Source organism: Mesorhizobium sp. M0016, assembly GCF_040324035.1.
Lineage (GTDB): Bacteria > Pseudomonadota > Alphaproteobacteria > Rhizobiales > Rhizobiaceae > Mesorhizobium.
Genome location: NZ_JAMYVM010000020.1, coordinates 53,599 through 108,334 on the forward strand (window position 1 = coordinate 53,599; position 54,736 = coordinate 108,334).

Below are 54,736 nucleotides of genomic sequence, written 5' to 3' on the forward strand. Positions count from 1 at the left end.
GCCAGGAAGCCCAGCAGCGCTTTGTTGCCAAGCAGGACGGCGAGGAGCGCGCTCACAGCAGCCACCCGGCGACAAGCCCGGCGGCAAAGCCGATAGCAGAGGGTTTCGCGGCTTCGAGATAGGCGATGAGCAGTTGTTGAAACCCTTCCATGTCAGTGCTCCCAGCCGGATTTGCGGGCCAACCAGTGCCAGGTCTCGGTGACCGAGGCGATGGCGAGACCGGCGGCGATCTCCAGACCAGCTTGAATGTCGGGGTCGGAAGAAAATGCCGCCGCGTCGTCGGCGCCGAGCAGGCCACGCGCGACCAGAACACCGGCGCCGTAACGCAAGCCGATGCGGATGAAGACGGCGATCATGTCGAACTCCTTGCGAAAATCGATTTCAGGATTTGAAGCAGCGCACGCCAGAACGGCAGGCGTTCGACGGGGCTGACGCGCCCGCCGGTAGACACCGGCGGCATCGCACTGCCGGGCTTCGGCGAGAGCGCTGATGGCAGGGTCGGGGAGCCCGGCAAAGGTGCCGGAGCGGGCTGTAGTGCCGACATCAACAGCGCCTGGGAACGGACCGACCTGATGCGATCGCTCCAACCCTTGCCGAAAACCGGCCAGGTCGGCAGCCGCCGCAGGAATGCCAGGCGGGCATCGCAAAGATCGTCGATGACTGCGCCCGGTGGCCTGGCGCCCACAGCTTTGAGCGTGGCCGGGCCGATCCTGCCGTCCTGTGCGGTGCCAACTGCCGCCTGCAGATATTTAGCCGCCCTGCCCGGCCCACTGTTCACGGCGAAGTCGAAGACAGCATAGTCGACACCGCCGGGAAGCTCGGCGCCGGCTACCGCGTCCCAATAGAAGCGGCGATAGACCGTCGCCACCTGAGCGTTGCTGATCTCTCGCAGATCGGCCTTGCTGGCATCCGCCTTCACGTAGCGGCGGAAATTGGCGATGGTAACGCCTTTCATGGTAGCGCCACCGGGATCGGCCGGATTGTCGGACCAGCCGCCTTCCGATTTGAGGACGAGCGCAAGCGCCCGCGCGAAGTTGCGGTCCATGGGTAACCTCTGGAGATTGTGGAATTTAGCTCGGAGATTTTAGCCAGTCACAGATCACGCAAAGGAGACGAGTGTCCTGTTGATCCTGTTTGTGCCGACGGCATGTCGGTTGGCCAGCTATAACGCTTCCTCACCGGATAGGAATTTTGGATGGAGCGGCTAAAGCGGGCTCACGGAAGCACTTCGCCGTCAAGGATGCGCTTATAGAGTTCCAGGTAGGCCGTTGCGGTTTTCTGGATCGGAAATCTTTCGGCTGCCGATTCACGGCATGCTCGCGCGGAAATGCTGTTGATCTCATTGAGACCGTGAGCAAACTCATCATCGGTTTCGAAGAAACGCCCGCTGTCTGCATCGACCGTTTCGGCAAGCGCACCGCACCGAGTGGTCAGCACAGGCGTTCCGCACAGCATTGCTTCGACCGCCGCCATGCCGAACGGCTCTGCCCAGGAGATCGGGTTAAGGAAGGCGTACGCCTCGCCGAGCAATCGGAGCTTTTCCTCGCCATCAACAGTGCCGTGGAAGCGGTAGCGCCGCGATAAGCTCTTGAAGAACAGAGACTCTTTCCGGGTTTGGCTGCGCCCGAGCAACTTCCACCTCGAGCCACCCGCAATATCGAGAGCGAAGTTAAATTTCTTCGCCAGATCGACGGCCCGGTTGAGGCCCTTCCCGGCCCTCGCGATACCGCCCAAAAACAACAGCCGCTCACCTTTCCGATCTGCCAGCCGGTAGGCATCCACAGGGAAGCCGTTGTAAACAAACGTTTCTCGATCATGATGATGCGCGTGACTGGCGCTGACGAAGCTGTAATTTTGCCCCTTCCTCGGGGCGTTTGGAACATAGCCGTGCAGAGTGTAAAGCGCACGATATGGGCTTTCTACATCGTACCAGCCGTTGAAATGCACGATGTCAGTATTGATAGGGATCGCCCCCAGACATTCCACTACTGACGCGGCCTGCCGGACCTCGCAACGCGGATGGGTGGAGCCCACTCCGGCAATGAGTGTGATTTCATGTCCGAGAGATGCGAGTGCGCTGGCGAGCCAATCGATTTGCCGCTGGGTGCCGCCATAGCCTCGACAGGGAATTTTGCCTTGCACTGCAATAGTAATATGCATGTTCCAACGTTTAGACCGTTGCTCACATTTCGCAAGCTAGGCCCACGCTCTCACAACGAGTTTCCAGCTAGCGTTCGTTATGTCGTTAAAACCTGTTCCAGCCTTGTTAAGGACTTTAAGTGCGCCAGCAGCATTACCAATCCGTACATTCAAATTGGTCGCATCTGGCACGATGCTAATAGCTTGAGCGGTCGCATCAGTTGTATTGAGAGATGGGTTAATGGGTATCTCGTCACCAACCGAATACCCCGAATTAACCGTAGTACATTGAATGAAGGCCGCATAGAGCTTCGGCTTCACCCCCAGCCCATGAGCCAACGTCAGCGACCCGCCGGATGTGATGGTCTGTTGCGGGCTTTCATAAAACTTCTGAAGCAACGCCGTGGACGACTGGACATAGCGTGCATCCTGTTCGGCCTGCGACCATTGCAGCTTGATCCATCCTCCCCAGGCACCGCCAGCCTGCCTGCGCCGCCATAGCTTTTGGTCTGCCGCCGTAGTGTCGTTGACGAAATCATGCACCGTCTGCGTCCGGTAGCCAGTGCTTCCGTGCGCTTCCACAAACCCCAGGAACCAATTTACGCCGTCTGGCGCATTAGCCGCCGCCGAGGCCATATACCAGCCGTTGTCCAGGGCGTTGTTCCAATCGGTGATCGTCTGCGCGACGACACCGAGGTTAGGTCGGCTATCAAGTTTCAGATCAAACCCAGCCTTGACGAACCCCGTTGTAGCCAATTGCGTGGTATTCGTTCCAGGCGCTGCGGTCGGCCCCGTTGGCGTCCCGGTAAATGTCGGGCTGGCCTTCGGCGCCAGGCTGGACACCGCGATCCCACTATCCTTCCCCACCTTGCCCGTGGTGCCCGCGAAAGTGACAATATTGTCGGTTGCCGAAGACGCAGGCCCCAAAAAATCTCCTACTCCCGTCCCGTCGGCGCCTCTGTCGCCGGTACGGTCGAACATCAGCCAGATGCCGTTGGCCACCGTCGGCAAAGTGCCGGCGCCGCTGACATAGGCGAGCGTCAGTTTGCGGTAGCGCGTCGCGGCCATCAAATCGTCGCGCAGTTTCACCACCTTGCCGTCCTTGCGATGGTAAAGCCGAAATTCCTCGAACCAGGGCAGCAGCGACGAGAACACCTTGAAGCGGCCGGACTGCATGCGGTCGAGCATCTCCATCAGCCCGGCCTCGACCGAGACCGAGCCGTCGGCGAAGCGGGCGTGGCCCGACAGCATGTTCAGCCCATGCGCGGAATATTGTCTGGCAAGTGCGGTGCCCGCCCCTTCCAGCGTCTCGCGGCGGCCGTCGCGCGGCCAGGCCCAGGGCAGCCACTCGCCCCACGGCTTCAGGGCCAGTACCTGCATGGCCGGCGTCTCCTGCGAGGCCCGCGCCGCCTTGGAGATATAGACGACATCGGCCTCCGTATCCCAGGCCAGCTCGACCGCGGCCGACGGATGGTCCCAGCCGAAATCGAGGGCGCCGATCCGCGGCCAGTAGCGCGGCAGCCGGAACGGCTCGCAGGCGATCAGCTCCTCGGCAATCGGAAAGATGCGGCCGGAGCCCAGCACCGGAATGCCCTTGGCCCTCGCTTCGCGCTCATGTTCGGGATAGGCGGCGATGATCGCGGCACGCTCGTCCGGCGAATAGTGTTCGACGTCGTCTATGGTCATGAAGGTGACGTGACGGGTCATGCAAGCATGCTCCAATAGAGTGTGGCCATTGATACCACCGCTCATCAATGCGAAGCTGACCCAAGACTTGGGGGAACACATGATTCGGATTGCAATCGTTGTCGCCATTGCCGCCAGTGCATCGGCATGCACCAGCCAGGCGAATGTTCCTTACGATACGAGTAAAAAAATCTGCAGAACCCGTACCGATCCAGGAACAGGGTTCAAACGCGAGGTCTGCGTCCCCGACACTCCCAATCAATCCTGTATGCTCTATATATATCAGTATACCGGTCGAGAGAAAATATTGTGCGGCCCATTAACGCGCAAATCGCCAACCGCCGAAGGTCGTGCCAGGCAACTTGCCGGCACCAAATACCCCTGATTCGACTTATCAACTGGGTTTGATGCGGATCACCTTTGGCGCCTGCGCATCCATGAACATGTAGCACCTGCCAAGCAGCGCCTTTTTGCCGAGCTCATCGAACACATTCTGCCCCAGCGGCGTGATCAGCACCTCGCCCGTAGCCAGCCCATCCTGGTGGCGGGCCTCGATCTCTTGCCAATGCGCATTCGCAACGTCGGAAAGCACGACATTGAAGGCTGGATGATTGTAGCTGACCAGCACGTTGCCATCATCCATGTCGGACGGCTTCATGTCCGGGTGATAGTTGTAAATCATGGCAAGCGTCTGGATGGCGGCCATGGCTGCCGCCTCATCGGACAGGCCGGCTTCCGTCAGCACGCAGGTGCCGTTTTCAAGGATGGCAAAGTCACGGCCTCTGTCGAAGTAATAGCCGAACCGTTCCTCGATGCGATCGATGGGTTGTGAAAACGAGGGTCGCCATTTGGGCACCTGGGGCTTTGACACCTCAGCACCACCCGCCGGCGACACGACAAGCGACGACAAACCGCCTGTCAATACCTGCCGCCTGTTCATGGACTTGGTTCCTCGACAACCTGGCCACCAGTCTAGTCGCGGTTCGCGATTCCGCAACGCGCCGAAACGGGAAAGCTTCGCTCTCATCTTTTCCTTTATCGCTTTATGCGGTAGGTCTTGCCGTGCATCGGCGACATCGATGCGTCTGGGCTGGTGCATTCTGCGCGGCCTGTACTCTACGCGGGTGGGACAGCCACTCTTTGCCATGACAGCTCTATTCGAGGCGATGCGCCTGTCCGCCGAGGACAGCGAGGTTGGTCATCTTTTTTTCAGCGAAGGCGGTAAGATCCTGCTGCCACTCGGCAAATCGACAAATGCCATGACAGGTCAGGAGATGCTGGAGCGGCTGCTGTCGTCCCCGCATGATGACGATGGCGCGCTTGCCAACGACCTTCTCGGCGAGCTCGGCAAGACGGTGCCGTTGGAAAGCCTTCGTCTCCTGCTGACATCTGCCAATGCTGAGACGCGAGCGGCGGGTGCGTTTATTGCCACCTTTCAAAACCAGAACATAAGTTCGATGGTGGGTGAGCTGGCCGCGCTGCTTGGGGACAGCAACCCGCGCACGCGCTTCGATGCCGTGGAGTCTATCTTGCGATGCAGTACGCGGAACGATGGTCAGCATCTCGCGCAGGCGTTGTTTGCCCTTGATGATTATCACGATGGTGTACGCATGGGAGCCGTCAAATTTGTGCGCTTTGCAAAAGACTGGCAGTTAAAGCTTGCGCGTCAGCACGCCGCGTTGCTCAGGCCGCAAACGCCGTTTTCGGCGATCGCCGATATCTCCGGGCAATGGCGAGATGATGCATCAGGCATGATCCGTGCGATGCTCGACCATTCAGAGCCGGTAGTGCGCCGTTACGGCCTGGGGCTGGCCAGCCGGGCGAGGTTGGTCGTTGTTGACGCGTTCGTCGAATGGGCGCAGGCGTCCGCCGATCCTGAAATCAGCAAACTGGCAACCGACTGCATCGAGCACAACCAGATATCGCACCACGCCGTATGGCAATCATCATTGCCGGCAATCGCCTGAGGCACCGCTGATCTCGAGGTCAAGATAGCGACGTGACAGGACGTAGAGCCTGCCGAACTGATTCAAAGTAATGTCGTATGATGTTGTCGCGCACGATATTTGCGCCGAGCGTGGCGGTTCTTACCTTCTCCCCTTGTGGGGTGAGAAGCGGTCCGCGTGGCGGACGAAAAGCCAATTGCTTGGCTTTTCGAGCTTCGAACGCCCTGAGCCTGCGAAGGGCCGGGTGGTGGCCGATCCAACCTGCCGGGTCCCCGCCGCTCCGCAGCGTCCCGGCATTCGCCGGCCTTTCGTCGTGCCACTGGCACGACGATTCGCTTCGCGAACCAGCTGCTCACCCCACAAGGGGGGAAGGGAGAACCTCCTGCGCCGTCAAGAACCGCAACACCACGTCGCTCATGCCCAGCAGCGGCGTGAACGTCACGATGGTGATGCCGCCCGTCGCGTTGGTGCGGGTCAGGCCTTCGGAATAGATATCGAGCGGCGGCTCCTCGTCGAACCAGACGCCGTGCAGGGTTTCGCCCTGCCACTTTTCGCGGCCCTTCTCATAGCTCTTGAACGAAAGCACCGATTCATCGGCCTGCACGTCGCCGCCGCCGCCCCAGCGCACCACGATGCTGTCGAGCGCGCCCGGGGCGCCGCGGCCCATGGTCGTGTGCAGGATGGCGTTGGCCGGGATCATGCCGGTGCCCCATGCCGCCTGCTGCTGCGGCGGGCCGACCAGCACGCGCTGCGGGTTGTCGCGCGTGCCCTCGCCCGTCACGCCGGCAGCCCATAGCCTGACGGGGGTGTCGAAGGTCTTGCCCTGCCACCACGCGGGGTAGCGGCCGGTGAGATGCATGGCCCATTCGGCGCCGCCGGCCCTGGTCTTGCCGAGCTGGTTGCCGGCCATGAACAGACGTTCCCGGTTCTGCGCGCCGGCGGCGTGAAACTGCGCCTGCCTGGGATAAGGCCGGTAGGCGGCAAGCTGGTTAGTCCTGCGCCTGCGGTCCAGTTCCTGCAGCAGCGCCAGATAGTGGCGGCGCGTCTTCAGGCTGGTCGCCAAACGGCCCGAGGACGGCTTCGAAGCCACGGATGCGGCGGCGGATCTCGTCATCGCTCAGGGCTTCCAGATTGTCAGATGAAACATGCAAATCCTTGGCCAGATCCTTGGGCAGCACCGATTGCACGATCTTCAGATACTGGTCGGGCTTGTCGGCCCGGACCGCGGCAATCACGCCGGCGCCATGGGCGCGGAAATCGGCGCGAACCGCGTCGAGGAAATCATCGCCAAGCGTCTTCTTCGTCCGCTTCGGGCTGACAGCGGCGCCAGCAGGCGCTTTGCGGCCAGGGCGCGCACGCGGCGCCGTCCGGTCAGCCATGATCCGAAATCCCGGCGGGCTCGGCGGTGGCTGCCTGCTTCGCCGGCCTTGCCCGCTTGATCTTGCCGGACTTGATCTTGCCGGACTTGATCTTGCCAGACTTGCGCCGTGCCGATTTTGCCCTTGACCGTTTTGGGGCGGCCTTGCGGGCGGTATCGGCTGGCGCGTGGCGCTTTCCGGCAGACGCGGTTTTCAGGCTTGCCCTGGCAAGAGCGATCGCCTTTTCGCCGACGCCGTGCGCGCCGCGCGGAAAACCGAAGCCGCCGACGGCATCGACGGGACCGCCGCGAACCATGCCGATCAGCACACCCGGTACGACCGGCTCGATACGGCCGATGCGCGCCTGCGGGGCAGCGCCCTCGAACACGCCAATGGCGCTGACGACCTCGCGGCCCTCATCGTCGGTGATGATGGTGGCATAGCGGTTGGACATGGGGGCCTCGCGGATAAGGCAGAATGAACCGAGGATAGCGTTCCTTCACGCCCCCCTCTGTCCTGCCGGACATCTCCCCCTCAAGGGGGGAGATTGGCAGCTCCAGGGTCGCGACCAATTTGCAGCGCTGACGATTGGCGAAAGCAAGGCGGCAGTCCGATCTCCCCCCCGTGTGGGGGTTGAGGAGTGGTCCGCGCAGCGGACGGAAAGCCAATTGCTTGGCTTTCCGAACGACGAACGTCCGGCAGGCCAGAGGGGGGCTGTCCCGCCGACATCCGATATCCGCACGTTGTGGGCATCAGGAACACAAAACCCGCCTTGTGGGCGGGTCGGTGACGCCAATCAGCACCATGGACAAACTATAGCAAAGCTGCCCTCACCCGTCAATGCAAAAAAGGAAATAATTCCTACTTCGGTCAAAGCCGCGTCTTGGCGCGGCCGCGCATTGCGCAAGGGCAGCATCGATGGGATGCTGCGTCTCGTCGGAGAGCGCAATGAGCAATGTGACCAGTCACTATGGCAGCGGCGGCATCGTCGAGCGCATCCTGTCGGCTGTGCCGGACGCCAGGGCCGGCAGCCTCGCGGCCCAACAACTCTATCCGTTCGACCAGCTTCATGGCCGCGAGCTGATCGCCACGCAGGACCATGCCGCGCGTCTTGCGCCCTCCGCCGGCGATCGGGTTCTGGACATCGGCAGCGGCATTGGCGGCCCGGCCCGGTTCCTTGCCGAGACCTATGGGTGCAGCGTCGACGGCGTCGACCTGACGCAGGCATTCGTCGAGGCATCCCGCCGATTGACCGAGCTCTGCGGCCTCGGCGACAAAGTGCGTTTCCATGAGGCCGATGCGACAAGGCTGCCTTTTGCGGACGACACATTCGACGCGGCAATCTGCTTCTATGTCGGCATGAATATCGCTGACAAGGCGGCGGTCATTGGGCAAGCGTGGCGCGTGCTGAAGCCGAAAGCCAGGCTTGTCTGGACCGAGGCGGTGCTGGCGGACGGCGAGCCTTACTATCCCTTGCCTTGGGCGGTGTCGGCTGCAGTCAGCCATCTCGTCGACCGCGAAACCCTGAAGGTCTTGTTTGCTTCAGCCGGATTCCAGGTCGACGACGTCATCGACGAAACCGGCGATCACGTCGAGCTGGCGTTGAAACGGGCAAATTCCGGCATCGTGCCCTCGCCCGCCCAGCAGCAGGCCAATGCGATCGTGCTCGGCGCCGAGTTCGTGCAGCGGCGAAAAAACTACATAAGCAGCCTGAGCGAGGGAAAACTCGCGTCACTGGCCATCATCGCTTCCAAGCCGGCCTGAAACAAAAAACCCGCCTCGGCGGCGGGTTGGTGGCGCAAATCAGCACCATCGACAAATCATAGCATAGCTGCCCTCACCGGTCAAGATATGTCAGGAAAGAATTCCTACATCGACATCGATCGGAGACTCGGCGATGCTAGCGCTACCACATCCGGCGTCAAGTCATATGCATATGTTCTAAAGTGCCATGCCGTCGGCGGATGTTGTCTGATAATTTGCCCTTTGGCATCAAGGGGGCAAAAGAAGCCATGTCTGAGGACAAAATCCGAAATATAAATCTGACCGCCGACATCGTCGCGGCATTCGTGCGCAACAATTCTGTGCCCCCGGATAGCCTGCCGGCGTTGATCGAGAGCGTCAATGCAGCGCTCGCGGCCGTGGACAATCCCGTTGCTCCGCCGCAACCTGCGCCTGAGCCCGCGGTCAACCGCAAGCGCTCGGTAACGCCGAATTTCATTTACTGCCTGGAGGATGGCAAGAAGTTCAGGTCGCTGCGGCGTCATCTCGGCTCCGCCCATGGCATGACGCCGGAAGCCTATCGCGCCAAATGGGACCTGCCCGGTGACTATCCGATGACGGCGCCCAGCTACGCCGCCAAGCGCTCGGAGCTGGCAAAGGAGTTCGGGCTCGGCATCAGGACACCCGAGGCCCCGGCCGCCAAGGCGCCGGCCAAGAGCAAGACCAAGGCGTAAAGGCACGCCCCCTCCGTGCCGTACGCCTGCTGGAGGACGATCATGGTGGCCGGAGAGCCCAATGACGTTCGCGTGGAACGTGTCGACCGCCGCCAATGGGCGGTGCTGGTTGCCGAGAATGGCACGGTGACCCAGCATCTGTTCATGGCCCAGGAAGCGGCCGAGGAGTTTGCCGACGGCGAGCGGACAAGGCTCGGCCTTCCCGCCAGGCCGCCGGCGGCGGATCCGCTGGCCTGAACAGTCCTTCAACCGGCTGCAGGATACAAAACGCAGCCTTCGACAGGCCGTCTAGCGACTGGTCATTAGCTGGCTCTTATGGAATCATCACACTCCAACTCGGGGAAGAGCGGGATGGACAAACCAGCCATGGCATCCGTGTTCAGGATGCGGCAAGCGCCAGCCACTGTTTCGGGCGTTCGCAGCGTCGGCCAGGGCCAGGCCGATCCGGTCATCGGCAGAAGGCCGCTCGGCGACGCGATCCGCTTCGTCATCGACGTCGATCCCCATTACGACATCAGCGGTGTTTCGATCGCCTATGGCGACGGCTCGGCCCCTCGCCTCGGCAGCCGGGAGGTCAAGGCGCTGTGGGCCGAATATGGCCGCCGCTGGATGGAAGAGTAGCGCAGGCCATCAGCCGACGCCTATCGCTTGCATCCCCGTCCGGATCGTAACAGCGGCTCATGCGTTGAGCCTGAGCCAAATGGGAGCAACAGCCATGAACGTCGCCAATCTGCAACTCGAAGGCCTGCTGATGGCCGTCGCTTCGATCAATCAGGTGCTGGTGCGCAAGGGCCTGCTCACGGTCGAGGATATCGACATCGCGCTGCGCAAGGCCGAGGCCATCGAAACCGGCGAGGAGCGGTCCGACGGCATGTCGGAGTCCAACCGCGACGCCGTCAACTTTCCGATCAGACTGCTGGAACTGGCCAATCAATGCCAGCCGGAGGCGGACATGCCGTCCTTCTCGAAACTGGCCCGCATGGTCGGCCAGATGAAGGAACCCTACAACGACCAGATGTGAGGCGGTCTGCCGACGCGGGGCCTCACCCTCGGCCAAGTTTCGAGGCAAGCACGCTGCCCGGTCCATGCACGGCGGCAAACAGCAGGCCGGCGGCGAACGGGAAATGGGACATGAAGGCGCCGAACTCGGCCTGGTTGCCGGCCCAGTGCGACGGGCCGTGGAAGGCAAAGCCTAGGAAGACCACGTAGACGGCGGCGACCAGGGCGGCCGGCGTGAAGAACGCTCCGGTCAGCAAGGCGATCACCAGCAGCGTTTCGAGGATCGCGGCGCACCAGGCCAGAAACAGCGGGAACGGGAAGCCGGCGGCGGCGATGTAGCCGGCGGTCATGTTCATATCCATGAACTTGAAGGCTGCTCCCATCGCGAACATGGCGGCCAAGGTCAGGCGGGCGATGAGAATGGCCGCGGTCTGCCACGGCGATTGAACGGCTTCCATGATGTGCTCCAAAGGTTTGCAACGGGTTTCGCCCCAAGGACGGGCGCCACGCCGCCGATCCTACACCAGCCCGCGAAATTCTTTCGCGGCAAAGCCGGACCTCGCAAAAGGAGGCGCTTGCAATCCTCTTGCCGCGCGTGGCCGCTCAGAGCTTCGCCATCAGCTCCCGCCCCAACCGTTTCGGCGGCTCGGCGCGCAGCACCACATTGGTCGTCACCGCGCCGTAGCGGCCGATGGCATCGACGATGCTTTCGAGGTCGGGCGGCGACGGCACGACCACCTTGACCAGAAAACAATCCTCGCCGGTCACCCGCAGCACCTCGACCACTTCCGGCATGGCCGCGAATTTCTTCAGGCAGGTCTGGATGTGCTCATGCGTGGTGCGCAGGCGGATCATGGCCATGGTGCCGAGACCGAGGGCGGTGGGATCGATCGCGGCCCGGTAGCCGGCGATGATGCCGCGCTCCTCCAGCCGCTTCACCCGCTCCGACGTCGCGGGCTGGGACAGGCCGACGCGGCGGCCGAGTTCGGAAATGCCGATGCGGCCATCCTCCTGCATGATCTCGATGATTGCCATGTCGGTGGGGTCGAGCCGTGGCCGGTAATCGCCGTTTGCCATGAACACCTTCAATCCATCGGAATTCTTCATCGCTTTCCGATGATCTCTCATTCCGCGAACAAGGAGAAGCCCTAGGATTGGGACATCATCTGCGGCGAAGAAACAGGATTTTCCATGACCGACTTCATCATTCTGCCGGGCAGCGGCGGATCGGGCGAGGCCCACTGGCAGACACGCTGGCAACAGGCCGACCCGGCGATGCGCCGCTTCAGCCCGGCAAGCTGGGAGCTGCCGGATTTCGACGACTGGGTGGCGGCGCTGGACGTCGCGGTGTCACAGGCACAGACCCCGCCGGTGCTCGTCGCCCACAGTCTCAGCTGCCTGCTGGTCGCGCATTGGCAGGCGGTGTCGAGCCGTCGGATCGGCGGGGCGTTTCTGGTTGCGGTTCCCGACCCGGCCTCGCCGGTCTATCCCGCTTACGGAATTCCCTTCGCCGATACGCCGCGCGGGCCGCTTCGCTTCCCCTCGCTGATCGTGGCCAGCACCGACGATCCCTATGATCCGAACGGCTATGCCGGTGAGAAAGCCACACAATGGGGCAGCGAACTGCACATCGCCGGGCCGCTTGGTCACATCAACAGCAATAGCGGGCTGGGCGACTGGCCGGCGGGAATGGAGCTGCTGACGGCCTTCGTGAGAGACAGACAGGCCGACCACGCAATCGCACCGTAGGCGCCCGAAGCGTGCGCGCGGGCTTGCCCCGACTTGTCCCGCCAGCTATCTCTCGGGAGGGGCCTTTGTGAGGGAGCCTGCGAATGGTGTCCGTCCGATATCTGGTCCGCGATGTCGATCTGTCCATCGCGTTTTATACGAGCCATCTGGGCTTCGCGCTGAAGCAGCAATTCGGTCCGGCGATGGCCATCCTGACGCGCGGCGACCTCTCGCTCTGGCTCGCCGTCCCTTGGCGTCGGCAGCCAGGCCGATGCCGGACGGCCGGACACCCGAGCCGGGCGGATGGAACCGCTTCGTGCTCGAGGTCGAGCAATTGCCGTCAATCGTGACTAAGATGGTCGAGGCCGGCGTGCGGTTCCGCAACCAGATCGTCGAAGGTCCGGGCGGGCGACAGATTCTTTGTGAAGACCCGTCCGGCAACGTGATCGAGCTGTTCGAGCCCAGCTAGACTTCGGCCGTCGCCTCGGATTCGGCGCCGGGCTTTGCCTGGCCTTCCCACTGCCGCTCCGCCTCTGCTTTACGCTTCGGACAATCCTCGTAGTCATGCTCTCGCGAACCGCAATAGGAGCAGCATTTTGCCGGCGTGTCAGTTCGAAGCATTGTGGCCATGCACAAGAATGCACGAAAATTCATCCGGTTGCAGCAGCGTCCGCGACGTCGCTGCTCGGATGCGTGACCGCCAGCCTGGCGACGCCGCTCAATAGCCGCCGAGGATCGGCAGACTCTCGCCGGTGATGTAGCTTGAACATTGCGGCCAGGAACACATAGGCCGGCGCGATCTCCTCCGGCTGGGCCGGGCGCTTCACCGGGGTCTTGGCGCCGAACTGCGACACATCCGCCGCCTGCTTGTCGGACGCGAGACCAGCAGAAGGGTTGGCGGCAGACATTGCGCGCGGCGCGTATTCGTCCGGCCTATATCAAAGTTAAATGCGGATGCTGGGCGTGAGGTGGTAGGTGATCGCGATGGGGGGACTCTCAACGCGCTCGAGGTGTCCCATGGACGTTCGAAATCTGATTGCCAAACTGTCGGCCGCGGTACTGCACCGCCGCGCCGCGTCTTCGCCGATACTGTTCAGGCCGATCCGCAACTCGCTCGCCGACATCCCGTTGAAGCCGGCGCCGCGCCCGCCTTATCGTCCGCATCGGCCGATCTGGCCGGCAAGCAACATGTAGCTCGCCAGGCCTGCAACCAGTTTGTGATTTCCTCGTTTATGGCGATCCTGTTTTCAAGGAGGCAAGTGATGAGATCGATCCGGGCGAGACGCGAACGGTTTGGATGGTGAGCGCATGAGCCGTTTTCTGCCCCTGACGATCAGATTCGTGGACGGCAGCGCGATGACGGTGTCGTCGATCGCCGACGCCAGGAGGGCACTAGGCGGAACATGGAAGAACAAGCAGGCGGCGGCTTACAAGGCGGCCGACAGGCTGGTGGACGACGCGTTGAACGGCATTTGCCGCCCGGACATCGCCTTTGCCGCTTTCCAGAATGCCGCCGCCCAACAGGGCTTGCTGAAGCCGGCCAAGCCAAGTGCCGCCCTTGCCATGCTCGACGAATTGGCGTCGCTGGATGGGCATCGTTGAAAGACCGGCTGACGGATTGCCGGCGATGTCATGGCGAACGCCGGATGGCCTATCTCGGCTCGCGATTCATGCTGAGATAAGTCGGGTCGAACTCGGCGATTTCCACCAGCTGCTGCCAGTCCAGAATGGTCACCATGTAATTCGCCCAGCCGATCACACCGATCTTGCGCAGCGCGCCGATGACCCGGTTCATGTGGACCACCGAAAGCCCAAGCACATCGGCCAGTTCCGCCTGCGACAGGGGAAGCCGGAAACTCATGCCGTTGGTCTGCTTGACCACCTGGAGCCGGACGAACAGCTCGCACACCAGATGCGCCAGGTGCGACGTCTTGGACCGCCGGCCCATGGCCACGATCCATTCCCGGTGAATGGCGCCATCGACGAGCGTGTCCAGCCACAGCAAGCGGCTCAGATGAGGCGCCTGTTCGGTGATCGTCCTTAGCCGACTGTGGTCGGCGGCGATCACCCGGCATGGCGACAAAGCTATAATGCCATGGTCCATTGTTTTGAGCAGGAAGGCGTGCAAATCGACAAAATCGCCTGGTACCTGCAACGAGGTGAACTGGCGGCCGCCATCCTCCAGCACCTTGTAGCGCGCCGCCAGACCCTCGATGATGAGCGTGCTGTAGCCTGGCCTCGATCCCTCTGAAACGATGTCCTGACCGGTGGCAAAATCCATCTCGATGGTCATGGCGGCGGCCAGCAGCCCCTTTTCCTGCTCGGACAAAGCGTCATGCTGGCCAAGGTTGAGATAAAGCGGTTCTAGCATCGAGGATCCAGTTCGAGATTTCGTGGACATTCGTGGCCTAGCCAAACGCCGGAGATCGGGTGCGGTTGCAATCGGCCGGCACGGCGACGGCTCCTGGCAGGAAATCTGCTCAGGACACAGTCGCATGGAACCATGGGTGCGGGTTGGGATTTAATCCATGTCGCTCAAAAATGGCCCCGATTTTGAGACAACGACATGCATAAAAACACAGACCTGAAGCGCGTCGCCTGCATCCTTTCAACCGCGATGCGCCTTAGCGTTCTCACGCAGGGATCCTTGCACACATGGAACGGTTCTACTTCGACTTGTACAACGCTGAGACCCAGATTGACGAAGAGGGGCAGCTTTTTCCCAGCCGGGAGCGCGCGGGAGCCGAAGCGCTGCGCATATTGCACGATGTGGCGCGCGACGAGATTCCGGAGGGCGACCACCGGCGGATCACCGTCAAGATGCTGAACGAGAACAGGGAGCAGATATTCGAAGCGTCGCTGACCATGGCGTCGCTGTGGAGTTGAACTCGTCGACCCTGTCGAGGACTGTATGGAACCTCTTGCCCTCCCCTCTGTTTTCTAAGGAGGGGCCAGCGGCAGAAGCTGCCCGGCTGATTGACTGGAGGCATCTATGTCCTTGCAAAAGCTTCATCCCGAGCAGGTCGACGACACACGCAGGCTTGCCTATTCGACCTTTGCCCCGGCGCTGATCGGTTCGCTCAGCAAGCGTCTGGCGCGGTGTCAGGGCGTCAAGGAACTGGGCGCCCTGGAAAAGTCGCTCATCCGCCTGATCGAAGACTCTGATGTCGATGGGCCGCAAGCCGAGGCGATGAAAGAGTTCGCCATCGAGCTGGTGGTGTCGACGATATCGGAAGCCCGCGCTCACCCCGACACCAAGAGCGATGTCGAAGCCGTTGGCGAGCGCCGCGCCGAAGGCCGCTCCGAGAACCCGCAGACGCTCGAGGAGCAGTTGCAATCAGGCCTCGAAGACAGTTTTCCGGCCAGCGATCCGCCCGCCGTCGTCTCGACCGCCATTTCCGGCGGCTCGAAGGACCTTGTCGGTACAGATGAGGTGTTGCGCCGCAAGAAGGAGGCGGCGCAGCGAAAGCAGGAAAAGGCCGACGCCGGTTAGCCGGACAATTCGCGCGAGCCCGAGGCGATGAGAGCCGTCAGCCGAAGCGCTTTTCCGGCGACTGTCCGCTGGCCGGTGACTGTTCGCCGGCCCGCGCGACGATCGCCTCGAGCGGCTCCGGCCGGTGCAGCAGAAAACCCTGGCCATAGGCCACGCCCATGCCGCGCAGAATGTCGAGCGCTTCCTGCTGCTCGATCTTTTCGGCCACCACCGCGCAGCCGAGACTTTTGGCGATGCCCGCTATGGCCGAGACGATCTCGCGGTCGAAACGGCTTTCCGCGATATTCTCGATGAACGAGCCGTCGATCTTGATCTGATCGACCGGAAAGCGCCGCAAATATTCGAACGAGCTCATGCCGGCGCCGAAATCGTCGAGGCTGACGCGGCATTGCCGCTCGCGCGCCTTGCGCACGAACTGCTCGGCGGCGTCGAAATTGGTGACGGCCGCGGTCTCGGTGATCTCGAAACCGATGCCGGAATGCGGCGCCCCGGTCTCGGCGATGACGGCGTCGACGAAATCCCATAGCAGCGGATCGCTCAGCGTCTGCGCCGACAGGTTGAAGCCGAGCAAGATGGCGCCTGACCGCATCGCCGCGCCATGCTGCGAAAGCGCTGTCTTGATGATCCAGCGGTCCAGCCGCGAGGCAATGCCGAAGCGCTCGGCGACCGGAATGAATTCGTTGGGTGGGATCAGCTTGCCATTGCGCCCGGCAAGCCGCGCCAGCACCTCGACATGGCGGCTCTCCTGCCAGGGCTGGCCCAGAAGATGGATCTCCTGGCCGAACAGTTTCAGCCGCCCGTCATCCATGGCGTCGACAGTGTCGGCGGCGACACGCGCAGCGTTGAGGCCGCCGGAGCCCGACGCCGCATCGGCCGAAAACACCGCGAAGCGATTGCGCCCGGCCGCCTTGGCCGCATAGCAGGCGTCGTCGGCGCAGGCCAACGCATCGGCAACCGTGGTGGTGGTGTCCTCGACGAAGGCGATGCCGATGCTGGCCGCGAGTTTTCGCGAGGTCACCGGCAGTCCGAGGTCGGCGTCACGGACCGCCGCAAGGATGGCGCCGGCCAGCGCCTCGGCCTTGGCCGATTGGCAATTGGGCACCAGCAGCGCGAACTCGTCGCCACCGAGGCGCGCGGCACGCGCCGATGCCGGCAGGCAGCCCAGAATACCGGCGGCCACACCCTTCAGCGCCAGGTCGCCGGCGGCGTGGCCGGCGAAGTCGTTGAGCGCCTTGAAGTAGTCGAGATCGACGTAAAACACCGCCAGCGGCAAAGCCCGCTCGGTGGCGATGTGCACGGCCAGCAGCCGGTCGAAGGCGGCACGGTTCAACAGGCCCGTCAGCGCATCGTGGTGAGCGGCGTAGGCGAGTTCCCGCTCGCGTTTCTTGTCCTCGGTGATATCGCGCACGGTGCCGAGAATCTGGCCCGCTGTCTCAGGCGCCGCGATGAAGCGCACCAGCGATTCGACATGGCGGATTTCGCCGTCGCGCCTGACGATGCGGTATTGCGCGGCGACGACGCCGTCGGTCGAAAGCGGCGCCAGATGGGCGCGCTCTGCGGCATCCTTGTCGTCGGGGTGCAGATAGGAATGCCAGAGGTCGGCGGCCACCTCGTGGGTGTCGGCGACCAGGCCGAATATCTCCCTGGTGCGGGCGTCCCAATAGCTCTTGTTGGCGTCGATATCGTGATGCCAGATGCCGGTGCCGCTGGCCGCCAGCGCCAGGCGAAAGCGCACATTGACCCGCTCCAGTTCGGCTTCCGCCTCTTTCTGCCGGCTGATGTCGGTCTGCACGCCCATCAGCCTGACCGGCCTGCCCGTCTCGTCACGCTCGACAATGCCGCCGCGGTCCAGCACCCAGATCCAGTGGCCGTCCTTGTGCTTGAGGCGCAGCTCGGTCTCGATCGAGGCGGTCAGGCCGGAAATGTGCCGCTCGCCGCTGGCCAGCGCCCGCTGGCGGTCGTCGGGATGCGTCAGCTTCAGCCAGAGGTCGTCGCTGTTGGCAAGCTCGCCATCCTCATAACCCAGCATGTGCGACCAGGTCGGCGAATAGAAACAGTCGCCGCTCAAAATATCCCAGTCCCATACGCCGAGATGAGCGCGTTCGAGCGCAAGCGCCCAGAATTCGCCGTTGCGTATTTTCTCTTCAGCCATGCCCTGGTTTCGCTCACTCCGTCGCCGCCACTATGCACGCAAGCAGAGAAGAAACCGTTACCGGGTGCGCCGCGCCCACAGTGCGGACAAGGCCTGCAATCGTGCCGGACCATGCCGTAAGGCGTCATCATGCGATTGGGGCTCGTCATGCCATTGGCGCCCTGATTGGAACCGCCCTGCCCGGCCTTGGCTCGACGATCCTTATCGCGCGGCGGCGCGCATTGTCCTCGAGCAGGCCGCGCAGTTCCTCACGGCCGCGCGCGATGCGCGACATCAGCGTGCCGGCCGGAACGCCGAGCATCTCGGCGGCCTCGGCATAGGAGAAGCCCTCGATGGCGACCATGGTCAGCGCGGCACGGCGGTCCGGGCTGATCGCCTGCAGCGCGTCGATGATCTCGGGCGGGGCGACTTGCTCCTGTTGGTGGGGGGGTTCGGTTTGCGCCTCTCCCGCTTCGAGCGGCAGCATCGACGCCTCGCCACGCCGGTTCACCTTGCGCATCTGGTCGATGAACAGATGATGCATGATCGTGAACAGCCACTTTCGCGGGCTCTCTCCCGTCTGCCAGTTGTCCAGCCGCAGCAGCGCCCGCTCCAGGCAGTCCTGGACAAGATCGTCGGCGGAATCGCGGTCGCGCAGCAGCGAGCGTGCATAGCGGCGCAGGCGCGGGATTTCGTCGAGAATGGCTCTCTGCTTTTCGTCCATGACCTTTTGTCTTTGTGCATGCCGTTGCCGCAAAACCGCTGCGCCTGGATGAGGACAGCTTTGGCTGATCTGAAAAATTCCTCTGTTCATGCCTGTCGTCGGCTCCAAAACGCTGGGGCACTTTTGGGCGACAGGCATGACGCTCTCAGCTCAGCGCGGCGTGGCGTCGATGGTGACCCGGTCGGGATAGAAGGCGCCGTGGGCGCAAATCTCGGCCATCTCGTCGAAGGGCTGCTCATAGGCCCACATCGCATCGTTACCGGTTTCGCCCGCCGGCAGCACGTTCCAGTAGCTGGAGTCGCCCTTGTAGGGGCACAGCGTCGACCGCTCCGTCTTCCTGAGCTTGCGGAAGTCGATGTCCTCGAACGGGATGTAGAAGGAGAAGGGATGGGGCGGCTCGGTCACCATTTTGGCTTTTGCCGAGGAAGCGATGATGGTGCCGTTTGCAAACACGACGACACGCCCGTTGAAGGGCTCGACTGTGATCACCTTGCCCGGATTGCGCCTGAAGCCGGGTGACGGGTTCGCATGCTGATCCATGACTGCTCTCCTTGTCCGCTGGTGGTTCGATGCCGGTCGACGGCGTCAGCTCTCACTGGTCACTGATGGGCCGGCGACAGCGGTCACACGCGACAGCTTCTGGCGCTTTTCGAGCTGTGGCTTTTCATAGGTCTTCTTCATCGTTCTTCCTTTTCTGACGTCTGGCAGCCGGTCCGCGCGGCTGCCGGCCGTGGATCATGGCTCCAAGGGACAACAGGCGCATCTCCCGTCCGGCCGATGCGCCGCCGAAGGAAATCCGGGCCAGCGTGGCAAGAACGATTCGCATGTGTTTCGCCGCGATCCGACGGCGGTGGATTTATCTCAGCCGGGACGGCCATGCTTGGGCCGGGCGGAACACGGTTTTGGCGAATGCGGCCCTGTCAGCACGACCGCAAGGCTTGGACAGGCGCGAACAGCTACCGGCGCGGCTATGGCGATGGCTGCTTGGCGCCGGTGCACGCCGCGAAATATCGATAATAAAGGACGACAGGTGAGACTCTACAAAATCAAGATGATTTGCCGGATATTTTCGCCTTTTCGGCACGAGAAGCAAAATAAATTTTCGACATACGAACTTTCACTTCGGAAAAATGTCCATTTCATCTCTGTTAACCAAATATTAACCAAAATTATCCGATACATACCGAAGTTATTCGCTGTCGTAATCCGAATCTAAGTTGTAATAATGACATTACTGTATCGTTGATGTCTTGCGAAGCATGCAACGGAGGAGCTGTAGGAGTGAAATCCGGGTCAAGACTGTGTTGCGAGGAACGGTCTGCCCGACGGAGGAAACACGCATGAGATTGCTGAAATATGCGCTGCTGGCGGGAGCGTCGCTGCTTCCCATCCTGCCCGCGATCGCCGCGACCGCGACGGGCAGCATGAATGTCCGCATCACGATTACCGACGAATGCAAGGTGCAGACGGCGAGCGATCTCGATTTCGGCTCGCACGGTGTCATTGATGCGAATGTCGACCAGACCAGCACCATCAACGTGCAATGCACGACCGGCAAGTCCTACAATGTTGGTCTGAGCGCCGGAGCGGGCGCGGGCGCAACGGTTGCTGTTCGCAAGATGACCGGGCCGGCGTCGGCGACGATCGACTACACCATCTACAGGGAAAGCACCCGGACGCAGCTTTGGGGCACCACGATCCCCACCGACACGGTCGGCGGAACCGGCAACGGCGCCATTCAGCCGCTGACGGTCTACGGGCGTGTTCCACCGCAGACGACACCGGCGGCGGGCCTCTACACCGACACCGTTGCGATCACCATAACGTACTGACAATCGATACCAACACGAGGACGATCATGCGATCCATGCTTTCATGCATCGGAGCCACGGCTGTTCTGTTGCTGTGCGCCGGTCTCTCACAAGCCGCTTCGCTCAGGGTGGCGCCGACAGGTCTCGAGCTGATCTCGCCCGACGCCTCGGCGGTTCTCAACCTCAGCAACGATGACCCCAAGCGGCCGATCAATGTGCAGATACGCGTCTTCGCCTGGAGCCAGGCTGGCGGGATCGAGACGCTGACGCCGACTACCGACGTCGTCGCCAGCCCGCCATCGACCAAACTCGGACCCAATGCCCAATACGTGGTTCGCGTCGTGCGCGTCAGCAAGGCGCCGGTGCGGGCCGAGGAAAGCTACCGCGTCATCGTCGACGAGTTACCCGACCCGTCGCGCAAGAAGGCCGGTACGGTCGCGCTCGCGCTGCGCTATTCGGTCCCGGTGTTTTTCCGCGACGCCGATGCCGCCGCGCCGGCAGTCGCCTGGAGTGTTTCGCGCAAGGGCGGCAGTCTTGTGCTGACAGCCAGCAATACCGGTGAAAGTCGTCTCCGCTTGTCCAACCTATCCCTGACCCAGAACGGCAAAAAGCTCGGCAACCGAAACGGGCTCGTCGGTTATGTGCTGGGCGGCGCGACCATGCAGTGGCCGATCGGCAGCAGCAAATCCTTGTCCGCTGGCTCCGTGCTTTTGAAGGCACAGAGCGATCTTGGACCCTTCGATGCCAAAGTTGCCGTCAAGGGCAAGTAGCGTCGCTGTCATCGTCGCGGTTGCGACTTTCACACCTTGCTTGGCGGTGCGTTCGCAGGAATTTCCGGCCGTGACGAACCTCGAACAGCCGGCTTCCGTTTTGCCAGCGGGCCGCAGCCTCTATCTCGAGGTGTTCATCAACGACGTTTCGACCAAGCTGGTCGGCAATTTTATCGAGATGCCGGATGGTGGGCTGGCGGCGGCGCCCCAAGAGCTGAAGGAGGTCGGCCTGAAACCGCCGGAGGACATAGCCGACGCCGGCGGCCTGGTCAGGCTCGACCAGTTGGCCGACGTTTCGTTTCGGATCGATGAGGTAGCCCAGCGCCTCTACGTCACCGCCGCCAATGACAGCCGCGAGGCGCGCATGGTGGATCTCGGCTTGCGCTTGCAGGACCGGCCGGCGCCGCAATCGGGCTTGGGCGCGGTTCTCAACTATTCGCTGTTTGCCAGCTCCAACACATTGTTCGACAAGGACGTCGAGCTGTTCCAAGGCGTTTCCGGCGGCTTCGATGCGCGCGCGTTCAGCCCCTATGGAACGCTCAGCCAATCCTTCATCGCCGGCTATTCCGACGGCAGGCTGGGCGGCTTCACGCGGCTCAACACGACATGGAGCTATTCCGACCCCGACCGGCTGATGACCTACCGCGCCGGCGACTTCATCTCCGGTGGATTGTCGTGGACGCGTCCGATCTATCTCGGCGGCATCCAGGCGCAACGCAACTTCCACCTGCGATCGGACCTGGTGACGCTACCCCTGCCCTCCTTCGGCGGCACGGCGGCGGTGCCGTCGACGCTCGAGGTCTACACGCAGAACGTGCGCACCTATTCCGGCGACATCCAGCCCGGGCCGTTCCAGGTCACCAACCTGCCGGTGTTCACGGGCGCCGGACAGGCGCAGGTGGTGCTGCGCGACAGCCTCGGCCGCGAGACCACGGCCACCTTGCCGTTCTATGCCTCCAGCATGCTGCTGCGCCAGGGACTGCTCGACTTTTCCGTCGAGGCAGGGATGGCGCGGCGCAATTTCGGCATCTCCTCCGACGATTATGACGGCCGCGTCATGGGGGTCGCCAGCGCGCGTTACGGCGTGACCGACCGGCTGACATTGGAAGCCCATGCCGAGGGCGGCGCCGATCTGATCAATGGCGGCATAGGTGCTGCCTTCCCGCTCGGGGCATATGGCGCGGCTTCGCTGGCGGTCGCCGGCAGCCATCATGACCGGCGCACCGGCTCGCTGGTCGATGCCAGTGTCGAATTCGGCTATGACGGCTGGGCGATCAACGCCCACATGCAGCGGGCCTTTGGCGGCTATGAAGACATCGCCTCGGTGACGGCGGAGCCGGTTCTCGACCCCGACGACTTCACCCGTTTCAGCGCTGGCGTGCCGCGCTCGGTCGACCAGGTGACGCTCAGCGTGCCGATGCCGATCGATTTCTCCAGCCTCAACCTGTCCTATACGCATTTGAAGAGCGCCGAGGGCGAAAACAGCCAGATCGTCGGCCTGTCCTACAGCCAGGCGATCTTCAAGCGCAGCACGCTCTATGCCACCGCCTTCGCCGATCTCGACGACGACAGCAGCTATGGCGTGTTCGCCGGGATTTCGATCCCGTTCAACGACGAGATCTCGGCGTCGACAGGCGTCGAGCAAGGCCCTGAGGGCCTCAATGTCACTGCCGACCTCGCCAAATCGGAGCGGGCCGAGGACGGCAGCATCGGCTGGCGGCTGCGCACCTCGGAGGGCGAGGTCCCCAATCGTTCGGCAGCGGTCAGCTACCGCGCGCCGTTTGCGCGTTTCGAGGCCGGCGCCCAGCAATTCGACAAGGACTTTCGCGTGACCGGCCAGATGGACGGCGCCATTGCGGTTGCAGGCGGCGGGGTGTTCGCCACCAACCGCATCGACGATGCCTTTGCCGTCGTCGATGTCGGCACGCCTGATGTCGAGGTCTTGCATCAGAACCGGCCGGTAGGCAGGACCGACAGCAAAGGCCGCATCCTGGTCACCGGGCTCAACTCCTATGAGCTGAACACGGTCTCCATCGACCCGAAGAATCTACCAGTCGACGCGGATGTCCCGGCTACCAAGGAGACCGTCGTCCCAGCCGACCGCAACGGCGTCGTGCTGAAGTTCGGCGTGTCCGAGGCGGCGCAGGCCGCGCTGGTGACGCTGGTCGACTCGAGCGGAACGCCACTCGAAGCCGGACTCTCGGGACGCGTCGATGGCGGCACTGAAGACTTTGTCGTCGGCTATGACGGGCAGGCCTACATCAAGGGCCTCGGCAAGCAGAATTCAGTGCAGGTCGAGCGCGCTGACGGCGGTTCATGCCGGGCAGAGTTTCCCTTCGAGGCGGCGCGCGGCCGGCAAGTGGTGATCGGGAACGTGGTGTGCCAATGAGAGCTGGAGGAAAAATGCTGCGCGCCGTAATCATCGCCCTGCTGCTGGTGCTGCTCCCGTCGCTCGCCCGGGCGCAGAGCTGCAGTTACACCGTCACCAGTTTGAATTTCGGCCTCATCGACACGCTGTCGGGCACCGCGGCGACATCGACAGCCACCTTCACCGCGACTTGCAGCGGCAGTTTGCCATTGCTGCTGCCCGTCCTGGTCTGTCCGCATATTGCCGCCGGCACCGGCGGTGCAACCTCGGCGGCGGCCCGGCAGATGGCGAGCGGCGTCAACAGCCTCAACTATCAACTCTATTCGGACCCCGCAATGAGCGTTGTCTGGGGCACCTATAACTGGGCCTATGCCTCGCGCCCGCCACCGCTGCTGCTGAGCCCCAATCTCTTCGGCAACTCAATCGACACCCTGACGCTCTATGGCCGGGTTCCCGGCGGCCAGGCGACCGTTCCGCCGGGCACTTATCTGTCGACATTTTCGGGCGGGCAACTCGAGTTCCGCTCCCGGACAACCCTGTTGAGCAGCAGCTGCAACACCGGCGCGGGCAACTTGGGCGCCAGTCCGACCTTCACCATCAACGCCACGGTCGCGGCAAACTGCCTGGTCGCCACCCAGAACATCGATTTCGGCTCCAAGGGCGTGCTCGACGCCAATGCCGATGCCACCGGCCAGGTCTCGGTCACCTGCACGCCGTCGACCGCCTATACGGTTTCCCTGAATGGCGGCACGACAGGCGGCACGCCGACCAATCGCAAGATGTCGAAGGGCGGCGAGCGGGTCACCTACGGCCTCTACAAGGACGCCGCGCGCTCGCAGCCCTGGGGTGACGCCGGAACGCCGGGAAGCACGGTGGCCGGCACCGGAACCGGTACGGCCCAGGCGCTCACCGTCTATGGCCGCGTGCCGCCGCAGACGACGCCCTCGGCCGGCGTCTACACCGACACGGTGGTGGTGACCATCACCTATTGATCGCGGCCCGCCTCGCCGTTGGCCGGCGCCAGCCAGCGCGCGTAAATCTCGCCGACGATGCCGCGGCGAAAGACCAGCACGCAGATCATGAAGATCAGGCCGGTGGCGATGGTCACAGGGAAGCCTGAGGTGGCGAGGGTGTTTTCCAGGCCGACGACGAGGCCGGCGCCGACGACAGGACCGACCATGGTGCCGATGCCGCCGAGCAGCGTCATCAGGATCACCTCGCCCGACATCTGCCAGGTGACGTCGGTCAGCGTCGCGAACTGGAAGACGATCGCCTTGGTGGCGCCAGCAAGCCCGGCAAGGGCTGCCGACATGACGAAGGCGGCGAGCTTGTAGCGGCCGACCGAATAGCCCAGCGAGATGGCACGGTTCTCGTTCTCGCGGATCGAACGCAGGATCATGCCGAAGGGCGAGTTGACGATGCGCCAGACGGCGAAGACGCCGATGAGGAAGACGGCAAGCACGACGAAATACATGTTGAGCGTGACGTTGAGATCGACGATGCCGAACAGATGCCCGCGCGGCACGCCCTGTATGCCGTCCTCGCCTTCGGTGAACGGCGCCTGGACGCAGAAGAAATAAAACATCTGCGCCAGCGCCAGCGTGATCATCGAGAAATAGATGCCTTGCCGGCGGATGGCGAGGAAGCCCATGACCAGGCCGAGCACGGCCGCGCCGGCGGTGCCGAGCAGGATGCCGGCCTCGGGCGGCCAGCCCCATGCCTTGACGGCGTAGGCGCAGAAATAGGCGGCGGCGCCGTAGAAGGTGGCGTGGCCGAACGACAGCAGCCCAGTGTAGCCGAGCAGCAGGTTGAAGGCGCAGGCAAACAGCGCGAAGCACAGCATCTTCATCAGGAAGATCGGATAGACGAAGAAGGGCGCGGCTATCAGCGCCAGTATGGCCAATGCCAGCAATACCCGCTTAAGCCGCACGGAGGCGGCGGTGCGCTGGTCGTGAAGGGCTGCCTCGCTCATCTCAGGCGTCCCTTCCGAACAGGCCGGCGGGGCGCAGGAGCAGCACGATCGCCATGATGACGAAGACGACGAGGTTCGACGCCTCGGGATAGAACACCTTGGTCAGGCCCTCGGCGAGGCCGAGCATATAGCCGGTGACGATGGCCCCAAGAATCGAACCCATGCCGCCGACCACAACGACGGCAAAGACGACGATGATGATATCGGAGCCCATCAGCGGACTGACCTGGTAGACGGGCGCGGCGAGAATACCGGCAAGGCCGGCGAGCGCCGCGCCGAGCCCATAGGTGAGCGTCAGCAGCAGCGGCACGTTGACGCCGAAGGCCTGCACCAGCTCCGGATTCTCGGTCGCGGCGCGCAGATAGGAGCCGAGCCTGGTCTTTTCGATCAGGAGCCAGGTGCCGATGCAGATAATGAGCGAGGCCACCACCACCCAGCCGCGATAGTTGGGCAGGAACATGAAGCCGAGATTGGTGCCGCCGGCAAGCTGCGCCGGAACGGCATAAGGGTTGCCCGACACGCCGTAGTAGAAACGGAACACGCCTTCGATGACCAGCGCCAGGCCGAAGGTGAACAGCAGCCCGTAGAGCGGATCCAGGCGATAGAGCCGCGACAGCGCCACGCGCTCGACCGCCATGCCGAAGACGCCGACGATGAGCGGAACCAGGAGCAGCGCCGGCCAGTAGCCGATGCCGAGATGGACGAGCAGCAGGTAACCGATGAAGGCGCCGAGCATATAGAGTGCGCCATGGGCGAAATTGATAATCCGCAGCAGGCCGAAGATGACGGCCAGGCCGAGGCTCAGCATGGCGTAGAAGGAGCCGTTGATCAGCCCGACCAGCATCTGGCCGAGCAAGGCCTGGACGGGGATGCCGAAGATCATGGTCATGGCGCCGTCACCGAGGGTGTTGCAAGCGGGATGCGTCTGTGCGGCACGTACCCCCACCCGGACCTTCGGTCCGACCTCCCCACAAGGGGGAGGTAGGGCGGTGGCCCTCCACCCTCCCCCTTGTGGGGAGGGTCGCTGCGCAGCAGCGGGGTGGGGGTACTGCCGTGGGCTGTCGTCATCATACCCCCAACACCTCGTGCAGCTGTTGCGTGTGAGCGGCAAGCTCGCTTACGGCAAAACCCTCCACCACCTTGCCATGCTCCATCAGATAGAAGCGGTCGGCGATGCGCGCGGCGAAGCGGAAATTCTGCTCGACGAGCAGGATGGTCATGCCGCGCTTCTTCAAGGTTGCCAGCAGTTCGCCGATGCGCTGGACGATGACCGGCGCCAGGCCTTCGGTCGGTTCGTCGAGCAGCAGCATCTGCACGCCCGTCCGCAGGATGCGGGCGATGGCCAGCATCTGCTGTTCGCCGCCGGACAGTTTGGTGCCGGGGCTGTTGCGCCGCTCCTTGAGGTTGGGAAAGAGATCGAAGATCTCCTCGACGCTCATGCCGCCCTTGGCCACCACCGGCGGCAGGATCAGGTTCTCGTCGACGGTGAGCGTGGCGAAGATGCCGCGTTCCTCCGGCACGAAGCCGATGCCGCGATGGGCAACACGATGCAGCGGCAGGCGCATCAGGTCGCTGCCGTCGAAGGCGACGCTGCCGCTGCGCTTGCGGACCAGCCCCATAATGGCGCGCAGCGTTGTGGTCTTGCCGACACCGTTGCGGCCGAGCAGCGTCACGGTCTCACCGCGAAAAACGTCGAGGTTGACGCCATGCAGCGCATGGCCCTCGCCATACCAGGCGTGGAGATCGCGCGCGGCAAGCATCGGCTCACTCATGCTCGGTTCCCCTGCTCGGTCCCCATGTAGGCGACCCTGACGCGCTCATCGTTGCTCACCGTTGCGTAGTCGCCGGCGGCGAGCACCTGGCCGCGCTGCATGACGGTGATCCAGTCGCAAAGGTCGGCGACGACGGTGAGATTGTGCTCGACCATCAGCACGGCGCGGTCCGTTGCCAGCGAGCGGATGATGCCGGAAATGACGCCGACATCCTCGTGCCCCATGCCGGCCATCGGCTCGTCGAGCAGCAGCACTTTCGGGTCGAGCGCCAGCGTGGTGGCGATCTCGAGCACGCGCTTTCGGCCATAGGAGAGATCGCCGGCCGGACGAGCGACATCGTCGAGACCGACGACGGCAAGCAGTTCGCGCGCCCGTGGAGTCAGTTGGTCAAGCGCGGCCAGCGAGCGCCAGAACTGGAAGCCGAGCCCGCTCGGCCGCTGCAAGGCGACGCGGACATTGTCGAGCACGCTCAGATGCGGAAAGATCGCCGATATCTGGAACGAGCGGACGAGGCCCATGCGCGCCACCCTGGCCGGCGCGGTGCGGGTGATGTCGTTGCCCAACAGTTCGATCCTGCCGCTGCTCGGCTGCAGGAACTTGGTCAAGAGGTTGAAGATTGTCGTCTTGCCGGCGCCGTTCGGCCCGATCAGCGCATGGATCTGGCCGTGATGGACGTCGAGGTCGACATTGTTGACGGCGACGAAACCGGCAAAGTCGCGCCGCAGGCCGCGGGCGGAGAGCACCACCCGCGGCTTGATTTCGGCACCGTCCGGCTGGACGGCCACGGCTTGCGCCAGCGTCACTTGGTGACGAGCGGGCAGCCGCTGTCTTCAGCCTTGATGAAGGCCTTGTCGCCCGGAATGGTCGCAAGGTAGGTGTAGTAATCCCAGTCCTTCTTGCTCTCCTCGGGCTTCTTGACCTGGTAGAGATACATGTCGTGGACCATCGAGCCGTCGGCCTGTACCTTGCCGTTGGCGTTGATGATGTCGTCGACGGGCATTTCATGGAGTTGCTTGGCGACCGCCTCGGTCTCGTCGGTGCCGGCCTTGTCGATGGCCTTGAGATATTGCAGCACCGCCGAATAGGTGCCGGCCTGGATCATGTTGGGCATGCGGTTGGTGCGCTTGAAGAAGCGCCCGGCGAAGTCGCGACTCTTGTCGTCGCGGTCCCAGTAAAACCCTTCGGTGAGCACCACGCCCTGCGCCGCCTGCAGTCCGAGGCCGTGCACCTCGGCAAGCGTGAACAGAAGTGCTGCCAGCCGCTGGCCGCCGGCGACGATGCCGAACTCGGCCGCCTGCTTGATGGTATTGGAGGTGTCGAGGCCGGCATTGGCAAGGCCGATAACCTTGGCGCCGGAGGACTGCGCCTGCAGCAGGAAGGAGGAATAATCCGTCGATCCCAAGGGGTAACGCACCTCGCCCAGCACTTTGCCGCCGCTTGCCTCAACAACCTTTGAGGTCTGCTCCTTCAGCGAATAGCCGAAGGCATAGTCGACGGTGATGAAATACCAGCTGTCGCCGCCCTGCTGCACCAGCGCGCCGCCGGTGCCGACCGCCTGCGAGTGGGTATCGTAAGCCCAGTGGAAACCGTAGGGCGAGCATTGCTTGCCGGTCAGGTCGGCCGATGCCGCTCCGGTAACGATGTCGATCTTCTTCTTTTCCTTGGACAACCCCTGGACGGCGAGCGCCACCGAGGATGTCGTCAGTTCCATGATCGCGTCGACCTGCTCGGTGTCGTACCACTGGCGCGCAATGTTGGAGGCAATGTCGGGCTTGTTCTGGTGATCGGCGTTGACGATCTCGATCGGCGCGCCCTGCACCTTGCCGCCAAAATCCTCGACCGCCATCTTGGCGGCCTCGACCGACCATTTGCCGCCGAAATCGGCATAGACGCCCGACTGGTCGTTGAGGATGCCGATCTTGACCTTGCCGTCGGAAATTTCGCCGGCCGCCGCCGGCATCGCAGTCGCCGCAAGCAGCGCGGCTGAGACGAGATAGGATGCTTTCACAGGTGGTTCCTCCCTTGTGGCCGACGCTGGAAAACGCGGCGGCCTTGCAATGGTTCAACAGTTCCGTCCGGTTCTCGCTGAAATCCGGGCCAGCGCCCGCCACTTCTCCTCTTGGCAACCCCTCCGCCCTGGGTGCGCCGGGAACCGTAGCATCACATTTCGCGAGGCGAGAATGCTATTTTCGTAGCATGGCGTGCTAGCGCGGCCGCTACCAGTCGGGCTCAATTGGAGAGTCTTCGGAAAAGCCGCTCGGGCCAGGCAGAGAGAGCGTTGCGGCGGCAGCGTCCAGCAGTGCCCCCGGAAGCCCTTTGAGATGCTCGCTGTCCAGCGGAAGCGCAAGATAGCCCGTGGCAATGCGTGCAGCCGCTTCCGCCTGTTCACGATCTCTCACTGCCTTGACCGCAGACCGATCAGGCCGCGTGGCCAGCCAAGCCTTGTGCAGAGCGAACATTCGAGGGTCGACCGTCGGTATGCTTACGGGATAGCCACGCTCATCGATCGCCACAGCCTCCACCTTCGGGGCGTTGATGAGCCATTGCAGCCCCTCCATGGGTGCGCTGTCGAGGTCGTCGGCAAGCTGTGTAATCGAGGTAGTGGCGTTGTTCTTGAGGACATGTCTTGCCTGCGGACGGATCAGGTCGACCAGATAGCCATCACGGTTCGCTGCCCTGAAGGCCCGGGGCTGGAGCGGCTTGAAGGACCTGTCCACTTTACGCAACACGCCTATCAGGCCGGACTGGCTTACCCTCTCGCCGGTCACGAAGCTGATGCGACGTCGGGAATCGAAGAGCAGGTCGATGTCGCCGGTTGCCGTGAGACCGCTGGTGATCTGGACGCCCGCCAGAGCCTCGTAAGCGAACAGCGCATTCGTGCCGACGACCAGCAACTGCTTGCCCAGCAGGTCTGTTTCGGCGCACCGCCGCAATATCCGTGCGGCGATGGCCGGTACCCTGCCCAACCCCATTGCCACATTGACTTTCGCCAGGCCGTTCAGGCGATCGGCCAGACCTGCCAGCAGATCCTTGTTCTGCACCCTGCCCTCGGAAAACGCAGCGAACGCCTTCTCCGTCTGGCTGCTTTTCGGCCCGAGTGAATTCTCGACCTGCCGGACCTTCCGCAGCAGGTATTCAGCACTGCTGCGCTCAACCCAGCGCATGCTGCCTGCAAAGCGCCTTTGGCGCTGGTCATCAGCACGCTGCCAGGCCTCGTAGACCTGTTGCGTATCTATGAGTTGGCGCCGCTGCTCGCCGGTCAACTCTCTCAGCATCGTTTTCCACTCTTAAGCCAGGATCAAGTTAACATAGTGGAAAACTCTTAATTAACAATATTTTGCTATGTTTTTCCACTATCGCAGCTATCATCCACACGCCGAGTGGAAAATACCGTAAAAACAATAGGTTATGTCCGAGAAAGGGAGGCCAGAACCTCACACGCGGGTTTTTAGCTGCGCGCGCCATGGCAGCCGCTTGCCGTCGCCTCACCGCTTCTGCGGATAGATCGTCTCGCCGCGCTTCAGCATCTCGACAAAAGCCTCGATCTTCTTCCTGCGCCCCGCCTCCGTCTTCATGTTGTGCGTTCGAAACGCCAGCGCGAACCGGTTCTGGGCGGAAAGCTTTGCCAGCATCTCCTTCGCCTTCGGCTCGGCGTCGATGGCGGCCTGCAGATCGTCAGGGATCTTCATGTCCTTGCCTGAGGCATAGGCGCGGTCCCAGCGGCCGTCGGCCTTGGCCGCCTCGACCTGTTTCAGCCCGTGTTCGGTCATGCGGCCCTCCTCGACCAGGCGGGCGACATTGTCGATGTTGATCTTGCTCCAGATGCTCTTCTTGCCGCGCGGCGTGTAGCGCTGCAGAAAGCTCTTGTCGTCGAGCGGCTTGCGTATGGCGTCGATCCAGCCGAAGCACAGCGCCACGTCGATGGCCTGCTTCGGCGTGATCGAGGCGAGGCCCGAGCCGACCTTGTGGACCTTGATCCAGACCTCGCTCTCGCCGGCATGATTTTCGCGCAGCCAGGCGTAAAAACTGTCGGGATCGGGGAATTCATGAACCTTGTCGGGATCGACCTTGAACGGCGCCATCATCACCTCGTTGTTGCCGGGCCGGCTGTATCGGCTGTCGATGCCAGTTTCCGTCCGCGGCGTCGATACCCCCTAGCCTATTGCGAGCCGGCTTGCGCCCAAGCCGGCGCTCATGGCAGTTTCCCGGCTGGTCGAGCCGGGCAAGGCAGACTGCAATTCGGGGGAAATGCCATGCGATCGATGTTACTCGGCCTCATCCTTCTGCTGCCGGCCTCGGCGCTCGCCGAACCCATCGAAACCCAGAAGATCATCACCGCGCTGACCGGCGACTTCAATGGGGACGGCGCCGCCGATCTGGCGATGATCGTCGAGACCGAGCCCGAAGACGATACCATGGACATGCATTTCTTCCTGAGGGACAAAAAGTACAATTTTCTGAAACCCGCCGGCGTCGTGCATGAGCAGGTCTACGGCGAATGGAACGACTACGACCAGCCGCATTATGAGGGCTCCGGCATCGAACCGGAGTTGACCTTGCTGCCCAACGGCTCGATCAAGATCTATCTGCCGGGGCTGATCGGCCCCGGCGAGCGGACCGACATGACGCTGACCATCGCCTGGCGCAACGAGGCCTTCGTCGTCGCCGGCGTTGCCTATGACCATTACAAATACCAGTCCGTTGTCGTCTACAGCAGCTGCGACTACGACGTGCTGACCGGCAAGGGCAAAAGTATGCAGACGCAGGATGATGACAGCAAGGTGAACAGTATCGTGTCTGTCGAAGGCCAGGTCGTGCCCTTCGCGGAGTGGGACACGGGGACGCCTTTTAGGGTATGCGGGGATTGAGGGGGCAGCCAATCTCCCCCCTCGTGGGGGAGATGGCCGGCAAGGGGGCTGCTGTCCCGCCAACGCACCGGCCAGTGTCAGCCACGTTTATCCCGCGATCTTCACTGCAGATGCGGTTTCTTCAAAAAGCTGTTTCGGTCGGCGGATTTCACTCGCAGCCAAGTCTCACGACCGTCACGCACGACCCTGAGAGGAATCTCCGAACCCGCCGGATTCTGCCATAGCTTGCGGTAGAAATCGGCGAGACCGTCGACCTCGCCATCGCGCACGTCGGAGATGATGTCGCCCTGGCGCAGGCCGGCCTTGGCGGCGGGGCCGCCTTCCGCGACGCTCATCACCACGACCGCACCGTTCGACTCGGCCGAGAAGGCGCCGAGCCATGGGCGCGGCGGCTTCGCCACCTGGCCGCGCGTCAGCAGATCGTCGAGGATCGGGGTCAGAAGGTTGATCGGCACGACCATGTTGATGTCGGCGACCTCGCCGTTGCGGCTCATCTGCAAAAGCAGCGAACCGATGCCGAGCAGGCTGCCATCCTGGCCGATGAGCGCCGCGCCGCCCCAGGACGGATGCGCCGGGGCAATGAAGATCGCCTCGTCAAGCAGATATTCCCAATAGCCGGCGAATTCCTGCTTGGTGACGATGTGCGCCTTGACCGAGCGGCCGGTGCCGTCGGCAAAGACCACGGGGTCGCCGATCTTGGCCTTCGAGGCGTCGCCCAGCGCCACCGCCGGCAGGCCGAGCGGCGCCAGCGCCTGCACCAGGCCGAAGCCTGTCTCCTGGTCATAGGCCAGCGCATGTGCCGGCACGACGCGGCCGTCCTGGTCGGTCAGCCAGACCTCCTCGGCCTCGGTGATGAGATAGCCTATGGTGAGCACCAGCCCGTCGCCGCGGATAACGACGCCGCTGCCTTCCCGGCGCGTGCCCAGGGCATTGGCCGTGAAGGCATCGTCGGGAACCATGGCGCGCACGCCAACGACGGAGCGCAAGAGCGGGGAAACGGGATCGATGGGCATGCTTTCATCCTGGCAGATTATGCGTGGGCAGTATCCTCTATAGGTATGCCGCGCTGCACAGGGCGCAAGGGCTTAGGCAACAAGGCAATCATTTCAGAGGCTGGCGCTGCTCCTCATCCGCCTGCCGGCACCTTCTCCCCGTATAGCGACGGGGAGAAGGGAGATGGCCGCAACATCGGCGCTCTTGGCAACGCTGGCAATTGGGGAAATCAGTAGGCGACAGCGTCCTTCTCCCCGTCACTATACGGGGAGAAGTGCCCGGCAGGGCGATGAGGGGCGGCGCCGACATCGATAATAGTTCAACACAAGTTGAACCTTTCTGAATTGCACCTATGTGTTCCCGTATCTAGGTTCCGCCGACTTTTCCGCCATCAGTCTCGCGCCGTCGCGCAAGTCGTTTTCGCCCCGCCAAACCCAAGGAATTTCCCGCATGACCGAATACACCCCGCCGAAAGTCTGGAGCTGGAAGAAAGCCAATGGCGGCACGTTCGCCAGCATCAACCGGCCTATTGCCGGTCCGACGCATGACAAGGTGCTGCCGGTCGGCAAGCATCCGCTGCAGCTCTATTCGCTGGCGACGCCGAATGGGGTCAAAGTGACTGTCATGCTGGAGGAGCTTCTGGCGCTCGGCCACAAGGGCGCCGAATACGACGCTTGGCTGATCCGCATCAACGATGGCGACCAGTTCGGCTCGGGCTTTGTCGAGGTCAACCCCAACTCCAAGATCCCGGCGCTGCTCGACCGCAGCGGCAAGACGCCTGTCCGCGTCTTCGAGTCCGGCTCGATCCTGCTTTATCTCGCGGAAAAGTTCGGCGAGTTCCTGCCGACCGAACAGCCGGCGCGCGCGGAAACCTTGTCCTGGCTGTTCTGGCAGATGGGTTCGGCGCCCTATCTCGGCGGCGGCTTCGGCCATTTCTACGCCTATGCGCCGGAAAAGTTCGAATACGCCATCGACCGCTTCGCCATGGAGACCAAGCGCCAGCTCGACGTGCTCGACCGGCGGCTGGCCGAGACCGAATATCTCGGCGGCGCCTTCTATTCGATCGCCGACATGGCGGTATGGCCCTGGTATGGCGGCCTTGCGCTCGGCCGCATGTACAATGATTCCGCCGAGTTCCTGTCGGTGCAGGACTACGAGCACGTACAACGCTGGGCCAGGGCGATCGACGCCCGCCCGACCGTGCAACGCGGCCGCATGGTCAACCGCGCCTTCGGCGACCCCGCCATGCAACTGCACGAGCGCCACGACGCCAGCGATTTCGAGACGAAGACGCAGGACAAATTGGTGGTGGCGGAGTGACTTTTTTACCCTCCCCCTTGTGGGGAGGGTCGATCCGCAAAGCGGATCGGGGTGGGGGTCGGCGCCAAGCACCCCCACCCGACCTTCGGTCGACCTCCCCACAAGGGGGAGGTAGGGCGCCTAGCCCTTCATCAATTTCGCCAGCCTCGGCACGCCCTCACCCACGGCGCGTTCATCTGCGAGCGTAAAGCTCATCCGCATCGTGTTGCGTCCCGAACCGTCGGCGTAGAATGCGTTGCCCGGCACGAACGCCACGCGGGCTTCCTTGACCGAGCGGGCGAGCAGCGCCGTGGCATCCGAACCCTCAGGCAATGTCAGCCAGACGAACATGCCGCCTTCCGGTCGGCTCCAGCTGACGCCATCCTGCATTTCCGCTTCGAGTGCTGCAAGCAAGCCGTCGCGGCGCTGGCGGTAGGCGCCGATCAGCTTTTCCACCTGGCCGTCATACACGGCCTCGGAGACGCGGTGCATGACCAGCTGGTTGATCGACGGGCTGTGCAGGTCCGACGCCTGCTTCATCAGCACCAGCCGCTCGACGACACGGCGCGGCGCGCAGACCCAGCCGACGCGCATGCCCGGCGACAGGATTTTGGAGAACGAGCCGCAATAGAGCGTGCGGGCGTTTTCGATGCCGCCTGAGCGTTCGCAGTCGAACGCCAGCATCGGCGGCTGGCCCTCGCCGTCATAGCGCAGCGCGCGATAGGCGGCGTCCTCGATGACGGCAATGTCGAGCTCGCCGGCAAGGTCGAGCACCGCCTCGCGCTGCTGGCGGTTCAGCGTCTCGCCGGTCGGGTTGGCGAAATCGGGCACGAGATAGGCAAATTTCACCTTGCCGCCTGCAGCGGCAGCCGCCGCCTGGTAGGCGGCGGGCGTCATGTTGCCGCCATCCGGCGTCAGCCGGTGGTAGCGCGGCTCATAGGCGTTGAAGGCCTGCAACGCGCCGAGATAGGTCGGCCATGTCACGAGTGCTGTGTCGCCCGGCGACAGGAACAGCTTGCCGAGATAATCCAGCGCCTGCTGCGAGCCGGAGGTGATGAAGATGTTGTGCTCGTCGCAGGCGATGCCAAGCTTGCCCATCTGGCCCGCCAGCCATTTTCTGAGCGGCAGATAGCCTTCGGAGACCTGATACTGAAGTGCTGCGCTCGCCTCCGCGCCGCCCAGCACCGAGGCGTAAGCATCGGCGATGGCTTGCGCCGGAAACAAGGCCGGATCGGGGATGCCGCCGGCAAAGGAGATGATATCGGGCTGGTCGAGCAGTTTGAGCAGCTCGCGGATTTCCGACGCCTTCATGCGCGAGGCGCGCGACGCCAACAGGTCCATCAAACTCACGAGCCAACCTCCCGGGATACGGCATCTGGTCCAGCATAACCGTCCCGGCCATGCGAATTTAGGTCAATCTGGCTGACCTATTATCAGGCTCCCCCACCCGCGGGAATAGCCAGACCGTCATTCCGCGTGGCCCAGACGAAAAAGCAAACACATTTTGACCCCTGCACAGGGAAAATTGTTGCGCGCCGAGGGGCGCGGATGCAACCTCATTCCGAGCGGACCGGCATAAAAAGAAAAGCGGTCTCAACCAGGGGAGATAAAATGGCGCTTGAGCTCATCGGGCCGGATTCGGCCGCACCGGCACATGGTCGACCTTTGCCGCGCTGAACAGGCTGGGCCTTCCCAGCTACCACATGCAGGAAGTCATCCTCAACAAGGCCAACAAGGGCCATCTCGACTTCTGGCGCAAGGTGGCCAACAGCCCGCCCGGCAGCCAGCACGACTGGACCAGAGTCTTTGCCAACTACAAGGCGACGGTCGACAATCCGGGATGCTGCGTGTGGCGCGAATTGATGGCCGCCTATCCCGACGCCAAGGTGCTGCTCACCCTGCATCCGCGCGGCGCCGAGGCCTGGTACGACAGCACCATCGACACGATCCACTTCACCGAGACATTGTGGCAGTTCAAGGTGCTGGAATGGCTGACGCCGTTCGGCCGCAAATTCGGCGACATGTCGCACAGGCTGATCTGGGGCCGCACGCTTGCCGGCGTGATGGACGACCGCGCCAAGGCGGTGGCGCGCTACAACGCCTATACCGAGGAGGTGATAGCGGCCGTGCCGCGGGAGAAGCTTCTGGTGTTCAAGGTCAGCGATGGCTGGGCGCCGCTCTGCGGCTTCCTCGGCGTGGCGCTGCCCAACGAGCCTTTCCCCAACCTCAACGACCGCGAAAGCGTCAAGAAGATCATCCGCGACATCATCAACGGCAGCTACATCATGCTGGGGCTGTCGGTGGCGGCGGTGCTTGCGGTGATCGCGGCGCTGTGGTGGTGGCTGGGGTAGCCGCCGGACCATCAGGGTACCGCTACTTGCGCGTGATCCAGCCGAGGAGATCCGGCTCGACGTCTTCGTGGTCGGTCAGGTCGCGAACCAGGGAAGCGGCGAGCGCGCGCCACCGCTTTTCCGGGACATTGTCTTCCATCACCGATTTGATGAAGGCGGCGCGCAGGATGGCGCAATCGAAGGCGGATACATCGAAAAGCAGTTCTGCCATTTCGGTTTTCCCCGTTCACATCGGGCGGGCGGGCCTGTCGAAGCCTCAGGCGCCAGCGCCCCATATACATGGTCGACGACAGCAGATTCATACTCTTGCCGAACCAAGGTTCAACACAATTCGATTGTACGGTTTTTACCAAGCGATTGCGGTTCGTTGCCCGCTTTTGCGCCGATGCTAGATTTGCCGGGCGGCCTCTCCCCAGATGGCCGCAAATGGCCGGCGCGGCTCTGGCAACATGCTTTCACCGGCATTCGCGTCGGCCATTTCCAGCCCTGCCAGGCTCAGCCCAGCAGGCGTTCGTATTCGGCCTCGGCCTGGCCGTAGAAGCCGTCGGCGACGGCGATCAGGCCATCCCGGTCGCGGATGACGATCTCGCCGCGCCGCGACCGGATCAGGCCGCGCCCTTCCAGGATCTGCAGGCCGATGGTGACGCCCGGACGCCTGACGCCGAGCATGACCGACAGGAACTCATGCGTGATCTGGATCTGATGGCCGACCAACCTGTCGTCACACATCAGGAGCCATCTGGCCAGCCGATCCTCGAGCTTGGCGCGGGCATTGCTCAGCGCAGTGGATTTGGTCTGGCCGTGCAGATAATGGGCATAGCGCAGCAGGAAGGCGCGAAGCGTCGGGCTTTTCTGCAACGCTGCCTTGAACGGCTCGGAATCGATGCACACCGCCTCGCCCGGCATCTGCATGTAGCAATCATGGGGCGCCCAGTCGGCGCCCATCACCAGAGCGGAGCCCGACATGCCTTCGTGGCCGATGATGCCGACCTCGGTGTCCAGGCCCGGCCGGTTCCTCGCCACCACCGAGGCCAGGCCGCTTTCCAGGAAGCATACCGAGGCGACCGGCTCGCCCGCCATTTCGAGCGGGGCTTTGAGATCGAGCACACGATGGTGCAAATGCGGCGCAAGCAGTGCGAAGTCGGCCGGGTTCATGCGGCGCAAAAGGCCGCTTTTCTCCTTGCTGACCGACTGGTCCATCGCTCTCTCCCCAAGGGCAAGAGCACATGTCATCTCCCAGCCGTCGGCGCCCTGCCCAAATGCAAACGGTCATTGGACGATAGCTGACTCGGATTCAGCCATTGTACTTCGTACAAAACCGACAAATCAGGGGCGACGCCCCATGGATCAATCCAGCAGCTTTCCTGGATCAGCGCTTCGGGCGGTCAGCCGCAACCATGCGCGCTTCGCGCACGATGGACGAGCGATCGTTGCCGATCAGCGATGCGATCTCTTGTATCTGCTGCTCGGAGGCCCCGGTTTCCCGCGCCAAGGCCGCGAGCGCCTCGGCGCTCAGACCGGACTGTCTCGGTTGCTCCGCCATGGCTCCAATGCCTCCTGTCGGGGCAGGAGTGCGATGGTCGCTCCCAAGCGTCAGCGCCCATTGATGTGGCCGACGATGCTGCACTGTACGCTTCCGAACAATCGATGGCGAGCGATATATTAGCGACGCTGGATGCGGCCCTAGAACGGCAGCCTTATCTCATCGATCGACCTCGACTCCGTCCAGCCAATGTCCTTCTGGATCTCCGTCGGCAGCGCATTCAGTGCGCGCACGGTCTTCCTGTGCTTGCTGGCGCGCGCCAGGGCAGCGCGAATTCTGCTGAGACTTTCAAACATCGGTTACCTCCATGCAGCAGCAGAGCGCTGCCTTAGGCCCGCTCTTGCACGGCCTCTGTAACCGATCGATTGCGCGGCAACGGTGAAGCGCTTCACAAACCGATGCCGGCCAGAAACATTTGTATACAAATTAGTTGCGCTCCCGCGGTGGCGTGATCCGACCTATGGCAGGGCGATCGCATATGGCGCTCCCTCGGGTTCGGCGACCCACCTACCCTTCGTCGGCGCAAGGCGATCACATATGAGTTCTTACGAAGAGGACCCCCACCCTAACCCTCCCCACAAGGGGGAGGGAACGCTGCCGCAAGCCACCCATTCTGGCGTGGAACCTAGGCGATTTGCGGCGATCAGCGCCTACCAAGTCTCCCTCCCCCTTGTGGGGAGGGATTAAGGGTGGGGGTATTCGCTGGCGCCGCCTTATGCGATTGCCCTGCCCTCCTCCGCGCCATCGCCGGCATCGGCGTCCGCCAGCCTCGCCTATGGACGAATCCCATCATGCGCAATAAGGATGGGGTCTGCCGTGGCGCTTTCGCGCCGGGGCAGGCGACGTTCGTTCAATGACGCTGCGCCGGGCGCCTTTGACGCCCCGCAAAAGTGTCGATACCGGGGGATCTGGTCATGACCGACAACAAGCCGACCGTAGACGTTACCAAGGACTGGCAGGCAACGCAGGGCCAGAAGTCCGGCGCCACGCGGCTGCGCCTGTTCGCCGTGCTGTCGTGGGTCATCGCCATTGGCGGCGAGATCGCCGGGGTCGTCTTGCTCTACAAGCACAAGTTCGACCAGGGCAACCTGCCGCTGCTGATCGGCATCCTGGTCGGGATCGCGATATTCGCCATCGTCGGCAGCCTGCTCTGGAAGGCGGCCAACCGGAAGGACCCGGCCCGCGAATCCGACACGTTCAGGTTCTTTGTCCAGAACCAGCTCGGCGCGATCATCACGCTGATTGCCTTCCTTCCGCTGGTTCTCTTGATCCTCAACGACAAGAACATGGACCCGAAGAGCAAGAAGGTGGCCGGCGGTATCGGCGCCGTGCTGGCCGTGCTGGCGACGCTGATCGGGGTCAGCTACCAGCCGCCATCGGTCGAGCAGTACACGCAGGACATGAACACCTGCGCGGAACAGATCAAGGCGGGGCAGCCGACCACGGCCTGTTCGCCCGAGGTCGCCGCCCAGGCGCAGGCGATCGCCACCGACTCCACCACGGTGGCCGCGGCGACGAAGGACGCGGCACACCCCAATGGCCAGGATATCGTCTACTGGATCGCGCCGGAAAACGGCGCCGCGAAGTCCGACACCGAGCATGTCTTCCACCTCTGCGCGGCCGTCAGCCCGCTGAAGGACAAGACCGTCAACAGCGGCACCGTGACGGAAGCCTACGCCCAGAACGCCATCCGCATCACCAAGCAGATCGAGATGGAACAGAAGCAGTGCGGGTTCACGACCACGCCGTGAATGAGGCTGCGGGCTGGCGTGGCCGATTGGGTGCGCCAAACTGGTGGTCCACATCATAGTTGTCCGTCAGTGGCGTGCGGTCCCTCGTGGCGCGAAGGCTTACATGGCGGGACTAGACGCAACGTAAGCGGCTGGGGCACGCCAAATCCCTGGCAGGGGCACGACGAAAATTGAATGTCGCATTTGGGCCGCTTCCTGCCTGTCCGGTTTCGGGTGGTAGCATTCGGAAAGCGGACACACTCGTTGACTGGCGCGACAGCTAAATCCCGTTTGCCGGACACGGCGAGGATGCCGAGGGCCTCTCGGATATCGATGTGATGAAGCCTTTCGCGTTCGTGTCGACAGGATTCAATGGATCTCGGCCGGCGGTGACAACCAGGGCGCACAACATGGCCATCGTGCGGAACTCCCGTCGCCAGTTATGTCGCCGAGCCGATGCGCCCCACGCCCGCCCTCTAGACCGAGGACAGCCCCGAGACCAAGACACGGAAGGCCGTACCCAACCCGCGGAATGAGAGTCTGATCAACCGTCGTCTCTGAGCTCCACCCCCCAGCCCTGTGCAGCTTCAGCCGATCCGACTGCATGGCAAACCTGCCAAGCAGGCGAGCCTTCTTGCCTTCAACCTTGACAGGGAACATGAGAGACTAGTCGCTCAGCTTTCCGCCACGGTGTCCCATCGTCATCTTGGATGCGTACATCGTCGGTGAACGCTTGCCTGGAAGGTTCGCCTCGAGGACGATCTGTTCGACAAAGCCCTGGTTCATCTCCAACTCCACGCATTCGTCGAGCTTATCGACGAGCCAAACCGCGTAGCCTTCAGGTTCCTTGGCGTCAAATTCCGAATCGTCCGCCGGAATCTTGGGTTCCGGAAACGCCGGGATGATCATTATCTTGGGCTTTGGCAAATCGTAGGTATGTCCCTCATAGGCATAACCGACAATTATCCCGCACGATGTTTTCTGTTCTGGAGATGATCCGAGCATGAAGGTACTGCCTACCGTTGAAAGGACCGCAGCGCCAAAATTCTTCAGGTCGATCTTGAAATGGTAGGAGACTCTGATTGGTATTTTTGGAAATGGGATATTTCCATTTATTATATCTTGGCGGCCTTTGTTGCTGTCATACTTCTTCAATACTTCAAGTGCGTTGACATGTTGCTCGTCGGTGATAGGTTCCCCAGGCGCGGTTTCGACATACATGCCGGTGTCACCAAAGGGTGCTGGCGCACCGGGCACGCTGAGTCCAATTTCCGCCCCCAAGCCATAGAGCCTAACCTGTGTTGCGTTGTAAGCGCCTGACGGAAAGGTTAGTGTCGGTCGGTGATAGTCGTCGCTCATTTTCCTCGCTCCTTTTTGCTGCATCCTTCAGTTCACAAGATCTCCCGCCAGCTGAAGTTCTCATCGAATTTTTCCGCGAGCATCGGCGCGACGCGATCGCTGGAGTCCACCACCAACGCCGCGGCCTTTTCGAACGACAGGTCGTCCGCATCGAGGCGTGGCCATGCCTGAGCAAGTGCGAGAGCCACCTCGTCCCTTGCTCTGATCAGCATGCTCTTGAACATGAAGGGCCGAGCGCGGAAGGCGCGGGACGTGAAATCCGAAATGCGCTGCATGTCGGATTGGTCGACATCCTTAATATCGATCCCCAGCAGCCGCTCGTCGGCCAACCCCTCGTGCACCAGTGCCGCGTGGTAGACGTGGACGATCGTGTCGAACACAGCCCCCGTGAATGGCCGTGACCTGTCATGGATTTCCGCCGTCACCTCCGACATGCGGCGTGCGTTGCTGGCGAGGCGGATCTGCCGATCGCCAGTCAGCTCGGCAATCCGGTTCAACTCATTGAGAACAAGCAGGTTGCCATTGCAGTGCCGCAGCAGCCGGTCCATGCCGCTGTCGAAATTCAGGAAGGACAAGAGCGAGACCAGATCCGAGCTGGCTTCGTGGAACGGTCCGAAATCGCCTTGAGTCAGGCCGCCAGTTGGTGTCCCGAACAGCGAAAACAAGATTGCGTGGCCGACCTCATGTGCGATCACATCGAAGTTGAGCGCATAGGGATAGTTGCCTCCGTCGATGCCGCGCTCTCGGCCGAGTTCCAGATAGCCATAGCCCGATTGCGCATTCTCCCAGTCGACGAAGGGGATGATTTCGAGCCGCTCGAACGTCTCGGCGAAATACCAGACAATCGGTTTGCCGAGGTAGCTTTCCCAGATGTCCAGCACGCGGCTGACCGAGGCGAAAGCGTGCGCAGAAAGGAACTGCCGCGAGGTCAAGGAAAGCTGATCGAAATGGCCGTCAAAGCCAGCCTGTGCAGGTGGAAAGGTTTCGCCGACAAACGGTGGCAGATAAGGGTAGTCATAAGGCTCCTTGTCGAGGAGCGGATCGCGAACGTAGATGCGGTGATCTTCCGGGCCGGAGCGGATCAGATCGGGTGGAGTAGAAATCCATACTGTTTCGGGTGTTCCGTAACCCGAAAGGTGAGGGACCTGCGGGTAGACCAGGAACCGCGTACCCAGCACACCTTGCGCAACGGCACGATCGACCGCGTCCAATTGCTTGGCCCCCTCTGACGATGCCACGCTATCACGGTGCTTACGTTACGTAAATCGTCGGCCGCCAAGAGGTCAGGGCCTATAGCGCCAGCCCCGCATCATCCATATCCTTGGAGAAGGCCGTGGTTAGCTGTAATTCCGGCACGGGGTATGCTTTTTCAAATGCTTGCTCTCGCAAAAGTTCGAGTGCCCGCAGGGCATCTTGCTTTTTTTGCTGGACGAAAGCGGCGCCGAGCTCCCTGCACAAGATCTCGACGTCGTCCTTGCCGTCGTGCGCATCCCGGACCATCCGTGCCAGGGTGCGATCGCGAAAATTGACGGCCTGTGCCGCACCCTCGAGCCTCGCCTGCTGTTCGGGTGAAATCACGCCGCGCCGGCAAGCAGCACGAAGGGTCCGGCGCAGGTCAATCAGCGCATGCGTCAATTGAGCGAAATTCACCTCGGCCGGTCCATGCAATACCGCTACTGCGTCGTCGGGTGCAAAGGCGCAGCGGCGATACCATCGGTAGATAAGCCCGACGCCTTGCATATGGGGGAACAGCTCGGCTGCTCGAAGGGCACCCATGCTGGCCGCGCCGACGACATGAATGCCGCGGCTGAGGGCCCACAGGATTTCCTTGTGCCGAACCGCCGGCTCGGTCTGAAAACCGCCATCTATGAGAAGGATCGCACTCGGGTCGAAATGCTGCACGGCCGAAACGATCGAGCCTTGCACGGCCGGGGGAAGGCATACCGCATCGACGACCTTCAACGCGTCGGAATGGGACACGGTAGGGCCAGTGAAGACGAGTTTCGGGCGCATAATCCCTACCCCTGCAAGAGCGGCTGCAAGGCAGGGATGACAATCCTGACAACCGACAGGGCGTCGAACGGTTTCGTTCCCACCCGGATTAGGTGAACCGCATCGAACCCTCTCTCTTCGAGAATTGCCAAGAGGACCGACAGCCCGTCCGACGCCGTGTTGAACTTCTGCTCGGCGAACGCGCCGAAATCCACGCTGCGCGGGCCGTCGCGGAGGAGCCGGCGATGCGCTGCAATCACCTGCCGATCGGGGTATTTCGGATAGGACGCGCGCGTCAGGTCATCGCGCGCGCCCGAGATCGCCGCCAGACGGGCCTGGGCCGCTTCGTAGATGGCGTGCGCCGCCGCGCCGGCAGGACTGAAACCGGCGGCCGAGCCATCAGCCGGGTGATCCAAAAGGACCGTTTCCGTCGGTTCGTCTTCCAGCAGATGGCACCACACCACCGGTATGCCCAACGGCGACAAAGCCTGCCAAAGGCCGACCAGCACGTTCTTGGCCGCCAAAGTTTCCAGGAGATCGCGGAGCGACGGATCATCGATCGTCTCGGGATCGATGCGTTGACGGTGGAAAAACCCGTGGGTCCGGTATGCCGTGGCGATCGCGTCGCGTTCGATGCATTCAAGCATGCCATGAACGATGGCATCCGGCTCATCGAAGCCTGCTGCCAAACCGCTCGTCGATGCCGCGAAAATGCCGTCATGGGGCAGCGACGGCAACACATAGGCGGTGTGCACGAGCTCGAACGGGACCAGGTCGCGGCTGCCGGTAAGAAGATTGTCTGCGGCTACCCACGCGGTCTCCCTGCCGCGCCATCCCGGCGCGGTGCCCCCTTGGAGATACCTTTCGAAACGATCTGGCGGGATGCCCAATTGATCGGCGCAGCCGACGACTGGTTCGAAATTCGCCACCTGCTCTGCAAAGAAGCTCTCGGCCGATTCCAGCATGGCCGATATCCCGGCTTGCACCAGGGTGGCGCCCTTGCCTTGCGCGACCGCGTTGGAGAGCGAGAAAGGTCTTGTCACCTGCACGACCGGGATACCAAGCTGGTCGAGCCCGGTGATGTCGGCGATCCGCGTGATGCCCAGGCCTTCGCGCATCTTCATCAGCCTCGCCAGCGCCTCGTCGGGCGGCGGACCAAGGCGTTGATATCGCTCCAGCATCGCGGATGCTCTTGCAGGGCCCGCTAGTGCCGAACGGCCGATTCGGGATTGACGATCAGCGCGGCGCCCGGCTCGAGAGCGGATTTCGCACGTTCGACCCGATCGCGATAGCGCGACGACAGTTCAGGCGACAGGCCTGATGATTGAAGGGTCTCGTATGTACTGACGAGGAAAGGCACGGCACTTTGCTCCGCGGCTATGGCGATGCTCTTTTCGAGGGCAGCGATTACGTCCGCCTCCGCATCGCCCTGGAGAAGAAGTAGCTCCGCCCTTCGCCTGTAGAGCTCTGCCAGCCAGAAGCGGCTGCCGCCGGCCTCGGCCTGCGCCACAGCCGAGCCCAGCAACGCGAGCGCCTCATCGACCTCGGCAGTTCGTGTCAAAAGCTCTGCCAGCATGCCGCAATAGACCGGTTCGTCCTCAGGCGTCTGGAACTCGCCATGGAGGCCAAGGCCTTGCCGCATTTTCTCCCTGCCGCTCTCGACCTGGCCGGCGTTGCCGTCGCACCAGCCTTCGAAGATTTGCGCTGCGGCGGCGAGAGCGGGCATATAATGGCGCTCCGTCAAGTGGCGCAGATCCGCTATCACGCTTCGTAACCTCGAAAAATCTCGGCGATAGCAATGCAGCATCGCCTCGTTGAGATAGGCATGTGCGATGCTGCCGGCATGTCCGGTTTGCTGCGCCCAGCTCCTAGCTTCGGACATCGAATGGATCGCGCTTGCCGGCTTTCCGACAAACCAAAGCGACAAGGCGCGGTGGGCGAGCCCGCAGACCCTCGCGTCATGCCCGCCGAACAACGCAGCATTGGCTTTGCCCTGGCCGTGCTCATAGAGCGAAAGTCCTGCGTCGACTGCCGCGATGCAGCGGTCGTGGCGGCCAAGATTGAAGTCGATTGCCCACACGCAATGCCTGGCCTGGAGTTGCACTTCGGCATCCTCGACATCCCTGAGATCGCTGAGCACCACTTCCGCGCGCTCGCCGTCCATGACGGTATCCGTGAACCACCAGCCCCAGTAGATCGGGAACCACTTGGCCCGCTCGGCCACCGGCCGCCGCCGGGCTATCACCACGCCGTCCTCGTACAATTTGCGGGCGGGCCCCGAGTTCGGACCTTCGACAGCGGTCAGGATGGGACCGAGCACGATCATGGCCGATAGCCGCAGCGCGTCTCGCCTGTCGGCTGCCGCAACGTGCTCGCAGAGCGCCAATGCATGCTCGAGTATCTGCCTCGCTTCCGCCATTGCCGAGCGCGACGAGCTTTCCGTGCCTGCGATCACGAACTGAGCGATCGCGTCCTCCATAAGGCCTGCGCGCTCGGCGTGCTCGGCGACCTCGGCGGTGCTCAGCCACCCGGCCAGGTTTCGGTTGCGGCTCACCGCGGCAAACAGGTGGCGATGCAAGGCCTGCCGTTTCTTGCGCAGCGTTGCGTTGTAGATCGTCTCCTGGATAAGCGCATGGCGCACGCCATAGACCGGAACGCCAAAAGGCCGCACGCGGATCAGGAACCCGGCCTCGCTCAGTGAATCCAGCGCGTTTGCGATGATTTCGTCGTCGAGCTCCGGCAACAACGCGCGCAACAATTCCTGATTGAAACGATTGCCCGCGACGGCCGCGGCGCGCGCGACTTCGCGTGCCGGCCCTAGCGTTTCGAGCCTGGCCTCGATCACGCTTTCAAACACCGAGGCATGACTACGCGTCGCGGTCTGCGCCAGCCGATCCGTTGCCGAGGCCGCGTTCTCGGCCATCCACTGGCAGATTTCTTCGATGAACAGCGGGACGCCTCCGGTCACGCGTTCCACCACGTCGAGCAATTCCGGGGAAGTTGAAGGCTTGCCTTGCGGCCACATGGCCGCGATCGCCAGCCGCGTTTGCTCGCGGTTGAGCGGCTTTAGCGAGATATGCCTTGGATTCGATGCTGCCAGCCAGCTCCCGGATTCAGGGCGCGTGGTCACGATGACAAGCGCCCGGAAGTGACGGGCCGACTGTGCAAGCTCAGCCAACAATTGTCTAGACGTCAGGTCGATCCAATGGATGTCCTCGACCACCAGGACGATCGGTCCGCTGGCGCACAGGGCTTCGAGCGAGTGGCGAACCGCCCAATTGGCTTTCGCGCGCATCGCCTCGGCGTCGATTTCCTTAAGCATCGGATCGGCTCCCGCAGCGCCGAGCAGGAACGAGAAGACGTCTATGATTTCAGGATCGCGGACGTCATGATCGCGGAATACTTCTGCCACAGCGGCAGCGCTCAGCTGTCCTTCGTTGCCGGCGAAATCGCCGCGTACGTTCTGTAGCAGCGGATGCAGCGCCGAGCGGAAGCCGCCGGGCGTGCACTGGAAGAGCAGCAGTTTCGCGCGCTGGTGACGCGTGCGCCGGCGCACTTCGTGAAGAATGCGCGACTTGCCGATCCCGGCCTCGCCCTCGATCACCACCACGCCGCCGTTTCCTGCAACGGCGCTGTCCCATGCTTCGGCGATCGTGGCAAGTTCGGCCTCGCGATCGACGAGCGGACTGCTCAGCCGCCCGAAGGCGAAGAAGCGGTCGACCTCGCGCTTGTGACTCAGCGCGCGCCAGACCAGCTCCGGCTCGGCAAAACCCTTGATCGTATGGCTGCCCCTAAAGCTGAACACATGCGACCGTCGCGCCAGGTTGCGTGTCGCCTCCGAGACTAACACCGTATCCGGCTGCGCGATGGCCTGGAGCCGCGTGGCCATCGCGAAGGCAGGGCCGGTGACATTGTCACGACCCGTCTCGGCGTCACCCTTCTGGATCAGGGTCATCGATGTCGCGATTCCGACCCGGACATGCAAATCGGCGCGGCCTTGGTTCGAACCGACGCGCCTGCAGGCGTCGATGATTTCGAGCCCGGCCCGGATCGCCAGCGATGCCGCATCCTTGGCGTCTATTTCGGCAGGAAACAAAGCAACGCCGCCATCGCCGACCTCGACCTCTACGGCACCCGAGCACGACGCGACCGCCTGTCTCGCCGCCCGCTGGAAGGCTGATATCAGTTCCTCGAACTCTTCAATGTCCAGGATGCCAAGAAGGTCAGTCGATCCGACCAGGTCGTAGCAGAGCGCGGTCAGGATCCGGCGCTCATGCCGGGCTTCCGACGCATTGTTACCGTTGCCGCCCAGAAAACCTGTTGCCACCGACGCCGCCGGCAACGCGACCGGACTCTTCTCCGACATGCTGGGATTTCCTCGCCGAGCACAGTGACGGCAATATTAGCAAAGTGCGATGCTGTTCACAAAACACTCGATCAGTAGGGAGGGCAGGAAAAAGCCGATGCTGGGATCATTATGGAGAGAAATGCTCACGGCGCAAACTCCCCATGGCGTTGACACCAACTGTGACCGCTTTTGGCGGGCGGCCGGGATGACTTCGATGACCGAGATGAGGCGCGAAGCGGCCGTTCCCATACGTTGCCGCAATGCAACAAGGCCCCTCGGGGCCTTGCGCATCACCTCAATAGACGCGCTCTGCCCGCCCCTCACTTCCCCATCAGCTGCTTGGCATTCTCGGCCGTGATCGCGGTGGTCTCCACCGTCACCGTCTTGTCCACCTCGGTCGCGCAATCGAGCAGGATCTTTTTCGACATCTCGATCGCTTCCTTGGCGCCCGTCGGGTAGGTGAAGGTTGCGACCCAGTCGCCCTTGGCCACCGCCTCGATGCCGCCAGCCGGGCCCGGCAGGCCGTCTGTGCCGATGATCTTGACGTCCTTGCCCGCCCCCTTGGCGGCGAGCAGCGCGCCGGCGGCCATCATGTCGTTGGAGGCGTAGAGCACCTTGATGTCGGGGTGCGCCTGCAGCATGGCGGCGAAGGCGACTTGCGCCTTGTCCGGCACCCAGTCGGCGGCCTGCTCGGCGACGATCTGGACCTTCGGGTTGCCTTTCACGCCTTCCTTGAAGCCGTTGAGGCGCTCCACCGCCGGCGTCGAGCTCGGCAGGCCTTGCAGCACCGCCGCCTCGCCGCCATCGGGCAGCAGCGTCTTGGCGGTGTACTTTCCGGCTTCCTCGGCGATCTTGAAATTGTCGCCGCCGATGAAGGCGGTGTAGTCCTTGCCGGGGTCGCCGACCGTCTTGCGGTCAAGCTCGATGACCGGGATGCCGGCATCCATGGCGCGCTTCACCGCCGGCGTCAGCGGTGCGGCCTCGAAGGGCGAGATCAAAAGGATATCGACCTTCTGGGTGATGAAATTGTCGACCTGCGAGGTCTGCGTGTTGACGTTGCCGGCGCCGTCGGCGATCTGCAGCGTGAAGCCGGGCACTTCCTTGGCCGCCGCCTCAAGCTCGTCATTGACGTGCTGGCGGTAGGGCTCGGCATTGTTGGCCTGCGAAAAGCCGATGACGAACTGGCCGTCCTTGGCGCAGGCTTTCACCAGCGGCTCGGCGGCGTAAGCGGAGCCTGCAATGCACAGGCCAGCGCCTGCCAGCAGGACGGCCTTGAGGGTCGATCCTCTTAGTGTCGTTTTCATAACTCACTCTCCTCCTCGTCTGGCCGGGGGGCCAGACCTTGGTTTGACGTTCACGTGTTGCCGTCTCCTCCTTGTTTGTTGGTGCATGTCGTCATCGCAAAACCTTTTGCGCGACATGCACTAACGACCCAACCCCTCGCGGCGGCGAACGAGGGATTGAAGCACTGCCGCCAGCACGATGATCGCGGCGGTCGCGAGCAGCTGCATGGCGGGCGTGATGTTGTTGAGCTGCAGGATGTTGGCGAGCGCGCCAAGCATGATGGTTCCGGCGACGGTGCCGACCATCGAGCCGGCGCCGCCGAACAGGCTGGTACCGCCGATGACCACGGCGGCGATGGCCGTCAGCTCATAGCCCATGCCGTCATTGGCGCTGCCGAAATTGAACTGGCCGGCATGGACGATGCCTGCGAGTGCAGCGGCAAAGCCGGTGATGGCATAGACCGATATCTTCACCATCGAGACCGGCACGCCGGATATGCGCGCGGCGCGCTCATTGCCGCCGACGGCAAAAACATAGCGGCCGAAGCGCGTGGTGTTGAGCACGATGGTGGCGATCGCGGCAAAGACGACGAACACAAGCGTTGCCACCGGCACGGTGTTGTTGAACAGCCGCTCGCCCAGCACGGCGAACACCGGCGGCGCCAAGCCCGGCCCTTCGCCGTAGGAAATGTTGATGTACTGGTTGCCGGAGACGACCAGCGCCAGCCCGCGCGCGGCCTGCAGGCCAGCCAGCGTGACGATGAACGGCTCCAGCCGGAAGCGCGTCGAGATGGTGCCCTGGATGGCGCCGAAGACGATGCCCAAAGCGAGCACGGCGAGGATGGTGGGGATCAGGCCGAAGCCGCCGGAGATCATCATCGATGCGGTGACGACGCTGGACAGGCCAAGCACCGCGCCGACGGAGAGGTCGATGCCGGCGGTGATGATGACGAAGGTCATGCCGATGGCGATGATGCCGGTCTCCGACACCGCGCGCACGATGTTGGCGATGTTGTCGGGGTTGAGGAACAGGATCTCGCCGTGGCGGCGCGGCGAGAAGATGATGCCGCCGATCGCCACCAGCACCAGGCCGATCAGGCTCTGGAAGCGCACGATCAGCGCCAGCGGGTCGCGATGCTTTTGCGCTGCTGCTGTGACTGGGCTTGCTGCCACGGAAATCTTCTCGTCAGACATCAGGCCTCCCTGCCGTTAGCCGCGGCAAGCACCGTGTGCTCGTCGACGCCGCCCAAAAATTCCGCCACATTGCGCCCCTGGCGCAGCACCACGATGCGGTCGCACAGACCGATCAGCTCCGGCATCTCGCTGGACGCCACCAGAATGCCCAGCCCTTGCGCGGCGAGTGCCCTGAGCCGCTGGTAGATCTCGCCCTTGGCGCCGACATCGACGCCGCGTGTCGGCTCGTCGAGAAGCAACAGGCGCGGGTTGCCGAGGATTTCCTTGGCCAGCACCACCTTCTGCTGGTTGCCGCCCGAGAGCGCGCCGACGGCGATATCGGGGTTCTTCGGCCGGATATCGAACTGACCGAAGGATTCCTTCACCGCCTCGGCCTGGCGGCGCGGCGAGACCAGCCAGTTCGGCGAGATTCGGGATATGACCGACATCACCAGATTGAGGCCGACGGCCATGCGCAGCATCAGGCCCGAGCCCCGGCGGTCGTCGGTGACGAAGGCGATGCCGGCGTGGCGGGCAGCACTGATCGAATCCAGTTTCACCGGCTTGCCGCCGACAGCGACCTCGCCCTCCCAGCGGCCGGACAGGCCGGTGCCGTAGAGCGCGGACAACAGTTCGGTGCGCCCTGCCCCCATAATGCCGGCCAGGCCGACGATCTCGCCTTCATGGACATCGAGCGAAACACCTTGCGGCGCCTGCCAGCCGGCGCTGTCGCGGGCGAGCTTGAAGCTGGCGTTCCTCAGGCTGAGCAGCGGCTTGCCCGCGGCCTTGGCGCGTTGCGGATAGAGTTCGTCCAGCGGACGTCCGACCAGCAGCCTGACCAGCTCGGCCTGCGGCGCGTGCGGCTCGGTGATGCCGGCGACACGGCCGTCGCGCATTACCGTCACCCGGTCGGCAATGCCGGGCACTTCCTCCAGCCGGTGCGAGATGTAGACGATGCCGACGCCGGTGGCGGCGAGCTTGCGCATGATATCGAACAGCCGCTCGACTTCGCCGACGGTGAGTGCGGCCGTCGGCTCGTCCATGATCAGCACGCGGGAGGCGTAAGACAGCGCCTTGACGATCGCCACCACCTGGCGCTGGCCGATCGACAGATCCGCCACCATAGCGGCCGGATCGATGGCGATCTCGATGGCTTCCAGCCGCTTCTTGGCCTCGCGGCGCATTGCCGGCACGTCGAGGAAGCCGCCCGGACGCATCAGTTCGCGGCCGAGGAACAGATTGGCGGCGACATCCAGCGACGGCACCAGGTCGAGCTCCTGGAAGATGGTGGCGATGCCGGCCGCTTGCGCCTCACGCGGGTTGTTGAAACGCACGGGTTTGCCGTCGATCTCGATCGTGCCTTCGTCCGGCGTGTAGACGCCCGACAACAGGTTCATCAGGGTCGACTTGCCGGCGCCGTTCTCGCCGAGCAGCGCGTGGATCTCGCCCGCCTTGAGGTCGAAGTCGACACCGCGCAGCGCCTGCACGCCGCCGAAGCGTTTGACGGCGCCGGTCATCACCAGCAGCGGCGCGGTCATGTTAGCCTCGTGTGGGTCGGCCTCCCGCAGGAGGCGCGCGCCCGCAGCGTCGCCTGCAGCCGCACCGAACGCGGCGCGGAACCGGTCGCCGCGATGCGGGCGCTGAGCAGGGCCGCGGCCTGCCTGCCTATCTCGGTGCAGGGCTGCGCGACCAGCGTCAGGCGCGGTTCGAAACAATCGGCCCATTCGAAATCGTCGAAGCCGGCCAGCGACAGATCGCCCGGAATGGTGAGGCCTTTTTCGCGGATGGCGCGGACGGCTCCGATCGTCGTCATGTTGTTGCCGGTGACCAGTGCGGTTGGTGGCGACGGCAGCGACAGGATGGCGTGGGTGGATGCGGTCGCCGCCGCCGTGTCGACATTCTCGGCCGAGAGATAGTGCGGCACGCTTTCAAGTCCATTGGCGGCGAGCGAAGCCTGGAACGCCTCGATGCGCTCGCGCGTCGTCGTCAGGCCCGGCTGTCCGGCGATATAGCCGATGCGCTTGTGGCCGAAGGAGGCGACATGGTCGATCAGCGCGCGCATCGACGTTTCGTTCTCGACGCCGATCTGATCGAAGCGCTGGTCGGCGAAACGGTCGATCAGAACGCATGGCATCTTCTTGTCGGCGAGGTAATCGATGGCGCGCTGCGGCGAGCCCGACGGGGCCAGGATGACGCCGTCGACGCGGCGCTGATGGAAAGCGCGCACCACCTGCAGTTCGCGGTCGGGATCCTCCTGGGTATCCGACAGAAACACCATCAGCCCAAGCCGTGCGCATTCGGCCTCGACCGCGCAGATGATGTCGGTGAAATAAGGGTTGGAGATCGCCGAGATCGCCAGGCCGACGCTGTTGGTGGTCGAGGCCTTCAGCGAGCGCGCCAGCTCGTTGGGCTGGTAGCCCATGGCGGCAATGGCGTCGTTGATCAGCCTCGCCTTTTCCAGCGAAACGAAGCGCGTGTTGTTGACGACATGCGAGACGGTCGACACCGACACGCCGGCGCGCCGCGCCACTTCAGCCATTGTCGGCAAGACATATCAGCGCCTGCAAGCGCTCCTCCCTTCTGCGTTTCCCGTCCGCTCTGATGGCGGATTTCAAGGGAGCTTAGTGCGATCGAAACGTTTGCGCAATCGATTCGATGAAATTGTTAGCGGGGCTTATCTCCCCCCTCGAGGGGGAGATGTCGCCGAAGGCCACAGAGGGGGTCGCCGCGCGTGAAGCGCCAACCTTCCATCTGCAGCAAGGACGTCGAGCCCAGTCGCACCAACCCCCTCTGGCCTGCCGGCCCTCTCCCCCTCAAGGGGGGAGATTCGCAGTTTCCGCAAACTCGGCCACCAGCCCCTCATATTCCTCGAAGGCCGGCAGCGCCTCGTAACTGTGCACCGCAGGCGTCGTCGCCCAGGGGAGTTTCTCGCTGGTCCATGTCTCGATGAACGGCGTGAACCAGCCAGGCTCGTCGAGCATGGTCGGACGCAGATTGACGAACCAGTCGAGCCCTTCGGGGCGCGTGAACATCCAGCTCATGCAATGTGGGCAGAAGTAATGACGCGAGGCGCCGTGCAGTCCGCCGATCACCGGCTCGCCTTGCATGATCTCGAACCCGTCCGAGGGAATGGCAGCGCTCAGCGAATAGGCGCTGGCCGACATGCGCTGGCAGCCGATGCAATGGCAAGCCATGGTCAAAAGCGGTTTTGCGGAAATCTTGAGCCGCACACGTCCGCAGCGGCATCCGCCTTCGGCCGGCAATTTCAGGGTTGGCACGGCAGTCTCCCACTCTTCGAAGCGCGGTGCTTCAGTCGCCGGTCAGCGCCTTCGTCGTCACCAGCGTGACGCCGGCATCGGTGAAGTCCGCATTGTACCGGGCGATGATCTCGGTCGCGGTTTCGCCTTCAGTGTCCAGCGTCGAGTGCGCATCGGAAACGACAGTGACGCCGAAGCCTTCGGCCAGGGCGCCCTTGACGGTGCCGGCGATGCAGAAATCGGTCTGCGCTCCGGCGAGCACGACTTCGCCGGCCCCCTGCCCGGCCACCCAGGCGCCAAGCTCGGCATTCGAGAAGGCGTTACGGACGGTCTTGGAGAATGTCGGCTCGTCCTTGGCCTGGCCGAGTTCCGGCCATACCGGCCAACCCGGCTCGCCCGGCGCCAGCGGATCGCCGGCCGGCCCGTCATGCCGCACGAACGCTATCCGGCGCCCCTCGCGCCGCGCCCAGCCGATCAGCGAGCGGGTACGCTCGGCTATGCCCGGCGCATCATGGATCGGCGGCTCGACGCGCCCGTCGAACATGTTGGTCTGGAGATCGATGACGATGAGGGGAGCGAGGTTTGACATGGCGCGAAGATAACGCGGGCGATGGGAGGGTCAAGACGGCGAAGCTGCTGATCTCCCCCTTGGGGAGATTACCTGTACCCTCACCCGATTCCACCCGCGACCACGTAAGCACCAGCCGTGCGTCCATCCTCCAGCCGCATGACGGCCGTAACGATCGACCCGTAAGCGCCTCGCCACACACTGTGCATTCTTTCGTGCTCGCCGGCCGGCACCAGGATGCGACCGTGAAAGCTTGTGCCGCTGCGCCGCAGAGCGACCGGTTCGCCATTGACGTGAACCTTGACGCCAGCGGTCTCCGCATCGAGTTCAACCGTCACGGCGATCTCGGCCTGGTCTCCTTGCCCCATCGTCTCCGCAACAAGCCTGAGTGCCGGCGGCGGCGCATCGCTGGACTTCGATCCACCATGTTGCGCAAACACATCGCCCGGCAATTCCGGCGTGCGCGGCGGGGCCGTGCGGCGTTGGGTGGCGCGCTCGTAATCGCCGGCGAGCCGCAGCAACTCCGCATCATCATAGGCCTTGCCCGCAAAGGTCAGCCCGACCGGCATGCCGATATCGGCCATCGTTCCCATAGGCACGGTGACGGTCGGGATGCCAA

The 54,736-nt window shown here is 63.2% G+C and carries 59 protein-coding genes and 2 pseudogenes (2 of these 61 running past the window's edge); 20 read left to right on the plus strand and 41 right to left on the minus strand.

The genetic code is table 11. The features are described from left to right. The 6 genes from NKJ88_RS24540 to NKJ88_RS24565 form a co-directional block, all read right to left on the minus strand. Positions 1–56, minus strand: the 5' end (the start) of a protein-coding gene (locus NKJ88_RS24540; protein WP_023684348.1) for a hypothetical protein. It extends 184 nt beyond the left edge of the window; only the first 56 of its 240 coding nucleotides appear in the window; it begins with the start codon at positions 54–56; the stop codon falls past the left edge of the window. Between the two features lie 96 nt (positions 57–152). Next, entirely contained in the window at positions 153–356 is a 204-nt protein-coding gene (locus tag NKJ88_RS24545; RefSeq protein WP_023689878.1) for a Pam3-gp28 family putative phage holin, read from the minus strand. After that, entirely contained in the window at positions 353–1,045 is a 693-nt protein-coding gene (locus NKJ88_RS24550) for a glycoside hydrolase family 108 protein (protein WP_023814806.1), read from the minus strand. Before NKJ88_RS24550 ends, NKJ88_RS24545 begins: the two co-directional genes overlap by 4 nt. Before the next feature lie 170 nt (positions 1,046–1,215). Beyond that, complete coding sequence (locus tag NKJ88_RS24555) at positions 1,216–2,160, minus strand: glycosyltransferase (RefSeq protein WP_023814807.1); 945 nt, start codon at positions 2,158–2,160, stop codon at positions 1,216–1,218. 36 nt (positions 2,161–2,196) lie between these two features. After that, on the minus strand, positions 2,197–3,846 hold the full coding sequence (locus tag NKJ88_RS24560; RefSeq protein WP_352445872.1) for a phage terminase large subunit family protein: 1,650 nt from the start codon (positions 3,844–3,846) through the stop codon (positions 2,197–2,199). A 373-nt stretch (positions 3,847–4,219) separates the two neighbouring features. Further along, positions 4,220–4,924, minus strand: coding sequence for a hypothetical protein (locus NKJ88_RS24565; RefSeq protein WP_155923799.1), 705 nt, complete (start codon positions 4,922–4,924; stop codon positions 4,220–4,222). Between NKJ88_RS24565 and NKJ88_RS24570 the strand changes: the two genes are divergently transcribed. Further along, entirely contained in the window at positions 4,905–5,792 is an 888-nt protein-coding gene (locus NKJ88_RS24570) for a HEAT repeat domain-containing protein (protein WP_352445874.1), read from the plus strand. The genes NKJ88_RS24565 and NKJ88_RS24570 overlap by 20 nt on opposite strands. A gap of 331 nt (positions 5,793–6,123) precedes the next feature. Here the strand turns inward: NKJ88_RS24570 and NKJ88_RS24575 are convergent, their stop codons facing one another. From NKJ88_RS24575 to NKJ88_RS24585, 3 genes are read right to left on the minus strand one after another with little or no spacing between them, the layout of a single operon-like run. Further along, positions 6,124–6,861 (minus strand): terminase large subunit domain-containing protein, encoded by a 738-nt coding sequence (locus tag NKJ88_RS24575; protein ID WP_352445939.1) that lies wholly within the window; start codon positions 6,859–6,861, stop codon positions 6,124–6,126. Next, positions 6,761–7,150, minus strand: a complete 390-nt coding sequence (locus NKJ88_RS24580) for a hypothetical protein (protein WP_352445876.1) — start codon at positions 7,148–7,150, stop codon at positions 6,761–6,763. Before NKJ88_RS24580 ends, NKJ88_RS24575 begins: the two co-directional genes overlap by 101 nt. Next, complete coding sequence (locus tag NKJ88_RS24585) at positions 7,143–7,583, minus strand: hypothetical protein (protein WP_352445878.1); 441 nt, start codon at positions 7,581–7,583, stop codon at positions 7,143–7,145. The genes NKJ88_RS24580 and NKJ88_RS24585 overlap by 8 nt, the downstream gene beginning before the upstream one ends. 494 nt (positions 7,584–8,077) lie before the next feature. Between NKJ88_RS24585 and NKJ88_RS24590 the strand changes: the two genes are divergently transcribed. From NKJ88_RS24590 to NKJ88_RS24610, 5 genes are all read left to right on the plus strand, one after another. Continuing rightward, a complete protein-coding gene (locus NKJ88_RS24590; RefSeq protein WP_352445879.1) occupies positions 8,078–8,893 on the plus strand; it encodes a class I SAM-dependent methyltransferase in 816 nt (271 codons plus the stop codon). 248 nt (positions 8,894–9,141) lie between these two features. After that, positions 9,142–9,585 carry a Ros/MucR family transcriptional regulator gene (locus tag NKJ88_RS24595; protein ID WP_023671447.1) on the plus strand — a complete coding sequence of 148 codons (444 nt, stop codon included), beginning with the start codon at positions 9,142–9,144 and terminating at the stop codon, positions 9,583–9,585. Positions 9,586–9,627: 42 nt separating this feature from the next. Further along, entirely contained in the window at positions 9,628–9,822 is a 195-nt protein-coding gene (locus NKJ88_RS24600) for a hypothetical protein (protein WP_023689866.1), read from the plus strand. 114 nt (positions 9,823–9,936) lie between these two features. Beyond that, the gene (locus NKJ88_RS24605; RefSeq protein ID WP_352445882.1) at positions 9,937–10,206 is read left to right on the plus strand and encodes a hypothetical protein; all 270 of its coding nucleotides are present in this window, start codon (positions 9,937–9,939) and stop codon (positions 10,204–10,206) included. 94 nt (positions 10,207–10,300) lie between these two features. Beyond that, positions 10,301–10,606 (plus strand): hypothetical protein, encoded by a 306-nt coding sequence (locus NKJ88_RS24610; RefSeq protein ID WP_023671444.1) that lies wholly within the window; start codon positions 10,301–10,303, stop codon positions 10,604–10,606. A 22-nt stretch (positions 10,607–10,628) separates the two neighbouring features. On the opposite strand, the gene NKJ88_RS24615 is transcribed toward NKJ88_RS24610, so the two are convergent. Together NKJ88_RS24615 and NKJ88_RS24620 are read right to left on the minus strand one after the other, a co-directional pair. Next, entirely contained in the window at positions 10,629–11,042 is a 414-nt protein-coding gene (locus NKJ88_RS24615) for a DoxX family protein (RefSeq protein WP_023727103.1), read from the minus strand. Between the two features lie 145 nt (positions 11,043–11,187). Then, entirely contained in the window at positions 11,188–11,691 is a 504-nt protein-coding gene (locus tag NKJ88_RS24620; protein WP_023671442.1) for an Lrp/AsnC family transcriptional regulator, read from the minus strand. An 84-nt stretch (positions 11,692–11,775) separates the two neighbouring features. On the opposite strand from NKJ88_RS24620, the gene NKJ88_RS24625 reads away from it, so the two are divergent. Further along, a complete protein-coding gene (locus NKJ88_RS24625; protein ID WP_023697757.1) occupies positions 11,776–12,333 on the plus strand; it encodes an RBBP9/YdeN family alpha/beta hydrolase in 558 nt (185 codons plus the stop codon). A gap of 83 nt (positions 12,334–12,416) precedes the next feature. Then, positions 12,417–12,781, plus strand: a pseudogene (locus NKJ88_RS24630) (VOC family protein). 249 nt (positions 12,782–13,030) lie between these two features. Here NKJ88_RS24630 and NKJ88_RS24635 read toward each other — a convergent pair. Then, positions 13,031–13,187, minus strand: a pseudogene (locus tag NKJ88_RS24635) (SDR family oxidoreductase); the annotation flags it as partial. Between the two features lie 142 nt (positions 13,188–13,329). Between NKJ88_RS24635 and NKJ88_RS24640 the strand changes: the two are divergent. Both NKJ88_RS24640 and NKJ88_RS24645 read left to right on the plus strand, forming a co-directional pair. Further along, positions 13,330–13,506: a hypothetical protein gene (locus NKJ88_RS24640; protein WP_023671438.1), complete on the plus strand. Its 177-nt coding sequence runs from the start codon at positions 13,330–13,332 to the stop codon at positions 13,504–13,506. A 114-nt stretch (positions 13,507–13,620) separates the two neighbouring features. After that, a complete protein-coding gene (locus NKJ88_RS24645; RefSeq protein ID WP_352445885.1) occupies positions 13,621–13,914 on the plus strand; it encodes a DUF982 domain-containing protein in 294 nt (97 codons plus the stop codon). Between the two features lie 49 nt (positions 13,915–13,963). Here NKJ88_RS24645 and NKJ88_RS24650 read toward each other — a convergent pair whose 3' ends face one another. After that, positions 13,964–14,683 carry a Crp/Fnr family transcriptional regulator gene (locus NKJ88_RS24650; RefSeq protein WP_023671436.1) on the minus strand — a complete coding sequence of 240 codons (720 nt, stop codon included), beginning with the start codon at positions 14,681–14,683 and terminating at the stop codon, positions 13,964–13,966. Positions 14,684–14,967: 284 nt separating this feature from the next. Here NKJ88_RS24650 and NKJ88_RS24655 point away from each other — a divergent pair, with 284 nt between their 5' ends. Both NKJ88_RS24655 and NKJ88_RS24660 read left to right on the plus strand, forming a co-directional pair. Next, complete coding sequence (locus NKJ88_RS24655) at positions 14,968–15,198, plus strand: DUF6894 family protein (protein ID WP_023671435.1); 231 nt, start codon at positions 14,968–14,970, stop codon at positions 15,196–15,198. 106 nt (positions 15,199–15,304) lie between these two features. Beyond that, positions 15,305–15,805, plus strand: coding sequence for a hypothetical protein (locus NKJ88_RS24660; protein WP_502904770.1), 501 nt, complete (start codon positions 15,305–15,307; stop codon positions 15,803–15,805). Positions 15,806–15,842: 37 nt separating this feature from the next. Here NKJ88_RS24660 and NKJ88_RS24665 read toward each other — a convergent pair whose 3' ends face one another. The 3 genes from NKJ88_RS24665 to NKJ88_RS24675 all read right to left on the minus strand — a co-directional run bounded on the left by NKJ88_RS24665 (position 15,843) and on the right by NKJ88_RS24675 (position 19,200). Continuing rightward, positions 15,843–17,957, minus strand: coding sequence for an EAL domain-containing protein (locus NKJ88_RS24665; RefSeq protein WP_352445887.1), 2,115 nt, complete (start codon positions 17,955–17,957; stop codon positions 15,843–15,845). A 145-nt stretch (positions 17,958–18,102) separates the two neighbouring features. Beyond that, positions 18,103–18,660, minus strand: coding sequence for a sigma-70 family RNA polymerase sigma factor (locus tag NKJ88_RS24670; protein WP_352445889.1), 558 nt, complete (start codon positions 18,658–18,660; stop codon positions 18,103–18,105). 150 nt (positions 18,661–18,810) lie between these two features. Further along, positions 18,811–19,200 (minus strand): DUF427 domain-containing protein, encoded by a 390-nt coding sequence (locus NKJ88_RS24675; protein WP_352445891.1) that lies wholly within the window; start codon positions 19,198–19,200, stop codon positions 18,811–18,813. Positions 19,201–20,000: 800 nt separating this feature from the next. Between NKJ88_RS24675 and NKJ88_RS24680 the strand changes: the two genes are divergently transcribed. The 4 genes from NKJ88_RS24680 to NKJ88_RS24695 are packed head-to-tail and all read left to right on the plus strand — an operon-like array spanning position 20,001 to position 24,601. Next, the gene (locus tag NKJ88_RS24680; RefSeq protein ID WP_023685937.1) at positions 20,001–20,492 is read left to right on the plus strand and encodes a Csu type fimbrial protein; all 492 of its coding nucleotides are present in this window, start codon (positions 20,001–20,003) and stop codon (positions 20,490–20,492) included. A 26-nt stretch (positions 20,493–20,518) separates the two neighbouring features. Next, a complete protein-coding gene (locus tag NKJ88_RS24685; RefSeq protein WP_031262512.1) occupies positions 20,519–21,241 on the plus strand; it encodes a fimbrial biogenesis chaperone in 723 nt (240 codons plus the stop codon). Beyond that, positions 21,213–23,630, plus strand: a complete 2,418-nt coding sequence (locus NKJ88_RS24690) for a fimbria/pilus outer membrane usher protein (protein WP_352445894.1) — start codon at positions 21,213–21,215, stop codon at positions 23,628–23,630. The genes NKJ88_RS24685 and NKJ88_RS24690 overlap by 29 nt, the downstream gene beginning before the upstream one ends. A gap of 14 nt (positions 23,631–23,644) precedes the next feature. After that, positions 23,645–24,601, plus strand: a complete 957-nt coding sequence (locus NKJ88_RS24695; protein WP_352445896.1) for a Csu type fimbrial protein — start codon at positions 23,645–23,647, stop codon at positions 24,599–24,601. Here the strand turns inward: NKJ88_RS24695 and NKJ88_RS24700 are convergent. The 7 genes from NKJ88_RS24700 to NKJ88_RS24730 all read right to left on the minus strand — a co-directional run bounded on the left by NKJ88_RS24700 (position 24,595) and on the right by NKJ88_RS24730 (position 31,435). Next, positions 24,595–25,581 (minus strand): branched-chain amino acid ABC transporter permease, encoded by a 987-nt coding sequence (locus NKJ88_RS24700; protein ID WP_023727091.1) that lies wholly within the window; start codon positions 25,579–25,581, stop codon positions 24,595–24,597. The two genes, NKJ88_RS24695 and NKJ88_RS24700, sit on opposite strands and share 7 nt — an antisense overlap. 1 nt (position 25,582) lies before the next feature. After that, entirely contained in the window at positions 25,583–26,470 is an 888-nt protein-coding gene (locus NKJ88_RS24705) for a branched-chain amino acid ABC transporter permease (protein WP_023693757.1), read from the minus strand. A 178-nt stretch (positions 26,471–26,648) separates the two neighbouring features. Continuing rightward, on the minus strand, positions 26,649–27,353 hold the full coding sequence (locus tag NKJ88_RS24710) for an ABC transporter ATP-binding protein (protein WP_352445898.1): 705 nt from the start codon (positions 27,351–27,353) through the stop codon (positions 26,649–26,651). Beyond that, positions 27,350–28,138 (minus strand): ABC transporter ATP-binding protein, encoded by a 789-nt coding sequence (locus NKJ88_RS24715; RefSeq protein ID WP_352445900.1) that lies wholly within the window; start codon positions 28,136–28,138, stop codon positions 27,350–27,352. The genes NKJ88_RS24710 and NKJ88_RS24715 overlap by 4 nt, the downstream gene beginning before the upstream one ends. Positions 28,139–28,152: 14 nt before the next feature. Next, on the minus strand, positions 28,153–29,361 hold the full coding sequence (locus NKJ88_RS24720) for an ABC transporter substrate-binding protein (protein ID WP_023743303.1): 1,209 nt from the start codon (positions 29,359–29,361) through the stop codon (positions 28,153–28,155). 208 nt (positions 29,362–29,569) lie between these two features. Next, positions 29,570–30,628 carry a GSU2403 family nucleotidyltransferase fold protein gene (locus NKJ88_RS24725; protein WP_352445902.1) on the minus strand — a complete coding sequence of 353 codons (1,059 nt, stop codon included), beginning with the start codon at positions 30,626–30,628 and terminating at the stop codon, positions 29,570–29,572. 210 nt (positions 30,629–30,838) lie between these two features. Next, positions 30,839–31,435, minus strand: a complete 597-nt coding sequence (locus tag NKJ88_RS24730; protein ID WP_023693762.1) for a YdeI/OmpD-associated family protein — start codon at positions 31,433–31,435, stop codon at positions 30,839–30,841. A 171-nt stretch (positions 31,436–31,606) separates the two neighbouring features. Between NKJ88_RS24730 and NKJ88_RS24735 the strand changes: the two genes are divergently transcribed. Then, positions 31,607–32,221 (plus strand): hypothetical protein, encoded by a 615-nt coding sequence (locus NKJ88_RS24735; RefSeq protein ID WP_023715162.1) that lies wholly within the window; start codon positions 31,607–31,609, stop codon positions 32,219–32,221. 101 nt (positions 32,222–32,322) lie between these two features. Here NKJ88_RS24735 and NKJ88_RS24740 read toward each other — a convergent pair whose 3' ends face one another. After that, on the minus strand, positions 32,323–33,234 hold the full coding sequence (locus tag NKJ88_RS24740) for a S1C family serine protease (protein ID WP_023671416.1): 912 nt from the start codon (positions 33,232–33,234) through the stop codon (positions 32,323–32,325). Positions 33,235–33,664: 430 nt separating this feature from the next. On the opposite strand from NKJ88_RS24740, the gene yghU reads away from it, so the two are divergent. Continuing rightward, complete coding sequence (gene yghU, locus NKJ88_RS24745; protein ID WP_023671415.1) at positions 33,665–34,534, plus strand: glutathione-dependent disulfide-bond oxidoreductase; 870 nt, start codon at positions 33,665–33,667, stop codon at positions 34,532–34,534. Between the two features lie 120 nt (positions 34,535–34,654). Here the strand turns inward: yghU and NKJ88_RS24750 are convergent, their stop codons facing one another. Then, positions 34,655–35,854: an aminotransferase-like domain-containing protein gene (locus tag NKJ88_RS24750; protein WP_352445941.1), complete on the minus strand. Its 1,200-nt coding sequence runs from the start codon at positions 35,852–35,854 to the stop codon at positions 34,655–34,657. 341 nt (positions 35,855–36,195) lie between these two features. Here NKJ88_RS24750 and NKJ88_RS24755 point away from each other — a divergent pair, with 341 nt between their 5' ends. Continuing rightward, positions 36,196–36,864 carry a sulfotransferase family protein gene (locus tag NKJ88_RS24755; RefSeq protein ID WP_352445943.1) on the plus strand — a complete coding sequence of 223 codons (669 nt, stop codon included), beginning with the start codon at positions 36,196–36,198 and terminating at the stop codon, positions 36,862–36,864. A 22-nt stretch (positions 36,865–36,886) separates the two neighbouring features. On the opposite strand, the gene NKJ88_RS24760 is transcribed toward NKJ88_RS24755, so the two are convergent. The 4 genes from NKJ88_RS24760 to NKJ88_RS24775 form a co-directional block, all read right to left on the minus strand. After that, positions 36,887–37,075 (minus strand): hypothetical protein, encoded by a 189-nt coding sequence (locus NKJ88_RS24760; RefSeq protein ID WP_023671412.1) that lies wholly within the window; start codon positions 37,073–37,075, stop codon positions 36,887–36,889. A gap of 284 nt (positions 37,076–37,359) precedes the next feature. Next, positions 37,360–38,064, minus strand: a complete 705-nt coding sequence (locus NKJ88_RS24765; RefSeq protein WP_352445906.1) for a Crp/Fnr family transcriptional regulator — start codon at positions 38,062–38,064, stop codon at positions 37,360–37,362. Between the two features lie 169 nt (positions 38,065–38,233). Then, positions 38,234–38,407: a hypothetical protein gene (locus tag NKJ88_RS24770; protein WP_023689840.1), complete on the minus strand. Its 174-nt coding sequence runs from the start codon at positions 38,405–38,407 to the stop codon at positions 38,234–38,236. A gap of 140 nt (positions 38,408–38,547) precedes the next feature. Further along, a complete protein-coding gene (locus NKJ88_RS24775) occupies positions 38,548–38,703 on the minus strand; it encodes a DUF1127 domain-containing protein (RefSeq protein ID WP_023671409.1) in 156 nt (51 codons plus the stop codon). 618 nt (positions 38,704–39,321) lie between these two features. On the opposite strand from NKJ88_RS24775, the gene NKJ88_RS24780 reads away from it, so the two are divergent. Continuing rightward, positions 39,322–40,158 carry an SLC5/6 family protein gene (locus NKJ88_RS24780; protein ID WP_352445908.1) on the plus strand — a complete coding sequence of 279 codons (837 nt, stop codon included), beginning with the start codon at positions 39,322–39,324 and terminating at the stop codon, positions 40,156–40,158. 645 nt (positions 40,159–40,803) lie between these two features. Here the strand turns inward: NKJ88_RS24780 and NKJ88_RS24785 are convergent. The 12 genes from NKJ88_RS24785 to NKJ88_RS24840 all read right to left on the minus strand — a co-directional run. Continuing rightward, positions 40,804–41,496: a hypothetical protein gene (locus NKJ88_RS24785; protein WP_352445910.1), complete on the minus strand. Its 693-nt coding sequence runs from the start codon at positions 41,494–41,496 to the stop codon at positions 40,804–40,806. A gap of 32 nt (positions 41,497–41,528) precedes the next feature. Next, the gene (locus tag NKJ88_RS24790) at positions 41,529–42,707 is read right to left on the minus strand and encodes a gluzincin family metallopeptidase (RefSeq protein ID WP_023689836.1); all 1,179 of its coding nucleotides are present in this window, start codon (positions 42,705–42,707) and stop codon (positions 41,529–41,531) included. A gap of 79 nt (positions 42,708–42,786) precedes the next feature. Continuing rightward, complete coding sequence (locus NKJ88_RS24795) at positions 42,787–43,509, minus strand: TfuA-like protein (protein WP_032886634.1); 723 nt, start codon at positions 43,507–43,509, stop codon at positions 42,787–42,789. Positions 43,510–43,514: 5 nt separating this feature from the next. Then, on the minus strand, positions 43,515–44,669 hold the full coding sequence (locus NKJ88_RS24800) for a YcaO-like family protein (RefSeq protein WP_352445913.1): 1,155 nt from the start codon (positions 44,667–44,669) through the stop codon (positions 43,515–43,517). 23 nt (positions 44,670–44,692) lie between these two features. After that, positions 44,693–47,854, minus strand: a complete 3,162-nt coding sequence (locus NKJ88_RS24805; protein ID WP_023824468.1) for an AAA family ATPase — start codon at positions 47,852–47,854, stop codon at positions 44,693–44,695. A 302-nt stretch (positions 47,855–48,156) separates the two neighbouring features. After that, positions 48,157–49,140, minus strand: a complete 984-nt coding sequence (locus NKJ88_RS24810; protein WP_023689831.1) for a substrate-binding domain-containing protein — start codon at positions 49,138–49,140, stop codon at positions 48,157–48,159. Between the two features lie 120 nt (positions 49,141–49,260). Continuing rightward, entirely contained in the window at positions 49,261–50,313 is a 1,053-nt protein-coding gene (locus NKJ88_RS24815) for an ABC transporter permease (RefSeq protein ID WP_031199588.1), read from the minus strand. Further along, entirely contained in the window at positions 50,313–51,830 is a 1,518-nt protein-coding gene (locus tag NKJ88_RS24820) for a sugar ABC transporter ATP-binding protein (RefSeq protein ID WP_023743919.1), read from the minus strand. Before NKJ88_RS24820 ends, NKJ88_RS24815 begins: the two co-directional genes overlap by 1 nt. Further along, on the minus strand, positions 51,827–52,840 hold the full coding sequence (locus NKJ88_RS24825) for a LacI family DNA-binding transcriptional regulator (protein WP_023821226.1): 1,014 nt from the start codon (positions 52,838–52,840) through the stop codon (positions 51,827–51,829). Before NKJ88_RS24825 ends, NKJ88_RS24820 begins: the two co-directional genes overlap by 4 nt. 265 nt (positions 52,841–53,105) lie before the next feature. Then, positions 53,106–53,570 (minus strand): GFA family protein, encoded by a 465-nt coding sequence (locus NKJ88_RS24830; protein WP_352445915.1) that lies wholly within the window; start codon positions 53,568–53,570, stop codon positions 53,106–53,108. Between the two features lie 31 nt (positions 53,571–53,601). Next, the gene (locus tag NKJ88_RS24835) at positions 53,602–54,138 is read right to left on the minus strand and encodes an isochorismatase family protein (protein ID WP_023712542.1); all 537 of its coding nucleotides are present in this window, start codon (positions 54,136–54,138) and stop codon (positions 53,602–53,604) included. Between the two features lie 80 nt (positions 54,139–54,218). Continuing rightward, positions 54,219–54,736, minus strand: partial view of an amidase gene (locus NKJ88_RS24840; RefSeq protein ID WP_352445917.1) — the 3' portion only. 1,489 nt of this gene lie beyond the right edge of the window; only the last 518 of its 2,007 coding nucleotides appear in the window; its start codon lies beyond the right edge, outside the window — the gene reads right to left on this strand; its stop codon occupies positions 54,219–54,221.

Coding starts and splice junctions, on each gene's coding strand:
- NKJ88_RS24545 (WP_023689878.1), bottom strand. CDS start 356: ATGATCGCCGTCTTCATCCGCATCGGCTTGCGTTACGGCGCCGGTGTT.
- NKJ88_RS24550 (WP_023814806.1), bottom strand. CDS start 1,045: ATGGACCGCAACTTCGCGCGGGCGCTTGCGCTCGTCCTCAAATCGGAA.
- NKJ88_RS24555 (WP_023814807.1), bottom strand. CDS start 2,160: ATGCATATTACTATTGCAGTGCAAGGCAAAATTCCCTGTCGAGGCTAT.
- NKJ88_RS24560 (WP_352445872.1), bottom strand. CDS start 3,846: ATGACCCGTCACGTCACCTTCATGACCATAGACGACGTCGAACACTAT.
- NKJ88_RS24570 (WP_352445874.1), top strand. CDS start 4,905: ATGCGTCTGGGCTGGTGCATTCTGCGCGGCCTGTACTCTACGCGGGTG.
- NKJ88_RS24565 (WP_155923799.1), bottom strand. CDS start 4,924: ATGCACCAGCCCAGACGCATCGATGTCGCCGATGCACGGCAAGACCTA.
- NKJ88_RS24580 (WP_352445876.1), bottom strand. CDS start 7,150: ATGGCTGACCGGACGGCGCCGCGTGCGCGCCCTGGCCGCAAAGCGCCT.
- NKJ88_RS24585 (WP_352445878.1), bottom strand. CDS start 7,583: ATGTCCAACCGCTATGCCACCATCATCACCGACGATGAGGGCCGCGAG.
- NKJ88_RS24590 (WP_352445879.1), top strand. CDS start 8,078: ATGAGCAATGTGACCAGTCACTATGGCAGCGGCGGCATCGTCGAGCGC.
- NKJ88_RS24595 (WP_023671447.1), top strand. CDS start 9,142: ATGTCTGAGGACAAAATCCGAAATATAAATCTGACCGCCGACATCGTC.
- NKJ88_RS24600 (WP_023689866.1), top strand. CDS start 9,628: ATGGTGGCCGGAGAGCCCAATGACGTTCGCGTGGAACGTGTCGACCGC.
- NKJ88_RS24605 (WP_352445882.1), top strand. CDS start 9,937: ATGGACAAACCAGCCATGGCATCCGTGTTCAGGATGCGGCAAGCGCCA.
- NKJ88_RS24610 (WP_023671444.1), top strand. CDS start 10,301: ATGAACGTCGCCAATCTGCAACTCGAAGGCCTGCTGATGGCCGTCGCT.
- NKJ88_RS24615 (WP_023727103.1), bottom strand. CDS start 11,042: ATGGAAGCCGTTCAATCGCCGTGGCAGACCGCGGCCATTCTCATCGCC.
- NKJ88_RS24620 (WP_023671442.1), bottom strand. CDS start 11,691: ATGAAGAATTCCGATGGATTGAAGGTGTTCATGGCAAACGGCGATTAC.
- NKJ88_RS24625 (WP_023697757.1), top strand. CDS start 11,776: ATGACCGACTTCATCATTCTGCCGGGCAGCGGCGGATCGGGCGAGGCC.
- NKJ88_RS24640 (WP_023671438.1), top strand. CDS start 13,330: ATGGACGTTCGAAATCTGATTGCCAAACTGTCGGCCGCGGTACTGCAC.
- NKJ88_RS24645 (WP_352445885.1), top strand. CDS start 13,621: ATGAGCCGTTTTCTGCCCCTGACGATCAGATTCGTGGACGGCAGCGCG.
- NKJ88_RS24650 (WP_023671436.1), bottom strand. CDS start 14,683: ATGCTAGAACCGCTTTATCTCAACCTTGGCCAGCATGACGCTTTGTCC.
- NKJ88_RS24655 (WP_023671435.1), top strand. CDS start 14,968: ATGGAACGGTTCTACTTCGACTTGTACAACGCTGAGACCCAGATTGAC.
- NKJ88_RS24660 (WP_502904770.1), top strand. CDS start 15,305: ATGTCCTTGCAAAAGCTTCATCCCGAGCAGGTCGACGACACACGCAGG.
- NKJ88_RS24665 (WP_352445887.1), bottom strand. CDS start 17,957: ATGGCTGAAGAGAAAATACGCAACGGCGAATTCTGGGCGCTTGCGCTC.
- NKJ88_RS24670 (WP_352445889.1), bottom strand. CDS start 18,660: ATGGACGAAAAGCAGAGAGCCATTCTCGACGAAATCCCGCGCCTGCGC.
- NKJ88_RS24675 (WP_352445891.1), bottom strand. CDS start 19,200: ATGGATCAGCATGCGAACCCGTCACCCGGCTTCAGGCGCAATCCGGGC.
- NKJ88_RS24680 (WP_023685937.1), top strand. CDS start 20,001: ATGAGATTGCTGAAATATGCGCTGCTGGCGGGAGCGTCGCTGCTTCCC.
- NKJ88_RS24685 (WP_031262512.1), top strand. CDS start 20,519: ATGCGATCCATGCTTTCATGCATCGGAGCCACGGCTGTTCTGTTGCTG.
- NKJ88_RS24690 (WP_352445894.1), top strand. CDS start 21,213: ATGCCAAAGTTGCCGTCAAGGGCAAGTAGCGTCGCTGTCATCGTCGCG.
- NKJ88_RS24695 (WP_352445896.1), top strand. CDS start 23,645: ATGCTGCGCGCCGTAATCATCGCCCTGCTGCTGGTGCTGCTCCCGTCG.
- NKJ88_RS24700 (WP_023727091.1), bottom strand. CDS start 25,581: ATGAGCGAGGCAGCCCTTCACGACCAGCGCACCGCCGCCTCCGTGCGG.
- NKJ88_RS24705 (WP_023693757.1), bottom strand. CDS start 26,470: ATGACCATGATCTTCGGCATCCCCGTCCAGGCCTTGCTCGGCCAGATG.
- NKJ88_RS24710 (WP_352445898.1), bottom strand. CDS start 27,353: ATGAGTGAGCCGATGCTTGCCGCGCGCGATCTCCACGCCTGGTATGGC.
- NKJ88_RS24725 (WP_352445902.1), bottom strand. CDS start 30,628: ATGCTGAGAGAGTTGACCGGCGAGCAGCGGCGCCAACTCATAGATACG.
- NKJ88_RS24730 (WP_023693762.1), bottom strand. CDS start 31,435: ATGGCGCCGTTCAAGGTCGATCCCGACAAGGTTCATGAATTCCCCGAT.
- NKJ88_RS24735 (WP_023715162.1), top strand. CDS start 31,607: ATGCGATCGATGTTACTCGGCCTCATCCTTCTGCTGCCGGCCTCGGCG.
- NKJ88_RS24740 (WP_023671416.1), bottom strand. CDS start 33,234: ATGCCCATCGATCCCGTTTCCCCGCTCTTGCGCTCCGTCGTTGGCGTG.
- yghU (WP_023671415.1), top strand. CDS start 33,665: ATGACCGAATACACCCCGCCGAAAGTCTGGAGCTGGAAGAAAGCCAAT.
- NKJ88_RS24750 (WP_352445941.1), bottom strand. CDS start 35,854: ATGGACCTGTTGGCGTCGCGCGCCTCGCGCATGAAGGCGTCGGAAATC.
- NKJ88_RS24760 (WP_023671412.1), bottom strand. CDS start 37,075: ATGGCAGAACTGCTTTTCGATGTATCCGCCTTCGATTGCGCCATCCTG.
- NKJ88_RS24765 (WP_352445906.1), bottom strand. CDS start 38,064: ATGGACCAGTCGGTCAGCAAGGAGAAAAGCGGCCTTTTGCGCCGCATG.
- NKJ88_RS24770 (WP_023689840.1), bottom strand. CDS start 38,407: ATGGCGGAGCAACCGAGACAGTCCGGTCTGAGCGCCGAGGCGCTCGCG.
- NKJ88_RS24775 (WP_023671409.1), bottom strand. CDS start 38,703: ATGTTTGAAAGTCTCAGCAGAATTCGCGCTGCCCTGGCGCGCGCCAGC.
- NKJ88_RS24780 (WP_352445908.1), top strand. CDS start 39,322: ATGACCGACAACAAGCCGACCGTAGACGTTACCAAGGACTGGCAGGCA.
- NKJ88_RS24785 (WP_352445910.1), bottom strand. CDS start 41,496: ATGAGCGACGACTATCACCGACCGACACTAACCTTTCCGTCAGGCGCT.
- NKJ88_RS24795 (WP_032886634.1), bottom strand. CDS start 43,509: ATGCGCCCGAAACTCGTCTTCACTGGCCCTACCGTGTCCCATTCCGAC.
- NKJ88_RS24800 (WP_352445913.1), bottom strand. CDS start 44,669: ATGCTGGAGCGATATCAACGCCTTGGTCCGCCGCCCGACGAGGCGCTG.
- NKJ88_RS24805 (WP_023824468.1), bottom strand. CDS start 47,854: ATGTCGGAGAAGAGTCCGGTCGCGTTGCCGGCGGCGTCGGTGGCAACA.
- NKJ88_RS24810 (WP_023689831.1), bottom strand. CDS start 49,140: ATGAAAACGACACTAAGAGGATCGACCCTCAAGGCCGTCCTGCTGGCA.
- NKJ88_RS24815 (WP_031199588.1), bottom strand. CDS start 50,313: ATGTCTGACGAGAAGATTTCCGTGGCAGCAAGCCCAGTCACAGCAGCA.
- NKJ88_RS24820 (WP_023743919.1), bottom strand. CDS start 51,830: ATGACCGCGCCGCTGCTGGTGATGACCGGCGCCGTCAAACGCTTCGGC.
- NKJ88_RS24835 (WP_023712542.1), bottom strand. CDS start 54,138: ATGTCAAACCTCGCTCCCCTCATCGTCATCGATCTCCAGACCAACATG.